Source organism: Ignavibacteria bacterium (assembly GCA_016707005.1).
Taxonomy (GTDB): domain Bacteria; phylum Bacteroidota; class Ignavibacteria; order Kapaibacteriales; family Kapaibacteriaceae; genus UBA10438.
Genome location: JADJIQ010000001.1, coordinates 463,701 through 521,371 on the forward strand (window position 1 = coordinate 463,701; position 57,671 = coordinate 521,371).

The following is a 57,671-nucleotide window of genomic DNA, read 5'->3' on the forward strand; positions in this document are numbered from 1 at the left end:
AAATCGAGATGTATCCACGTTCTCTTGAAGAATGCGAAACGGCCAGGCTGTTGGGTTAACGATGGTGTTATTCACCACCCAAGAACCCACGGCACCGGCAAAGGCAATGGATGCACGACATCCCAAAAAGGTATTGGTGTAGACATGGATGCGCACGGCTTCGTATCGGGCGTCTGCTGGACGGAAGAAGGGGAGTCCGGTTGATCCGCCAATATTGATCCCTCTGTCACCACAATTCTCAAAGGTGTTCGAAATGATATCAATGTCTTGTGAACCACCCTTGGCCTGAATGCCTCCGTCTGTTGTGCCGCGAAGAAGGCAATTGTAGATGAATCCGCCGTGACAGCCAACGAGGTCAATACAAAGGCTTTTAACGGGACCACGATCGAATCTACAGTTTTCGATACCGAAGAAATTCACTCCAGCCATCTTTAAGAAATTTGTGTTCACATTGCTCGCCCCCTCCATATCCTCAAACACAATGTTGCGGACGATAATGGTTTCAGACGGAGTTCCGATCGTGCCTCCGTCATCAAAGAACAAGGCATTGCCTTTCTGACCACGCATTGTGAAGTTCTGCACAGTGAGGTACGAACAATCAACGAACTGCATGGAGGACGACGGACCACTGATGATGACAGAATCCTGCGAGACACCCTCGATGACGATCGGCCTTTCCCACGTGCCTTTCTTCTCAACGATATAGGTCGACGTGGTATACGTCCCCGGATGTATCAGCACCGTATCACCCGGCTGTGTCTGCACAATAGCCGACTGGATCGTTGGATAGGTCTTGCCCACACCAACATTCAATGTGGTAGCGATAAGGGGCAGGCCCGGAACGAACAATGCCAGTGCCGTAAGCAGGAGGAGGGAGCGTGTGGTCATTTTTATCATGGTGCATTTTAACACCTATCAATATAAAATAGCCGCTTCAACCCCTCGTCAGGTGAACATGATCAAACCCATCGCCTGTTTCGCCGTGATCCTGTTGACCTCGTGTACAACCCCATCAGTTCGCACCATAAAGGTCATTGGTGAGGCCAAGCGCTTTGTGACGCCCACGTCGGCATTCGTCGGTTTGAATGTGGAGTGCAAACGTTCAACACCATTGCAAGCAAGTCTTGCCCTCGATTCAAGCATGCTGTTGGTACAATCCTATTGTCGGCGAGCCAACGTACCACCAACAGACCTAAGTTCTGAAACCTATGATGTATCGGAGCATTTGGTTCGTCGACGAACAGGACCGAACAACCACGAGCTCGATTCCTCCAGTGGTTGGAGGGCGATGACCGCTGTATCGGTTCATGTAAAGAGGTTACCAGAGATCGATAGTCTTGTGACGGGATTAACGGCAATACACGGACTCACAGTTGTTGGCATCTCCTTCCATCTTGATAGTACGGAACGAATCAACGACACGCTTCGACGTGAGGCGATCAAAGACGCACGTTCTCGTGCTGAGGCAATGGCACAAACACTCGGTTGTTCAGTGGGGGATCCGATCTCGATCGAAGACGGAGGAACACGGATCCTTCGAGGCGCGGATGTTAATGATCAAGGCTTACGGCCTCGCTTCTTTGGCATCAATGGACGTAGTTCGACCAGAGATCTGCTTTCTGGAATCGGCGGAATCGTCCAAGACTCTCATGATGTGACAGACTATTCTCTTTTCGGAAATGCCATCGCTCCAGGACTATTCCTTGTCACTCGAGGCTGCAACGCTGAGTTTGTTCTTGAATGCAACAAGTGAACACCAATGTGCAGGCACTACACTCGAACCGGCACCCCTTCTCTAGCGTAGCGTGAGAGAAGGGGACGGGGGATGAGTTTCGTACTAAAACGCGGTCCCTCGACTTCGCTCGGGATGACGGTGCTCATTGAATTGTCGAACGAGGTCCCTCGCTTCGCTCGGGATGACGCAGACTTCGCTCGACGTCTAAATGAAGAAACGCGAGCACCATCCATGATGGTGCTCGCGTTTCTCTTGTAAACAATCCAGGCGAGCGGCGTCATCCCGAGGAGCGGAGCGACGAGGGACCTATCAAGAAATGGCGTAACGACAAAATGACTGCACTGTCTGTACCGGCTCCCGTCCCTCGAACACGCCCGGGATGGCGCTGTGACGATCTGTCATGCCGCCATACCGTCATACCGTCATTTCGTCATACCGTCATACCGTCATTTCATCATTACGAGCGAAGCGAGTGAAGTCATTTCGACATCGGGCTAAAGTCCGATGCTATTCCCTCCGTACCTTTGCTGATAAGGCCTCTTCACATATCAGTGTTGTAGCGGGGGATTTGCGTGTACTGTCGACGAGTTCTTGTAATTATGATGGTGGTCGGCAGTGCAATCACTGTTCATGCCCAAGATCGAGTGGGGTATGGACTTTGGATGAACGCGGCCTTTCTTCTGCCAAATGCTGACTTTCGGGCATTCCCTGGGGTCCCAAGTTGCTGTCCGGCCTATGTTGATGGCTCAGGCAATGGATTCCTCGCCGGTGTCTCAATGGATGTACCGATCGTTTCGAACTTTCGGTTGACTCTCCGAGCTGGTTTTTCCATTGCCAACCAGATTCTGTCTCGAGACGAAGAAACAGTCGTCTCTGGTAACCGCCCGGGCGTATTCAGACATTCAGTTGATGCCTCATTGAATGATGTGGTTTTTGAGCCCCTTCTAAAATATTCGATCGCGTCTCCAGTGTGGATCTTGGGGGGTCTTCAGGCAACGTTTGCTGTGAGGCGGTCATTCTCGCAATCAGAGCAGATCATACAACCACTGGACGAAGTGTTCCCCAACGGATCGAGCACTCAAAACGAAGTATCGAACGCTGATATCCCAAATGCACGAGCATTCGGGCTCTCTCTTCTGATAGGCGCTGGCATTGATCTTCCTCTCAACACCAGTGCCACTGTAGTGCTATCGCCTGAGATCTTGTATTCCTATGGGCTAACAAATCTCGTTGATGAAGTATCCTGGAAAAATAACGCCGTGAGGATTGGTGCTACCTTGGCATGGATGCCCATTCCACCTGTGATGATGTATGAGCGTCAAGACCGCGATGTCATAGACACTGTGATTCGTAGATCTCGAAGGATCGTAGAATCTGTCCTTGTCCAAGGAACTGAGAGTATCAGAGAAGAGATTCTTACCAAGGATACGCTAACGATCACTATTCATACGAATACTCGCACAGACACACTATTCATCCCTGATGGATACCCAGCGGACATTGCTGGCGATGGAGAGGTGTCGATATCAACATCAACGACGATCGTACAACACTACACGCCTTTGCTGAACACGATCTACTTTGACGACGGACAAGAAGTGATCCCTGACCGTTATGTTCGGTTGGGACGAGAGACAACTGCAGCCTTTGCAGACAGCATTAGGCTCATGCGGACTCCTATTCAAGCACATCGCTCAATGCTAAACATTATCGGCTATCGTTTGCAACAGGACAGTCGCGCAGTTGTGACAATAGCGGGTGCTACTTCTATGGAAGGGGCAGATCTGGTTTCACCGCAGATTGCTCTTCGTAGGGCACAGGTCGTACGCGATTATTTGGTGACAGTGTGGAAGATCGAACGGGATCGGATACGTGTGACAGCCGAAGATCTACCGTTGAAGGCCGCACGCCGCGGCACAGCAGCAGGGGATGCAGAGAACCGACGTGTTACGATCACGTCAACAGACTATTCCATTGTGAGGCCAATCTCTCTGCTTGATACAGTCCTGCTATCAACTGGGATAGCTAAGGCTTCAGTTTATGGCGAAGCTGTTCGACAGCCAGGCACGATCAGCGTCAAGATCGGCGATCTCGATTTCGGACCAGATCAGCCGTATGAAAAGAGCCTTACATCTGAACAATGTAGGATCTTGCGTGAACAAGAAGCGGTCGTACTTTCTGTGAACTATACGGATGAATTCGCGAGAGTGACAAAGGCGCAACGAACTATACCCATTGAGCAAACGAGAATGAAGGACAGTGTTCCTGCCGTTCGTAGGCATACACTTGCCATCTTTCCCATCGGCACAACAAACCTCGATAGTCGTCAGAATGAATCAATCGGACAGTTCGCTCGCACGGTAGGTTCGGAAGACGTAGTCGAAGTGTTTGGCTATGCAGACAATGTGGGTGACGCTCGACGGAATCAACAGATCGCAAATGAGCGCGCAGAGGCCGTTGCTCAAGTATTAAAATCGGCAGGTGTTTATCCGATCATAAAGGGAATCGTCGTCGATGCCAGCAGTATTGACGGCCAGCCTGAGTATCGAGTGCTTCAACGAAGTGGAGAAGTAGTGCTCAGGAGGAATTCTCGATGATATACCTTGCACTCAGCACCTTCCTTTTGACAATAGTCTGCTCCATAAATGCGTTGAGTCAGACTCTCCATCTCTCAGACTTCGATCTTTCTAGATTCCCTCGTGTATCTGCCCAACTTCATGGGTATGATACAAGCCATCGGCCTGTGGCAATTGATGGGGCGTCTTTAACCTTACAGGAAGATGAGAGAGTCCTATCGGCACGTGTCAGAAGTTGTGATCAGTCTTCATTGCCTAAGAGAGTATCGGCGGGTATCTTCATGTTTGAGCCTGTAGCGGAGGTATATCAATCGTCTAAGCAGGAGATATTCTTTCGAGTAGGAGAGGGGTTGATTAGGGACTCCAGTGAAGTCTTGCTTGGCAGTTGCAGATATTCTCAGGAGAGAAACGCTCCACAGTACACAACGGATACTACAACCTTACGAGCCATGCTACGAGAGTTCGTGATCTTTCAGAACTGCCATGAAAGACCAAGTGGAGTTGAGAAGTTCCTCAAAGCATCAGATTCTGCACGATACAAGCCGATACTCGTTCTCATTGCGAATAGTGGTATCCGAATAAGTCTTAATGCAAAGTACATCCGTGATCTTGCCTTGCAGGCTCTTAATGTGAATTGCTCTGTGTATCTCGTCGACATCGGAAGCGGCCTCTATAATGGTATCGACAGTCTCTGTCGACGGTCGGGTGGTTTTTCTGTTAGACTACGATCAAGTTCGGATTCTGAACTACAAGCAGCTCTGACCAAGGTCTTCACTCATGCTCAGCGTACGAATGGATGCACAATCGAATGGGTCTCACCCGATCATTGTAGTAGCTCGTATCGAAATGTCACAGTCGAGGCATCGACCGGCGCTACGAAGTATATGTACCATGTACCTCCTACGGTGTTGCCTCTCGTACGACATGAACCATTCATAGTGTCCTTTCCCGATGGTGTGCCTGGAGTACGTCGTGATACGACGATTGTGATAATCGCTAGGCGGGGCAATCTTACGGTCAAGGGAATATTCTCGACAAACGATCAATTCACGATCGAACCGACCACATTCTCAATTGCAGAAGGCGATTCTATCTCGTTACGCGTGGCATATACGCGAAAGGATCGCGAGTGGTGCTATAGCCAGTTCACGTTGAACACCGAGAGTTGTCCGTACGAATTCATTGTGTATGCAGATGCAGCTAAGGATGAAAAAAGATGGTCTCCGTATCCCGTGATTAGCCTCATGTCACCGAAAGTTGGTGACACGTTAGGGATCGGCGAAACCGTCGACCTCTCTTGGGTGGGAGGTGACAGCAGCGAACCTGTCCGCATTGCGTATCGACTAGGTCCCAATATTCCGTGGACTACCATTGCAGACTCAGTAGTGGGTAGGTCATACAAGTGGAAGATCCCAAATAGCCCTACTAACGTTGCAGAACTCCGAGTTCAGCCACGCGGTCAATCGCGACGTTCCCCTGCGATGTTCCAAACGAGAGTTGACCTGACGTCATATTCTCAGGGAGTCAACATTGATAAGCACGGGAATATCTACTTCACAGGGAGGGGATACGAGCCATTCATGTTTGGAGACTCGGCGATCACTTCAAGCGGTGGGGCAGGCCTCATACCGTTCGCTATGAAGCTTGATTCTATGTGTAGGATCAAGTGGTTAGCACAACACCCGGGCATTTTGAATCTGAGAAAGGCAGCCGCTGTAGACGATTCCGGAGGTATTCATGTATATGGATCGCATCCCATGTATAAGAAGGACAGTGGCGGTTGGATCTATAACGCGACAGACAGTTTTGATCTACACCACTGGTTCGTTGATTCTACCGGTTTGATTAGAACATTCACTAAATCCGGCTTTGACAATCACGAAGATTATAGTGATTACGAAGGCGTTGTGAGCGATGGCTCGAATGCTCGGTACGAAGTGACGTGGTTCCAACACAAGACGTACCGAGGAACTCAGGAGTTCATATCTCCTCTCTTTGGTCTATTAGTTAGCAGAGCAAATCATATTGGGCACATCGACTGGAGCTTCCCAATTCTTCAGGATGAAGGTGGAAACGTAACTAGCCGCGTCCTGGTTATTCCCGATGTAGAAGGAGAGGCCTTCGTGATTATTGATCCTTACCACGTTATCAAAATCGGCGACTCCGTGATCTCAAGAGAGAATGCTAGAGCAGGAAGCTTCTACTTCGCAAAACTTTCAACAAGGGGGCAATTGATTTGGCTCAAACGAGTATACGTCGGTAAGGGCTTCCTCGATTCTTTTACAAGAGACCCGAATGGTGGCTGCTTGTTTTCAGTGCGACAGTTGGGCGTAGCTGAGATCGATGGTCAGCCGTTCGTTCCTCCGTCAGACTCAGCCGTGAGAGTTCTTCACTTATCTTCGTCAGGGCAGATTCGCAGCATTCATCGCTCGGATTATGTATCCAATCGAAGGTTGTCGCCACTGGGTGTGTTTGACGACGGATCGTTTTTAGCATCAAGCACAAGTCCAGACAAAATACATTTGGGCGTTCAAGGTAAGTATGAGAGTATGTATGTCCTAATCGATTCAAATGGTGTACTTAAAAGGATCGTAGATAGTGCTGGTCAAGGAACGGGAGGGTACTATCACAACGATAAGATGTTCATTGAGTATGGCAATACGAAGAGTCCTCTTCGCGTAAACGACGAGTTTGACGTGATTCCAACGAAGAGTAGTAGTGGTGTTGCATGGCCTCAATTCTATTTGGCGAAAATGCCTTTGGAATATGTTCTGAACAGAGGCGTATCGTCACCGTTTGTCATAGCCGACGTTGGGTCCATTTCAACTCACATACGTGCCGCGAACATTTCTGGAATACCCGGCGAATCCGTTCTCGTGAAGGTGCTTATTGATAGTGTCACCAACCGTGATCTGTTGCCAGCTCAGATATCGTGGACTGCTCGTTTACGATGGAACTCGAGCATTCTCTATCCGTTGGAACTTGATTGTCGGCAGATTGGGTCTAACTGTCAGGTAGAGGTTTCTGGAGTATGGGATGTTTCAGACAGTCTTCTCATTTCAACTCCAGCCGTTGTAACCCTCGGTCAAACAGATCGTGGAAAGATCACAATCGACTCGTTTGCATGGGAGCCAACGCCCTTGCGAATACGCACTACCACCACGGATGGTGAGATCACGGTTACCGGTCTCTGCGAAGACCCTAACGTCCGGCTACTCATTGGAACTGCGAGCTCTTTCTCATTAGCAGCACGACCAAATCCAGCCTCAACTGTGATCAACATCGAGTTGGGGTTACGGGAGCCCCTTACCGTATCGATTGAATTGATCAACGAGATGGGTCAGACTGTGGCCACCTTTGTGGATGGCCAACAATATGTAAAGGGGCTGCATTTGATCGGTGGTGATGTTTCGACAATTGCAACGGGCATGTATTTCCTGCGAGTCAGATCTGCAAAGGGCACGCTTACAAGTCGGTTGGCGATCGTTCGGTGACGAACTTCTCAATGGAATAACAGGTCATTTCTTCCTCCGTATCTTTGTTTGGTCTATGTTGTAGAAGTCAGTGACCAAATCGCTGTTACGGCTCGGGGCGCGCGAGTTATGAACACGCCTAATTGGAGTTGTGGAGGTGAAAGTGATAGTGATAGTCGAATATTCTGAGAATCGAGCACTTCAGTGTCATGACCGGAAAAGTGTCCGTAGGAGTAGATAATGAGATCCCTCGGGTTCTGTTTCGGTGTGCTCTTCCTCTTCGTAGCCATACAGGTAAACGCGCAATCGATCATCATCACCGATATTGATGGCTCATCTTTCCCCGTGATGAACGCTAATCTGAAAGTGTTAGATAACGAAGGTAATAGAGTAGCCGTAGATGAGCAGAGCATCACGTTAGTAGAAGATGGAAAGCCGTGTGAGGTTAGAGTTCGATATTGTGATCTGGGAGGAACGTTCCAGCGGTTGTCATTTATGACAGAAACGAAATGTAGGCTGGAATCAGCACGGGCAGAGGTGTTTCATCATGTGCAGCACACATTGCAAAGTTTAGCAGAACGTGTACATCATCGGAGACACAAATGAGCTTGATGATATACTGTTCTCTAGCATTGTTTCTTTCAACCACGATTCAGTGCCTGGGCCAATCCGTCCACTTATCCGATATCAATAGCTCGAAATTCCCAACGATGTCAGCATCAGTGTTTGGGTTCGACGCCCGACACAAGACTGTGTTGATCGACGGTACATCAATCGTTCTTCGTGAGAACAATGCTCCAGTCACGATCCGGTCATTTCGGTGTCCTCAATCAAACGAGAGGCAGAGAATCTCGGTCTCTATCGTCCCAATGGATATCCTTGTGTCAGTCCCTGAGTCACAGCGAGTATTCTCATCTGTAGCGAATGCACTTCTTAAGGACTCGTGTGAGGTGTTCATACCACATTGCTACTTCAAAGCTAGTGAGGCAAGGCGGAGTTATTCGACGGATTCAGCTAGAGTTGATTCGATGATTACGCAGCAAAACTACTCTCAATGCCGATTGTTAGATGATCAGATTGGTCAACTAACTGCAGTTGCGGATTCAGCTCGATACAAGCCGATAATTGTTGTTGTGAATCGTGCTTCTAGCTCGGAGGGGTTGCCAAATGATATTGTCCGAAGATTGTACCTGTCAAACAGCACACTTTATGTGATTGAGATTGACAGAGAAGCTAATGAAAGCGTTGCAAACGCATGTGTAAAGTCGGGCGGATTATCAATCAGAGCAGCGTCCTACTCAGAAGAGGATCTGTTGCCCATCTTCAAAAAGATCTTTGCTCTAGCTCAGAGAGCTTCGCCTTGTGTGATCGAATGGGAATCGCCAGATCACTGCAGGTTGGAGTATCGAGACGTTGAAATTGCTAACACTCTAGGTAAAACGAGTCTGTCCTATTTGCCAGATACATACCAAATGGCTTTGATTCGTCATGAACCATTTATTACGGCGTTTCCTCTTGACAGTATAGGTAGTGTAAGAGACACTACAGTCTTTGTGTATGCTCGTAGAGGACGACTCGATGTCAATTCAATATCTTCAAGCTCTTCCGATTTTATTGTATCACCGTCGTCTTTCCAAATCGACGAAGGTGACTCGATAGCCTTACATGTTCAGTACGTACGACGAACGAGGGACTGGTGTTTCTCACGCATACTGTTGAACACATCCGACTGTCCCTACGAGATCGTTGTTTATGGAAATGGTAGCAACGAATCTGATTCTGCATTTAAGCCACTTCGGATATCGACACCTTCCGCAAACGATCAACTTGAAGTGGGTGATACGGTCGAGATTCAATGGACGGGAGGACTTATCTCAGATAGAGTTGTATTGGAGTATCGCCTTGGCAGCGGGACAGAATGGAGATTGATAACTGACACTGCCGTTGGGAAACGATATCGTTGGCGAGTTCCAAGTGCAGCTACTGACTCTGGTCAGCTACGAATTCGACCCAATCTTGGATCTCGTAGATCGCAGATGGTAGCCCAAACTAGATTTCGAACGTACTACCGTGGGTTTGGTGCGGACATCGATATCAATGGTACCGTCTATTTTGCTGGCGAGGGATGGATGCCTTTTGAGTTTAACGATACTGTTTTCGTAGATGAGGCTCGTAACAATGCGGTGAGTTACATACTCGCTTGTGACAGTAAACAAAGGTTTCAGTGGTTAACGCGAATGATACCGTTGCGTTATCTAATGGAAACAGGGTCATTGATCAGGGACGATTCCGGGTACGTGCATCGATACGGATCACATGTACACTATTATTTGCCATCCACCTCTGAACAGATTTTCGCTGACCAGGATAGTTTGGATCTACACCAACTGGTATTGGACAAAGAAGGCCACATTGTCTCATTCAAGAGATCCGGGATTCAGAACAATGAAAAGTATATGTACGTTGTTAAGGACGGTTCAAATGTGCGTTATGAAGTGAGTTGGTTTGATCGAGTGACGCTTCGTGGCAGAGAGATGTATACTGCTCCTACTTATGGGACCCTTGTAGATCGGACTAACCATCTTGGTCACATTGAATGGACATTTTGTTTACAGAGCGTCCAGGTTAGTGCTTCATACCCGCAGGTAATCCCTGACAATGAAGGAGGTCTCCTTTTGATAGTTGGAGGACAACAAATCACACAAATCGGAGATAGTTTGATATCTCGGACTAGTCCGGCTCCGCAATATTATGTGATTCGACTGTCCCCCAAAGGCAAGTTGGAGTGGATTAAGAATCTACACGTTACGGGTGGAAACTATGCGGGGGCGGCTAGAGATCCGAAAGGTGGTTACATCATTGCAGTCAAAGGCAGAAGTGTGATGCTTGGAAGTGAGAAATACGGTAATGACACGAGTACTTCTCTCTTGCTTCTTCACCTTGACAATATGGCCGACGTTCACCCAATGACTGAGGTTGCTTTCAAGGAAACCGAAAATTCTAGCCTGCTCCAAGTGCTTCAAGATGGAACCGTAATATTGGGCTGCCAAACGAAAGACAGCACATTCCGCGGAAGCAAATATTCTTCAAGAAGCATTATGCTTATACTCAGTCCAACTGGTGAAGTCCTGAATGTCCGTGATGATATTCCTGAGTCTTATTCGAACCTTGTTGTTCAGCCTAACGGGATGATCCTTGCCTCTGGTTCGACAATGTCACGCCTGAAAATACTGGATACTGTCGTTTCGCCTCCAGATTCATTGATTGACCTTCAAGACCAGTTCTTTGTAGCAAAGTCACCTTATGATCAACACTCAAGTCTCAACGTTGTATCACCGATCAAGTTTTCAAGTAAGAGAGACATAACAATTCATATTCGGGCCTTAAGCGTCTCCGGTGCTCCGGGCGAGTCGGTTGAAGTTCAATTGGTGGTCGATAGCGTTGCGAATGCAGACCTTTTGACCCTTCCACTAGCCTGGTCAGCCCAGGCGCGGTGGAATTCAAGTATCCTATTCCCTGACTCTATAGTTTGTCAAGCCGATGGAGAATATTGCAAGGTCGAGTTATCCGGAGTTTGGAGTGGCACCTTAGGCACACTTACAACAGCTCCTGCTCTTGTAACCCTCGGTCAAACAGATCGTGGAATGATAAATATTGAGTCGTTTACTTGGGAGCCAACGCCCTTGCGAATACGCACTACCACCACGGATGGTGAGATCACGGTTACCGGTCTCTGCGAAGACCCTAACGTCCGACTACTCATTGGAACTGCGAGCTCTTTCTCATTAGCAGCACGACCAAATCCAGCCTCAACTGTGATAAACATCGAGTTGGGGTTACGGGAGCCCCTTACCGTATCGATTGAACTGATCAACGAAATGGGTCAGACTGTTGTCACCTTTGTGGATGGCCAACCATATGTAAAGGGGCTCCATTTGATCGGTGGTGATGTTTCGACAATTGCCACAGGCATGTATTTCCTGCGTGTCAGATCTGCAAAGGGCACGCTTACAAGTCGGTTGGCGATCGTCCGATAGCGCGGTCCCTCGATCCTCCCTTCGGCAGGACAGGCTCCGCTCGGGATGACGCGCTCCTCTTCGCCCCTTCACCCTTTCGCCCTTTCGCCCTTTCGCCATCGGGCTAAAGCCCGATGCTATTCCTCCGTACCTTTGCACCCATGGAACGCATCTTACTTATCGGCTCGGGTGGACGGGAACATGCTCTGGCAAAGGCACTCGTCGCATCAACATCATGTGAAAAACTCTGGGCGGCACCGGGGAATCCGGGGATCGAACGGGAGGCGGAATGTGTGAAGCTGAATGAGGCCGACCACGAAGCAGTAGCGAAGTTCTGCCTGAAGAACAACGTTACGCTGGTGGTGATCGGTCCGGAACAGCCACTGTCCGAAGGTCTTGCCGACTTCCTCCGCGAGGAGAACGTTGATGTGTTCGGGCCGTCAAAAGCAGCTGCTCGACTCGAATGGTCCAAGGGATTCTCCAAGGACTTCATGCTCAAACACCACATCCCAACTGCGCCGTATCGGAGGTTCACTCCGTCAGAGCGAGCTGCTGCATTGGACCACGTGCGCATCCATACGCTGCCGGTGGTGATCAAATACGACGGTCTGGCAGCAGGGAAGGGTGTGGTTGTTGCCACCACCCGCGAAGAAGCTCTCGTTGCCGTGAATGATATGTTCGATGGAGCATTTGGGAGCGATGGTGTTGTGATCGAAGGCTTCCTCACGGGCGAAGAAGCAAGTGTGTTTGCCGTGTGTGACGGTCGCGATTTTGTTCTGCTTGCCCCAGCTCAGGATCATAAGCGCATAGGTGACGGCGACACAGGCAAGAATACGGGTGGTATGGGTGCCTATGCTCCGACACAGGTCGTAACCCCGGAGATCCTCGCCACAGTTCGAACGCGGATTGTGAAGCCAGTTCTTGATGGTATGCGGGAAGCAGGAAGCCCCTTCATCGGATGTCTGTTTGTTGGATTGATGATCGATGGTGCAGAGGTGAACGTGGTAGAGTTCAATGCACGCTTCGGCGACCCAGAGACGCAGGTCGTGATGAGTGTCTTGAATGCAGATGTTGCAGCACTGTTCGCATCGGCAGCTCGCGGCGCGATCGATGCTGCCACTATTCGCACTGTGGCCATGGGCTATGCATGTAACGTGGTCCTTGCATCAGAAGGCTATCCCGACGAGTATCGTAAGGGGCTCCCCATCGCCGGTATCGATGAGGCAGAGGCCGATCCGCATGTAACGGTGTACCATGCCGGCACAACGAATCTCAATGACACACTTGTTACGAATGGGGGACGTGTGTTGGGTGTAACAGCCACCGCTGATACACTTGCTAACGCAGTTCGACGTTCGTACGATGCGTGCGCAAAGATCTCGTTCACTGGCAAGACGCATCGCTCTGATATTGCAGCAAAAGCACTATGAAGATCCTCGTAACCGGCGGCGCCGGCTTCATCGGTTCACATATCGCAGAAACATACCTCGCCGCAGGGCATGATGTGACCATCGTTGATGACCTCTCTATGGGGTCGCGGGAAAACGTCCCTGATGGTGCGCAGTTCGTTGAGCTCGACATCACAACCGACGCCTTTACGCAGTTCGTCATGGACGAACGGTTCGACGCTATCAATCATCACGCCGCCCACATGGAACTCCGCGTCAGCGTTGAGAAACCCGTGCACGATGCGTCGATCAACATCCTTGGGTCGCTCCGACTCCTCGAAGCCGCCCGCAGATCCGGCGTACAACACGTGATCCTTGCGTCCACAACGGCTGTACTTGGTGAGTTCACCCAACTCCCGGCAACCGAATCCCATCCTGTGAGACCCATCGCCCCCTACGGAGTCTCGAAACGGTCGATGGAACTCTATGCCGACTACGAACACACCGTTCACGGCATGAGCATCTCCATCCTCCGATACACCAACGTCTACGGTCCGAGGCAGAATCCAAATGGTGAATCCGGTGTGATCGCCATCTTCCTCGAAAAATTCTTGAAGGGGGCTATCCCCACGATTCATGGTGACGGATCGCAGGAACGCGACTACCTCCATGTGGCGGATGTAGCATGCGCCAATCTCGCCGCTCTTGACGCGCGGGTGCAGGGGATCTATCACGTATGTAGCAACAGTGCCGCAAGCGTCAACGATGTGGTTCGTATGCTCAGAACAGCCCTAGGCACTGATGCAGAGGTTATACACGGTCCAGCTAAGCCGGGAGATCCGGCCAAGACCCGAGGGTCTCATGCGGCATTCTCTGCCCTTACCGGGTGGCATCCTGTAACTCCGTTGGAAGAGGGGATCCGTACTACTGCTGAGTGGTTTCGAACGAGGCAGTGAACCTTTCTTGCGAAGAAAAGGTTTGAAGAAACATCTGCACAATGACCTATCCGTTTTTTCACGTCGCCGTCTCCTATTAACTTTGGGGATTGGGCCGGATACATCTTAACGATGAGGTTGGTGAACATGCAGAAGTTTGGATCCCGCGTTGTAGTTGTTGGTTTGTCGATCGTTGCCGCTGTGACCCTCACCGCGTGTAACGTACAAGGGTTCTTCACCGATCTTCAGGACGATCCCGTGTGGGTCGATCCAAATGCCGCAGCAGCAGCTGCAGCAGGCACCGCCGACGCCGGCGGACCGGGCAAGGCCGTCTACGGACGGATCTGTGCCGCCTGCCACCTTGGCAGCGGGAAGGGAGTCCCCGGAAACAACATCCCAGCCCTTGCCGGTTCGGCATTGGCAACAGGGGATGCAGGAAAACCGATCAGCATCGTGCTGCATGGGTTCCGTGGCCCTATCGAACGTAATGGCGTTCAGATCAACGGTCAGATGGCCGCTTGGAAGGATCAGCTCAGCGATCAAGAGATCGCCGATGTGCTGACGTATGTACGCAGTGCGTTCGGGAATGCCGGCGCTGCGGTAACACCGGACGAAGTCAAGACGATCCGCGAGGCAACTGCCTCCCGCACGCAGCCCTTCACTGAAGCTGAGCTGCCGTAATCTCCTTTCGAAAATTTTCCTCCTCGGAGTCTTTATCCAATGGGCGATATCCTTCACGTCTTAGACATGCTTGCGTGGTTCCCGGAGAACATCTCCACGTTCGGTGCGGAACTCGACAGCTTGTTCGCCATCATCTACTGGGTGAGCGTGGCGATCTTCTTCCTCACCTTCGGTATCCTCGGATATTTCCTCGTGAAATACCGCTATAGCCCGGACCGGAAGGGGTATAACTACCACGGCAATAACATCGTAGAGATCACGTGGACCATTCTTCCAACGTTCCTCTTTGCTGCCATCGGACTTTACTCCGATGACATTTGGGAACGCACCAAGTACTCCAAGCGTGTACCAACTGCCGATGTTGAGATCCTCGTCCTCGGAAAGCAGTTCGGATGGCTGTTCATGTATCCGGGTGCCGATGGGTCGTTCGGGCGCAATGCCTACAACGATCGCACTGCTCGGTCTCTGATGACGGCAACCAATCCGTTCGGGATCGACTCAACGGACCCTGCCGGAGCCGATGACTTCATTACAGAGAATCAATTCCGCGTCCCGGTAAACTCCAATGTTGTGGTACGGGGCTCCTCAATAGACGTGCTTCACAGCTTCTTCCTTCCGCACGCCCGTGTGAAGCAAGACGTTGTTCCGGGCACATGGATGAACATCTGGTTCAACCTGTTCAAGACAGGGAAGTATGAACTTGCTTGTGCTGAACTCTGCGGCGGCGGACACTACGCCATGCGCGCTGAGTATCAAGTGATGAGCAAGGCCGGCTACGACACGTGGCTGGATACCAAGAACGCAGAGGTGAAAGCTGCACGGTCACCTCAACCAGCACCGACCGCTCCTGCGGACACGGCTGCCGTAGCATCCCTCCGTTAATACACAGCGAAACTGGAGACCTATATAATGAGCACTGCAGATCACGCACATCATCACGAACTTCCGTGGTATCGCAAATACGTATTCTCAACGGACCACAAGGTGATCGCGAAGCAGTTCCTGCTTTCGTCGCTCTTCTTCCTGTTCGTTGGTGGTGCGTTTGCGCTCTTCATTCGCTGGCAGCTGGCCTATCCGGGCACGCCGATCCCTGTGATCGGTTCGATCCTCCCGGCTACATGGGTCACAGAACCGGGCAGTGGTATCATCACGCCGGAATTCTACGCCCAGCTCCTTACCATGCACGGTTCGATCATGATCTTCTTTGTGATCATTCCGTTTGCCGTGGGCATGTTCGGCAACTTCTGCATCCCGCTGATGATCGGCACGGATGATATGGCGTTGCCACGATTGAACATGTGGTCGTTCTGGCTCGTACCGCCTGCCGGACTCATTATGATGGCTGGCTTCTTTACCGAAACCGGATATGCGGCTGCAGGCTGGACGAGTTATCCGCCGTTGTCGGCCATGACCGGACTTCCAACGTTCACGATCTCGGGCCAGACATTGTGGCTCATCAGCGTCTTCCTTGTTGGATTCTCATCCATCATGGGCGCCGTGAACTACGTTACCACCGTGCTGAACAAGCGCGCTAAGGGAATGAAGTTGTTCGATATGCCCCTTACCGTTTGGGCATTGTTCATCACCGCCATCATCATCACGCTTGGTACACCGGTTCTTGCGGCCGGTCTTGCGATGTTGTTCATGGACAACTTCCTTCATACAAGCTTCTTCCTTCCGGACAATCTGGTCACCAGCTCAAAGTACTTCGGTGGTGGTCAACCGGTTCTGTTCCAACACGTGTTCTGGTTCTACTCGCACCCGGCTGTGTACATCATGATCCTGCCGCTCATGGGTGTGGTATCTGATGTGATGGCAACGTTCTCTCGTAAGCCGATCTACGGGTACAAGGCGATGGTCTTTGCCATTGCAGGCATTGCGTTCCTTGGCTTCATCGTGTGGGGTCACCACATGTTCCAGTCGGGCATGAATCCATTGCTCGGCACAACCTTCATGTTGTCCACCATTGTCATCGCCGTTCCATCGTCGATCAAGGTCTTCAACTGGCTCGGAACGCTCTGGCGCGGGAACATCAAGTTCACCGCAGCTATGTTGAATGCGCTAGCCTTTGTGTCGATGTTCATCATCGGTGGACTCTCTGGCGTCTTCATGGCATCGGCACCGGTTGACATCTACATTCACGACACGTACTTCATCGTAGCACACATCCACTACGTTCTCTTTGGCGGATCGCTCTTCGGGATCTTTGCCGGTATCTATTACTGGTATCCAAAGATGTTCGGGAAGATGCTCAACGAGTCGTGGGGTCGCAAGCACTTCTACTGGTCATTCGTTACGTTCAACCTCACGTTCTTCCCGATGCACATCCTCGGCGTTGGCGGTCACATGCGTCGTATCTATGACCCGAATGTGTACGACTTCCTCAAGGGGCTTGGTGGTGTGAACGAATTCGTCACCATCGCAGCTATCGCGCTTGGATTCTCACAGCTCATTCTTGTCTTCAACGTGTTGTGGTCGCTCAAGTTCGGCAAGAAGGCACCGCGCAACCCATGGCGTGCCAACACCCTCGAGTGGGCAGCACCGGCACATCCTGGTCACGGCAACTTCGATACCGACATCACGGTGTATCGCGGACCGTACGAGTATGGTGTTGAAGGACGTGATCTTGACTACTGGCCGCAATGGGAACCAGGGAAGTCGATCTCGATCCATCACCACACTGTAGCAGTAACAGACGAGAACGATACACGCACATTCGGCGCGCACTAACGAACAATGACCTCTAACGCAGCACCAACACGGAACCTTCGCATGCTCAACATCGTGAGTATTGCGCTGTGCGTTCTAACGTTCGGTCTGATCGTTTGGGGAGCGCATGTGAACACAACGCGCAGCGGAATGGCATTCCCTGATTGGCCTACATCGAACCTTGCTCCGATGATCACCTATCAGCCGTCGGAGTGGCTTTGGGCAAAGGATCGGTTCTGGGAGCACGGTCACCGACTCTTCGCAAGTCTTGTTGGACTTGTGACAACGGTGGTCCTGATCTTGGCCGTTCGGATCACACCTGTAGATGCTCGTCCGCACCGTGCCATTGGTATCGTTGTGGGCGTGGTTCTCGCCACGATCATCACAGCCATCTTTGGACTCAACCTCATGCCTCCCGGCTTCATGGAAGTCTTCATGATCGGACTTGGTGTGTTGTTAACGGCATTTCTTGTGAAGGCGGCAAAAGCCCCTTCTCAGAGCCGATTGGTGTGGTTGTCACTTGCTGCATTTGTGGGTGTGTGTTTGCAGGGAACGTTCGGTGGGTATACCGTCCGAAACAATCTTCCTGACTGGACATCCACAACACACGGTGTGTTGGCTGAGATCTTCTTGATGATCATCATCGGCATAGCCTTGCTTTCTTCGTCGTCGTGGAATGCGAAGCGTGCACAGCCGTCGGTTCGGTCGTTCACCATGAGTGTTGTTGCCCTTACCTGGGGCTTGACCTTCTTGCAATTCGTGCTTGGTGCTCTTACTCGTCACACCGATGCATGGGGTGTGAGTGTGACCTTCCCGCAGTGGAGTGAAGACGGTTTCCTTCCGTCGCCTGATCTGTGGCAACACGCCCAGGTCACCATTCATTTCTTGCACAGAACAACGGCATATCTCGTTGCCTTCTTCGTGATCCTGCAGTACTTCATCGTTCGCAGGGACGGGGCTCCTCGTGATGTTCGTCGGTCTTCCATGTTTGCAGCACTACTTGTTCTGGTTCAAGTCTTCCTTGGTGCGATGATCCTCTGGACCTATCGTGGCGAGCTTGTAACCACCTTGCATGTGATGACCGGTGTGGTCCTTGTGATCCTCAACACCATTACGATGTACTCCACGTTCCGCAGGCCCCTTACCCAACCATCGCCAAATGCGATGTCTGGTGGTGTAGTGGCAGGGCAGGGGGGACATTGAGCATGGCCATGCACGACACAGACGCCGTAGCCATGAACGTTGATCTCCCGATGGAGAAAGAGACGTCCGTGCTTCGTCATTACTACGAGCTCACCAAGCCGGGCATCAGTCAGATGGTTGCCATGAGCACCTTGGCCGGCTATTACCTTGCTATTCCGGGCGACGTAACGTCCTATGCTGCCATCGGTAGCAATTGGGTGCACTTCCTCTCAACGATGGTTGGCACCTTGGCTATCAGTAGCGGCAGTTGTGTTGTGAATCACATCATGGAGAAGGATGCCGACGCGCGCATGAAGCGCACGTCAACACGTCCGATACCGGCTGGTATCATCTCTGTACGTGAGGCAATGATCTTTGCCGGCGTTCTTACGTTGGTAGGAGCGGCTCTTCTTGCAACGATCAATGTCCTAACATTTCTCTTGGCCATTGGTACGTGGCTCAGCTATGTGGCTGTGTATACTCCGCTCAAGCGCAAGTCTTCTCTGGCCGTGATCATTGGTGGGGTGCCTGGTGCACTTCCGTTCGCTGGAGGCTGGACCGCCGTACGAGGATCCATGGATCCCATGGCGTGGTCGCTCTTTGCGATTCTCTTCTTCTGGCAACTCCCGCATTTCTATGCACTCTCGTGGATGTACCGGTCCGATTATCGGGCAGGGGGCTTTGTGTTGCGTGCTATCAGCGATGACAGCGGTAAAACGCTTGGCATGCAGATGACCGTAACCAGTGTGTTGACGTTGGCGAGTCTTGTTGTTCCAACGATGCTTGGGTCAACAGGGTGGTTGTATCTCGTAGGATCCCTCGTTCTCGGACTCTGGCTTACGGCCGAGAGTGCACTCTTCGTACGCAAGGCAGATGCCTCGGCTGCGAGACGTGTCCTTCTCACGTCGTATGCCGTTCTGATGGGCGTTATCCTGCTCATGTTCCTCGATAAACAGTGATCAACTTTTAGGTGATTGAATGTCTTCAGCATTGAATCTTTCGCACGAGCCGGTCACAAAGGTCAAGCATGGCAAGGTTGCCATGTGGGCCTTCCTTGCCTCCGAGCTCATGTTCTTCTCCGGATTCTTCGGCACGTTCATCGTGTTGCGGAACACGAACTATGAGGTGTTCAAGCACGGCGCGCATGAACTTGCATGGCCGCTCGCTCTTTTGAACACATTCATCCTCATCGGAAGCTCGCTCACGATGGCCATGGCCATCTACCACTTGGAGCGTCATAACAACGGGAAGTTCCGCACCTATCTCGGACTCACGATCCTTGGGGCCTTCGGCTTCCTCATCGTGAAGTACTTTGAATATTCGGCCAAGTGGCAACACCATTTGTTCCCGGGACAGGAAGAGCATACAGTATTCTTCTCGTTCTACTTCCTTATGACAGGATTCCACGCCATGCACGTTGTAGGCGGCTTGATCCCAATGGTCTACATGTTCTTCAAGTCCTACACCAAGAGTGCGTATCCACATCCCGGTAAGGTTGAGACACTCGGTCTCTATTGGCACTTCGTGGATCTGATGTGGATCTTCATCTTCCCGGCACTCTACCTCATCTTCCCATAATCGCGCACCAGGAGACCTCCCCATGAGTAACGATCACGGAAACGTTCTGCCCTCCTACATGAAGGTGTTTGCGACGCTTTGCACGCTTACCCTTGTTACCGTTGGTGCCGCTGAACTCATTCATTTCGGCGACCTCGGCCCCATCCCCGGTTATTCCATCAACATCTTTGTTGGTATTGTCATTGCCGTGGTCAAGGTGATCTGTGTGATGTACATCTTCATGCACCTCAAATTCGATCACCCGATGCTGCGCTTCTTTGTGTATGTGCCGGTCTTCCTGTTCTTTGTGATGAGCTTTGCGCTGAACTTCCTTGAGAAGTGGACCTACACGCGGTAAGTGAAGCATCGACCGACCATATCTCTCGTAGCTGTGCTGAGTGTAGTGACACTCATCATCAGTGCGTGCGGCACCAAGGATGCGCTCGAGCAGAAGAGTGCAACATCATTCGATTCGTTGCCTGTTCTTCGCACGGTTACGCCCTTTGAGGGGATCGATCAGAATGGGAAGCCCCTTACCTCTTCTTCATTGAAGGGGCATACGTGGCTTGCGTCGTTCTTCTTCACGCGGTGTGAGACGATCTGTCCGGCATTGAATACCGTGCAGACAACACTCCAGCGCGACTTTGCAGACCGCCTCACATTCGTATCCATTTCGTCCGACCCCGAGTTTGACTCGCCCCCTGTGATGAAGACCTATGGCGAGCAATTCGGAGCGAAGGATGGCGTATGGTGGTTTGTAAACATGCCACAAGAGAAAATGCTTGATGTGGCTGCCAATGGACTTGGTTTGATCCCGCCCGGAAGTCCGGAGATGCATTCAACACGATTCGTGTTGGTGGATTCGGCCATGAAGGTGCGTGGGTATTATGACAGTGCCGATTCTTCTGATGTGGCAAAACTTCGTTCCATTCTCACGGAGCTGAAGTGACGTTGGAGGATCTACCAGCAGTGAATGCAGGACTCAATGCAACAAGCACCGTTTTGTTGCTTACCGGGTACAGGTTCATTCGCGCAAAGAAGATCCAGCAACATCGCATGATGATGATATTGGCCTTCTGTGTGTCAATGATCTTTCTTGCCTGTTATCTTCTTCATAAGTGGCATTTGCATCAGACCACGGGGTCGTTCAATACCACATTTCAGGGAACAGGTGTTTGGCGGGGAGTCTATTTCTTCATCCTCATAACACACGTGCTGTTGGCCATCACCGTACCGGTGTTGGCAACGATCACGATACGGAGAGGATTGAAGATGAGTGTTGAGGCACATCGTCGGATCGCGCGGATCACATTGCCTGTATGGCTCTATGTTTCCGTGACAGGTGTGGTGGTGTATTTCATGTTGTATCAATGGTTCGCTGTTGCATGAAACGGTTCATGACTGTTTTTGTGAGTGTTGTAGCACTCCTTGTGGTCGCTGTGGAAAACACGTTGGCATGTCCTGCGTGTAAGGACAGCTTCACCAAGGCAGGGGCGAACGGTTCGGTTGGGGACGCCTATTCCTGGTCGATCCTCTTCATGTTGGGAGTTCCGTTGACGATCGTTTCTGTTGCCACTGTTGTAGTGGCACGAAGACTTCGTCAACATCCAAATGACAACTGATGGTATATTTGCAGGTCATTTCACGCTAAGGGAAGCGAATGTTCTCACGCCGGTTCGACATGGGAGTGAAGGTTGGGGGTGCTGTTATCGGTGCCGTCGCAGCCATCGCGTTCCTCCTCGTATTCTTTGGGGTACGGAACGATGTTGCAGACGTTGGATATCGTCCGGAACAACCCGTACCGTTCTCACATAAGCTGCACACTGGAACGCTCCAGATCCAATGCCAATACTGTCACGCAGGGGTTGAGGCATCGGCGCATTCGCCGGTACCCACCACGCAGACATGTATGAACTGCCACACGGCAGTGAGGGCGGAAAGTCCGCGTCTTCAAGTGGTTCGTGATTCCTACGAGTCGGGTCAGCCGATCGAGTGGGCACGTATCCACAAGGTGCCGGACTACGTGCACTTCAATCACAGCCGACACATTCGTGCGCAGATCGACTGCAAGAGCTGCCATGGTCCGGTTGAAGAGATGGGTGTTGTGTCGCAGTTCAAGCCCCTTACCATGGGTTGGTGTCTTGACTGTCACCGCAATCCAGAGAAGAACATCATTGGTGCACGTCCGATCTCCGGTGTGTTCACAGGGAAGCTTCACAAGGTGAAGGACCTGATGGACAGCACATACATCTTTACGCCGATCGCAGCACAGGTAGGTGAGTCAACACCGATCACTGTGCCGCAGTTCGGTTCGTACGAGACGGCGATCCCACCAGTGACCGTTGCTGGTATTCCGCATCCGAAAAAGGCCGGTATTGGTCCGGAAAACTGTTCGGCTTGCCATTATTGATCCGGTCGATCCCGACCTTCTGATAACTACGATCATCCAACAAGGTTTGCATATGTCCGATCGTTCGCTCCACGCTTCCAAGAACACGACGTGGAAGAGCATCGATGAGCTCGCCCACGGTCCACTGGAATCCGGCGAGTTCGCACCAGGCACAACGTCAGCTCCCGTTTTTGATTCTACGGTGAGCCGACGCGGCTTCATGGCCCTTGTGTCGGCATCGATGGCTCTCACGGCTGCAGCATGCCGCCGTCCGGAGCAGAAACTCGTTCCTTCCGTGAAATCCCTCGAGAACGCCACGCCAGGTCTGCCCGTCTACTATACTTCGGTGTATTCGCACCGGAACGTAGCATACGGTGCGATCATCAAGACGCGCGAAGGCCGTCCGATCAAGGTGAAGGGCAACGAGTTGCACGGCAGCAACTGCGGTACTGCTTCGTCTGAAATGCAGGCTTCGCTACTTTCCTTATACGATCCGGATCGTATCCGCCGTCCGCGTCTCGGCAATGGCCAAACATCATTCGATGCAGCTGCATCGAAGATCGCAGAGGCAATTGCTGAAGCACAGGGAGCAGGGAAGAAGGTTGCTATCATGGTGGACGAGCATTGCTCGCCAACGTACGCGGCCCTCCTTGCAGATCTTTCTGCGGCAGTTCCAAACACGATGATCGTTACGATGCCTGCCATTGTCTGTGACAATGCGGCCATCGCAAATCAAAGTGTTCTCGGCGTCAACGGCGAGATCGTGCCAGACCTCTCAAAGGCCTCGGTGATCTTGAGCGTTGATGCCGACTTCCTCGGTACAGATAAACTCGCACTCCATCATACGGGTCGCTTCGCTGCACGCCGCACGCCGTCGGCTGCGAATGCAACGATGTCCGATCTTACGGTAGCGGAAGCTCAGTATTCTCTTACCGGTATGAACGCTGATCATCGCGTTCGCCTTCATCCGTCGCAACTCGAGGCCTTTCTCGGTGCCGTGGAGCGCGAGATCGCAGGTGGTAGTGCTATCGGCGGTGACCTTGCATCTGCAGCTACCCCGGAAACGTCAAAGGCCGCTACAGAGGCAGCAGCACGTCTCAAGACAGCCCCAGCAGGAGAAGCAGTTGTTCTTGCCGGACGTCATCTTTCGCCGCGTGCACAAGCCGTTGCACTGAACATTAGTGCTGCCCTTGGAGCTGTTGGTGCAGGGAAGACGATCGATGCAGCCAATGTTCTTCCGAACTCGCAGGCGAAGTCCGCCGAGATCGATGCACTTCGCAACGAGATGTCAGCCGGTAACGTCCACGTTGCTCTCTTCTGCGACGTGAACCCAGAGTACACGTCAGACCGCGCCTTCCGCACGGCCCTGGCAAAGGTGCCGGTTCGCGCAGCGATCAATCTCTACGAAGATGAAACCGCATCGATCGCACAGGTAAGCATCCCGGGCTCGCATTGGCTTGAGTCATGGGGCTCAGCACGCACATTCGATGGTACGATCAGCATCCAACAGCCAATGATCGCTCCGCTTTGTGAAGGTGTTCCTTCAACAGAGGATACGTTGATCGCGATCGGCAAGAAGGTCAATGCTGCCTTCCTCGGTGAAACAGCTACCTATGCCGACTACGTGAAGAACTGGGCGAACACGTCGGTGCTGGCATCAATGCCGGGCACCACCTGGAATGCACTGCTCACGAAGGGCGCTATCGGCCCGGCCACACCAAACGTTGGATCCGGCATGATGAACATATCCGCCGGTGCAGCGCTTGCCACGGCCTCTGTAGGCAATGGCATGGTGGTCCTCACGGTTCCGTCGATCGCGATGTATGACGGCAAGCTTGCCAACAACGGTTGGCTTCAAGAGCTTCCGGACCCGGTCACAAAGATCACTTGGGATAACGTTGCGCTGATCAGCCCAAGCACAGCCATTGCTCTCGGTCTTGCCGAAGGCAAGGATGCAAAGGCCATCGCAAAGGCAAATGAGAAGGTTGTAACAGTTACCACGTCACACGGTGCTATCGATCTGCCGGTGATGGTGCAGCCTGGTATGGCTGACAACGTTGTTGTGACACAACTTGGCTACGGCCGTACGGCTGGCGGCAAGGTCATGACCGGAGTTGGTTCAAATGCCTATGTTCTTGCCGGTGGGGGACATACGGTATCGTATGCAAACGCTTCTTCGGTAAAGGTTGTTGACGGAAAGCGTCACCGCGTTGCCACAACACAGCAGCATCATACGCTTAGCGATGGACACGGTGATCGTCCCGTTGCCAAGATGATGACCCTTGGTGATGTGAAGGCCAAGAACTTTGATGTTGTCAGCGAACACTTCTTTGATGAAGGCACTGATGGCAAGTACAAGACGCCCCTTTCGGCAAATAAGGCATACGAGTATAAGGGACATCGTTGGGGTATGGTGATCGACATGAGCTCCTGCACAGGATGCTCATCATGTATCATCGCATGCCAGAGCGAGAACAACATTCCTGTGGTAGGGAAGGATCAGGTCTTGGTGGGTCGCGAGATGCACTGGATCCGACTCGACCGTTACTACATAGGCGATATGGATGCGCCGGGCGCGATCGTAGAGCCGATGTTGTGTCAGCACTGCGAAAATGCTCCGTGTGAAAATGTGTGTCCGGTAGCGGCCACAACACACTCACCTGAAGGTCTCAATGAGATGACGTACAACCGTTGTGTTGGTACACGCTACTGCCTCAACAACTGTCCGTACAAGGTCCGTCGATTCAACTTCCTCAACTATTCGGCGATGAACGAGCAGAAACCGCTCGATCTTGCCTATAACCCTGAAGTGACCAATCGCTTCCGCGGTGTGATGGAGAAGTGTACGTTCTGCGTGCAGCGTCTCCATGAGGCAAAGTGGAATGCACGTGATAACGGACGTTCACGCGTGATGGATGGCGAAGCTGTAACGGCGTGCCAAGAGGCATGTCCGGCAGGAGCGATCATCTTTGGCGACATGAATGATCCAAAGAGCCGCGTATCTGTTGCACGTCAGAACGAACGTGGTTTCCGCGTGCTGTCCGATATCAATGTGCGTCCTTCTGTGACGTACCTCGCAAAGGTCGTCAATGCACCGGCTACTCCGAAAGAAGCCGGCGCTGGTCATCACTCCTGATTGAAACGAAACGATTCATAGACGGGAACCCAACATGACGGTGGTCCAGGAACAAGAGAGATTGCATGTCTCCTCACATAATGAGGAGCCGGTGCGCGAGACCCTCGTGCTCGGCAATCCATCGGTGCGCGACGTAACGTCTCGCATCGCCAGTATCGTGGAATCGAAGATCACCCTGAAATACCTTGCCACGCTTGCCGTGACAGGCGGTATGGCAGCTTGGGGATTGTTCGCTCTCTACTATACGTTTGCAACGGGTATTGGGGCATGGGGCTTGAACAACCCGATCGGATGGGGATGGGACATCACGAACTTCGTGTTCTGGATCGGTATCGGTCATGCCGGTACACTCATCTCGGCCATCCTTTTCCTCTTCCGTCAAAAGTGGCGCACAGCCATTAACCGATCGGCGGAGGCGATGACCATCTTCGCCGTTATCTGCGCCTTGACCATGGTGTTGAGCCATACGGGTCGTCCGTGGCTCTTCTATTGGCTCCTGCCGTATCCGAACCAAATGAACATGTGGGTGAACTTCCGCTCGCCCCTTGCCTGGGACGTGTTCGCTGTGAATACCTATTTCACGGTATCGGCTCTGTTCTGGTTTATCGGTCTGATCCCTGACCTTGCAACACTTCGTAACTACGTAAAGAGCGATATCGCAAAGAAGATCTACGGCGTATTGTCGATGGGCTGGACGGGTTCTGCACGTCACTGGCACCATTACGAGATCGCCTACATGATCCTTGCCGGTATCTCAACACCTCTTGTGTTGTCCGTGCACTCGGTGGTTTCCTTTGACTTCACCGTGGGTATCCTTCCTGGCTGGCACACAACGATCTTCCCGCCATACTTCGTTGCCGGCGCCATCTTCTCCGGCTTCGCCATGGTGATGACGCTGTTGGTGATCACGCGTGAAGTCCTCGACCTCAAGCAGTTCATCACCCTCAAGCATTTTGAGAACATGAACAAGATCATCCTGGCAACAGGGATGATGGTTGGATATGCCTATGCGATGGAAATGTTCATCGCTTGGTATTCCGGAAGTGACTGGGAGCGTTGGGTCTTCATCAATCGTGCCATGGGCGACTACGCATGGGCGTATTGGACGATGGTCCTCTGCAACGTGGTCTCTCCGCAGGTGTATTGGTTCAAGAAGGCTCGTCGTAACATCCCGCTGATGTTCATCATCTCGATCTTTGTGAACATCGGTATGTGGTTCGAACGCTTCACGATCATCGCCACAACGTTGCATCACGACTTCCTTCCGGCATCGTGGGGTTATTACACACCAACGTGGGTGGAGATCTCGATCTTCATCGGAACGTTCGGCATCTTCCTTACGCTCTTCCTTCTGTTCGCGAAGTTCGTTCCGGTAATCGCCATTGCAGAGATCAAGAGCATTCTTCCTGGTGCCCAGCCTAAGCACCACCATCACGCATAACGAAACACGATCAAGGTCGATCCTGATATGAGTACAACACCCGTCGGCGTCATCGGAGAATTCACCGAGGTCAACGCTGCCTATGCAGCCGCTGAGAAGTTGCGTGATGCAGGGTTTCGGAATTGGGATATCCATACTCCGTATCCTGTTCACGGACTCGACAAGGCAATGGGCGTGAAGCGTTCGATCATCACGTATATCTCCTTCCTCGGTCTGGTAGGGGGCTTGTCAACCGCTGTTGGTCTCCAATTATGGACCGGCGCTATTGACTACAAGCTCAACATCGGCGGTAAGGGATTCTTTGATTGGCAGTTCTCGATCCCGATCGACTTTGAATTGTCGATCCTTGGCACAGCCATCATGACCGTGGTGGGACTCTTCCACCTCTGTCGCCTTCCTACATGGTACAACAAGTATCAGGAAGACGAATCCTTCAAAAAGGCAACGGACGATACGTTCGTTGTGACCATTGATTCAGACGACGACCGGTTCTCGGCAGACGGCACTCAGGATATGTTGCGCGGCCTCGGTGCCGTAAATGTCCACCTCGTAAACGCTTCGGCGGAATGATCACGAACCTCAACGGCATCAACGCATGAACGCTCGTAAGCTTCCCATCCTCTGGATCCTCATCGGCCTCGTTATTGCGGGCTTTACAACGCTCGTCTTGGCAGGTAAGATCGCATGGTTCTCAGACCAACCACCACTCGAGTTCCTCTCGAATATGGATCACCAGTTCAAGGCGATCCCGCAGTCGGGGAACTCCTACTTCAGCGATCGTTCGAATGTTCGGACACCTGTTGAAGGGACCGTTGCTATCGGCGCACAGCCGTATCAACTCGGTCAAGGTGATATCGACGCAGCCGAAACAGTAAACGTCGACCCGAACCTCCCGCAAACGGAGTTCGTACTTGCTCGTGGACAGAATCGCTTCAATGTGTTCTGTGCTGCATGCCACAACTACGACGCAAAGAGCAACTCGATCCTGGTACAGCGCGGTCAATGGCCGGGCATCCCAGACCTCACACGTGAGCAAACGGCGGCACTCTCGAACGCACGGATCTTCCACATCATCAGTGCCGGACAGAATCTCATGCCGAGTTATGCTGACAAGATCTCGGTAACGGATCGCTGGGCGATCATCCGCTATCTCCGCACGCTACAAGGCGTGGAAGGTGTAGCAAGCAACGCGCCGGCAGCAACGACACAAGCACAGTAATCGCGAAGAGGAGCAACACACAATGTCAAATGTCAACCTTGGCTCAACTCCGCTCATCGGAAAGATCAACAAGATCGGCATGGTCCTCGCCGCTATCGGCGCTGTTGGTCTTGGAGCCACCTTCGCTCTGAACGGTCAAGAGCGCTTCTTTGCTGATTACCTGCTCGGTTTCTGGTATTTCGCCGGCATCAGCGTCACCATGATGTTCTTTTCGGCCCTGCAATTCCTTGCACGTGCCGGATGGAGTTCGGCTGTCCGCCGTATCGCCGAGAACTTCACAGGAATGGTCCCGTTCATGGCTATCGCCCTGATCCCGATCGTTATCAACATGCTCTCGCACAACTCAATCTATGAGTGGTCGCATCACGATGCAGCGAATGACCCGATCCTCCAGAAAAAGGCTGCCTACCTCAATCCAACGGCCTTCATGATCCGTATGGGTGTCTACTGCCTGTTCTGGTTCGGGATGTTTCGTTTTGTGATCGGTAACTCGATCAAGCAGGATGCCTCAGCCACGGATATCACACCAACACGGAAGAATTGGAAGCGCGCAGCCCCATGGGTACTTGTGTATGCGCTTTCGATCACGTTCGCTTCGTTCGACCTTCTGATGTCTCTGGAACCACACTGGTTCTCGACGATCTGGGGTGTGTATACATTCGCCGGACACTTTGTTGGTGCGCTTGCAGTTGTCACGATAATGACTGTTGCCCTCTACAACAACGGTCACCTCCGCGAATACATCACAGCCGAACACTTCCATGACCTCGGCAAACTGATGTTCGCCTTCTCAGTCTTCTGGGCATACATCGCATTCTCCCAGTATTTCATCATCTGGTACGCAAACCTTCCAGAAGAGACGATCTACTTTGCCACGCGTACAACACACGGCTGGGAGTTCTTCGGTATCGCCCTTGTTCTGATGCACTTCGTTGTACCGTTCATGGTCTTGCTGCGCCAAGATGTGAAGCGTAAGACGAACGTCCTCGTGGCCGCATCGATCATCATCCTTATCTCGCACTACATCGATCTCACGTGGATCATTATGCCTGCCGTTGGTCATCATATCCTGAAGATCGAAGGCGTGCTCTTCGGCTGGCAGGAACTCACAGGCTGGCTGTTCTTTGCCGGACTCTTCATGATCCTTGCAGCTCGCAACTACCAGAAGCGCAACGCCGTAGCGATCAATGATCCGCTGATCTATGAGGCAACGGAGTACTACAGCTAATGTGCTAGATTGCTAGAGTGCTAGAGTGCTAGATTGCTAGAGTGGTAGAGTGCTAGAGAAAATTGAGAGAGCCCGTCTCCTTGTGGGGGGACGGGCTCTTTTCGTTTGTGCAATGACAAATGAGCGTCAGGCGGTCTTGTTGAGCTTTCCGTAGATGAAGCCCATTGCTGCGCCGGTAATGCCGCCGGCAACGATCTCCCAAGCAACGGAATAGAGTGATGTTGGGATGAACGGATAGTTGGCAAAGAACATGTTCATGCTGAACTCCATCATGAACGTGAACGTACCGAGCATCACAGCACCGACCGTTGCTGTGCTGGCTACTGTCACCGAGCCTCGTTGTGTGAACCACATCATCAGCGCGGCAGTGATCATCGTTGTGATCAACCACATCGCCGGATTTCCGTCCTCCATGGAGTTCATCACAGAGCTATACGGTGCCATAGCGGCCTTGTAATGCTCCATCATGACAAGCCCCATCCACGTTCCCTCGAGGACCCAATAGACCAATCCACCAGCGATGATTGAGAGTATTGAAGCTCTGTTCATGCTGTTGCTCCACTGAATTTCTTTGCAAGGATCACCGTAACAGCACCGGCAACTGCGCCAAGGACGGCACGATAGGCAACTTCAATAAACAGACCCGAAATAGGCCATGGGACGTTGATCGACATGCCCCAATTGATGTCGATTGCACCAGTGATCATAACCAGGATCAAAGCACCGCGCTGGGCTGCCTGGCCCACTGTAAGAGGTACTTGGAGTGTGGCAAAGGCAATGAGCCCGGCCACAGCAAGTTCCATCAGATAATACCATGCTGGGCTTGGCATATTGGCTTCTGTGTACGAAACAGATGCAAGTGCCGTCTTACACTCAGCCGGCATTGGCATGAGAAACATGTAGAACACAAAATCAAGCAAGAACATCACAAGGGCCGCTAGAACTACGGCAATGAGTCCACCTCGAAGTGTCATGACTTCCTCCAATGAGTTGGAAAGCGTGTTCGGCCAGAACTTGCCGAACCATTGGTCGGGAACATACGCCGTAGTCAGACGAGTTGCAATCCATGTTTTTTAGGAGGCAGTTCGAGGCCTAGGTTCTCGTATTTTTGTTGTTCGTATCGTTCTCACCAATTACATGCTCCATCTCCCTATGAATCAGCATTCGTTCGATCTTGTTGTCATTGGCTCCGGTCCCGGAGGTTACGTAGCGGCCATTCGTGCATCGCAATTGGGCCTCAAGGTGGCCTGTATCGAGCGTGACCGTCTTGGCGGCGTCTGCCTCAACTGGGGTTGCATCCCGTCGAAGTCGCTCCTGAAGAATGCCGAATACATGAACTTCTTGAAGCATGCTGAGGACTACGGATTCGGTCTGAAAGAGATCGACGTAGACTTCCCAAAGGTCATTGCGCGCTCGCGCGGCGTAGCCGACAAAATGAGCAGCGGCGTATCCTTCCTTCTCAAGAAGCATAAGGTCACGTTGATCAAGGGATGGGGAACGATCAAGAACAACACCACGGTGGAAGTGAAAGATGAAGCCGGTGCTGTAACGGACGTTGTGACGGTAAAGACCATCATGATCGCTACGGGTGCACGACCACGTCAGATCCCAGGCATCGATGTTGACCGTGAGTATATCCTCACATCAACTGAAGCCATGCTTCAGCAGAAGACGCCAAAGTCCCTCATCGTCATGGGCGCCGGCGCTATCGGTATTGAGTTTGCGTATTTCTATAAGTCCTTCGGAACAGAAGTGACGGTGATCGAAATGCTCGATCGTATTCTGCCTGTTGAAGATGAAGATGTCTCGAAGGAACTTCGTAAGACCTTTGAACGCGACGGCATGAAGATCATCACCGAAGCAAAGGTTGTATCGGCAAAAAAGAAGGGCAAGGGCGTTGAAGTGGTCATCGAAAAGAAGGATGGAACCAAGGAGACCCTTACCGCAGATCTCGGACTGAATGCGATCGGCGTGCAAGGCAATATTGAGAACATCGGACTCGAAAATGTTGGTGTTACACTTGAGCGCGGATGGATCACCGTCGATAAATATTGCCGCACCAACGTCCCGAATATCTATGCGATCGGTGATGTTGCAGGAGCCCCATGGCTTGCTCACAAGGCATCGGCAGAGGGTATCGTTGCGGCTGAACACATTGCTGGACACCACACGGACGGCGTAGACTTCTCGAACATCCCAGGCTGCACGTATTGTCAGCCACAAGTTGCAAGCATCGGTCTCACCGAGAAGAAGGCCAAGGAAGCCGGCTACGAGGTAAAGGTTGGCAAGTTCCCATTCACTGCAAATGGTAAGGCACACGGCATCGGCAAGGCACAAGGTTTTGTGAAGCTCGTGTTCGATGCGAAGTATGGTGAAGTCCTCGGCGCACACATGATCGGACCGGACGTCACGGAGCTCATCAATGAGATCGGTCTTGCACGTACGCTTGGTGCAACCGGACAATCGATCGTCAAGACCGTGCATGCACACCCAACTCTTGGTGAGGCCATCATGGAATCGGCAGCCATGGCATATGGCGAGTGCGTCAATCTCTGATCTCATGATCATTCAAGATTGGGGTCTGATAGAATTCAACGAAGCATGGCGTCGGCAGCGAGAGCTTGTCGACGCCATTCTGCGTTTAGACCATCCTGATACACTCGTTCTGTGCGAACACCCATCCGTGATCACCCTCGGCCGTACAACGCAAGAGGGAAGTGTTGTGATGGATCCTGAGATACTCATTCAACGACACGTGAACGTGATCGAGATCAACCGCGGCGGTGAAGCAACCGTTCACAATCCCGGTCAGCTCGTTGGCTATCCGATCTTCAATCTCACACGCAGCAAACAAGACCTTCATTGGTTCCTCCGTACCATCGAACAGTGCATCATCGAAGTTCTTCAAGAATATGAAGTGGTAGGGGGCAGGGTGGACGGACTCACCGGCGTGTGGGTGGATGGCACCAGAAAGATCTGCGCTATCGGTATTCATTGCAGCCGTTGGATCACATCCCATGGCTTTGCCCTAAACGTCAATAATGATCTCGGCTTGTTCGATGCGATCATCCCTTGCGGTATCCGAGATAAGGGCGTAACCTCTCTCTATGCCGAAACAGGACGTATGATAGACATGCAGCAAGTCCGAACATCCGTCGAACAGGCGTTTAGAAAGAACTTCGGCGGTTTTTGATAAATGCTTGATAGTTAAGAGGGTTAGAGTGCTAGAGTGCTAGAGTGTTAGAGGGGGGAATAGGGTAGAAGCTTAGAGCCACGCCTGATTTCGAGTTTTTCGCGAGGTGATGACCCCTGTGGATAACCCTGTGGATAGTGCTAACAATGGGTCGGGACTAGGGGTTACGGCGACGCTTCAAAAAAGGGATTGACTATGCCACCCCACAGGCGTAGTTTTGTACTGTTCTTAAGCGGGAATAGCTCAGTTGGTAGAGCACAACCTTGCCAAGGTTGGGGTCGCGAGTTCGAGTCTCGTTTCCCGCTCGACGACGCGAGTCGTCACTTCCTCTTTATGCTGCATGCCTTGCCATCTCATTCCCCCCTGATGGCGAGGCATTTTTTTGTCCGATAGTAACTTTCACAGGCTGGCGCACACAATACATGCAGGGTCCAGCGTCTCTAGTGCTGGCACAAACGTGATCGTAGACCTTCACAAACCTGAATCAGTCCCAAGCATGACCTGTCTCATCCGTTCGGTCGTCCGATCGCTCTCCATCCTACTGGTTGCAGCGGTAGTTGTTCCGACCACCATGGAAGCACGCGTACCGAAGGGGTTCACCGTACGCGAGCGATCAGCAAAGGCTCTCTCGTTCTCCTATGTACCCGTGATACGACGATGGGACACGGTTACGGCATCAGATGGCCGTACAGTGCGTCCGGTGATCGAAGGCGCACAGATGCGCGTATCCGCCGATGGATCATTCGTCCAGTGGACAGTCTCTGCGGATATCATTGTTCCGGGTCCGAATGGTTTTCAGCTAGACCGTAACGACGTCCGGACGTTCACACTTGGCTCAAGCTTACCGTTCACCGTTCAACAGCGGGATGGTGATGCCTTCATTCGTGCACCCCGCCCCCTCACAGATCGTGTTGTGTTGTTTTACGACGGCATTGCAGGAGATAGACATGTGGCTCGTGTGACCATCGTGGTTGCTTCACGGGAGAATGGTCGTACTACGATCACGCAGAATGCCGAAGTACAGCTGACGTTCACTGGCAATGTTCAGGGTACAGCAAGTGTTCCCTCCACAATGGATGTTTTGAACCCAAAAGCCCCTTGGCAGATCGTTCGAACAACCGGGAGGTTCACAAAGGGCGAGAACGTACAAGCTGAAGAGTCGTTCTCAAACATGCTTCGGATGACGATCGACAAAGAGGGGATCTACCGCGTCACCTCCGACCAACTGCGTAATGCCGGAGTTCCTACGGACGCAGCAGGAGCTCGGTCTATCCGGGTGTTTGGTCGCGGCGGTATGGAACTGCCGGAGCCGATCGACTCAGCAAAGGTCAGCACCTTACGCGAGCAGCCGATCATCGTACGGACCAATGGTGATGGAAGTATTCGTGACGTGATCTTCTATGCCTCAGCTACAACAGGCTGGGCCAAGGACGGCGCTACAATTGAGCACTACATCAACCACTACTCCACCTCAAGTGCCTATTACCTCTCGTATGGCGGAGCAGATGGCCTTCGCGCAACGGCACGGCCTGGTTCAACCGTAGAGCCTACAACACGCCCTTCCATCGTTACAGGGAGGGTGTTCAATGAAGAAGAGATCCAAAGTCCGTATTCATCCGGCTCAGGCAGACGTTGGTTTGGCCGCACGATCGAGAATGGCGGGTCCATCGTGGTCAATACTCTCCTTCCCGGACTTGTCCGATCAGGTAATGCGGAGTACCGATATGTTGTGGCCCATCGCGGATCTTCTTCCGGCACCGCCACGTTCACAGAGAACTCCACATTCGTCGCCCAGAGCGTGATCCGCGCTGTTCCCAAGTACATGGATGCGTACAGCACGTTTGGAAAAGGAACCATCAGTGCACAGGTGCTGCCCTCTGACGGTCGAAGCGTTTTAAAGATCGCCTATTCATGTCCGGATAAGGCCTCGTCAGGAATGTTGGATTGGTTTGAGATCCACTATCCGCGTCAGCTTCAAGCAGCAGACGGTGAATTCGAATTCTGGTCGGTTGACGGAACAGGCGTGCATGAATATGCCGTGAATGGATTCTCCGGTGATCTCTTTGGAGTGGATGTAACTGATAGAACGCGACCACAGGTGATCGAAAACGTCTCTGCCACAGGCGGGATGTTCGTTGTGCGAGAAGATCTCGGAACAGCATCTCGTCGGTACTTCCTCTCATCGAACCTCCGTTCAACATCTCTTTCTCGAATCACCTATCCCAACCTGAGCACGTCTCCGCGCGGTGCAGATCTCTTGGTCATCACTCATCCGTCGCTTCAAGCATCAGCGCAACGTTACGCCGACTATCGAACAAGCAAGGGGAAGGTGAAAGCCACGGTCATTACAACCGACGAGATCTATGCACAGTTCTCATACGGTATGCAGGATCCAACGGCCATCCGCGATTTCATCGCCATGGCCTATGGGCAGTGGACGCCCCGTCCATCGTCTGTGTTGTTCTGGGGAGACGGACATTTTGACTACAAGAACATCTCCACGTCGCAGACGAACTTCATCATTCCCTATGAAAGTCTTGACCCGGATGATCAGGACTACGGGCTTGTTACCTATACCACGGACGACTTCTTCGTACGCGTGGCAGGAAACGACAATCGTCCGGAACTAGCTCTCGGCCGACTACCGGTAACGAGCAATTCCGTTGGAGACCGTCTCACAGACAAGATCCGCAACTATGAGGGGGCTGCCTCTCTCGACGATTGGCGCACGAGGATCACTCTTATCGCCGATGATGGTCAACAAGGTGACGGGCTCTCTGATCGATCAACTCACCTAGACCAGAACGAAATTCTTGCTGATAGCTATATCCCGAAAGAATTCCAGATCCGTAAACTCTACATGGTGGAGTATCCAACAGAAAATGTAGCAAGGGGCAGGCGGAAACCAACCGTGACCCAGGACATGGTGTCTACCATTAATACGACTGGTACACTCATCCTTAACTGGATCGGACATGGCAATCCGCGCGTTTGGGCACATGAGCAGATCTTCACTCGAGAGACCACGCCGCAGGCAATGTCAAATGTTACAAAGCCATTCTTCCTGACAGCCGCCACCTGTGATTTTGCACGCTGGGATATGACGGAGATTCAGTCCGGAGCAGAAGAACTCATTCTGCTCGAAACCGGAGGCGCTATCGGCGTCTTCTCTGCAGCCCGCGTTGTGTTCTCCCTTGCCAATGCTGAACTCAACGAAGAATTCTACACGGACCTATTCACTCGTGATGATAACGGGCAGTTCCCAACCCTTGGCGAGGCGATGTATCGAGTCAAGCAAAAGAAGAATGGAAACAACGACGAGAAATTCCATTTGTTAGGGGATCCTACCCTCCGCATTCTGGTGCCTGAGCAACGCGTGCGTTTCACGAAACTCAATGGACAGGATATCACCAAGGCCGGACAACAAGTAACCGTTTCGGCTCTCAGCACGGTGGTGATCGAGGGTGACATCATTGGTTCTCTAGATTCTACAACGGATGCCTCGTTCTCGGGCAACGTTACTATCTCGCTTCTCGATGCTCAGCGAACGCTCACGGTGGTTGATACCGACGTATACAATACCGTCAATACGTTCACAAAGTCGGGTCCGGCCCTCTGCCGTGGCTCCTTCTTAGTTGAAAACGGTCGATTTACCGGCACCTTTGTGGTACCGAAGGACATCTCCTTCTCTTCTCAGTCGGCCGGATTGTACGGCTATGCCGCGAGTGATGATCAGCGATTCGCTATGGGCGTTAGCGACCGCGTTGTTGTGGACGGAGTGACAAGCATCAGCGATCCTGAGATCGATGGCCCTGCCATATCGATCTTTCTTGATTCGCGGAAATTCCTGGCCGGCGGTATCGTTCGTCCGAACCCAATCCTCATCGTCGATCTGGAGGATGCCACTGGGATCAATACCACTGGCGTTGGCATTGGGCACGACATACAGGCCACGTTCAATAACGGAAGTCCGGTGGAGATCCTAACACCGAACTTCACTACGTCTCTTACCAACAGCAGGGCCGGCAGCGCACAGAAGCAGATCTTTGGACTTGGCGCCGGACTCCACAGCGTACATGTTCAGGCTTGGGATGTCCTTAATAACGTAAGTGAGGCATCTACAACCTTCCGCATCGTAACGTCCGAGGATGGAATTCCTGCCGAGGGTGTAACGAGTTTCCCGAACCCATTCTCAACGAGCACTACAATACGTTTCACGCATGCCAGTCCTAGACCATTCGAGGCTGTACTGCTTGTGTATGACGTTGAGGGTAGGGAGATTGCCGAACGGCCAATGCGGGTAACGGACATGCAAACGGCAGATGTTACCTGGGACGGACGAGATAATGCCGGTGCACTTGCATCTACGGGAATGTATCAGGCCGTTGTACGTTTGACCGATGAATTCGGCGGCGTCAGCTTCGTGAGTGGGAAACTAAGCCTCATTCGCTAACTTTGCTTCTTCATTGCGAGACTAGGAGAGAACATGACGCTGATCCGCACCTGCGGAATTCTGATGACCACCTTTGTGCTAACTGCTGCCGTATCGTACGGTCAGGCAGGGGGCGCTGCGGTCCCGTTTCTGCTCATCAGCCCCGATGCTCGCGCCAGCGGCATGGGTGACGTTGGAACTGCCCTCGCAGATGACATCAATGCAGTATTCTGGAATCCTGGTGGACTGGCCTTTAATCAGGCTTCCAATCAAGTAGCGCTTAGCTATTCAAAGTGGCTTCCGCAGTTCAATGCGGACCTCTTTTACTCCTATGGTTCCTACGGCCAATACGTTGACGCTATCGGCGGTACCCTTGCCGGAACGTTCATCTTCATGAACCTTGGTGAATTCACCAAGACCAATGAGAGCGGTCAGGCCCTTGGGAAGTTCCGCTCAAATGAGTTCAGTATCGGCCTCTCCTACGGCACGGAGATCTCTCCGGATCTCGGAGCCGGCGTCCAGATCAAGTACATCCAATCTAATCTGGCCCCTGCCAGCGTTGGACAATCCGGTGCCGGTACTGGCGTCTCCGGGGCCTTTGACCTTGGATTCCTTTGGCGTCCGTCCAAGCTTTCGATCTTCGGCGCAAATCTCGATAACACCCTGCGCCTCGGTGTGAACTTGCAGAACGTGGGTCCAAAGATGACCTACGATAAAGAATCCGATCCGCTTCCAACCAATCTTCGTCTTGGTGTTGCCTTCAAGCTTGTTGAAGATGAATTCAATGACCTGACGATCACGGCCGATTTCATGAAGTTGCTTGTTAAGCGTGACTCCTTGGGTTCCGACCCGATCCCGAAGTCGTTCGTCACGGCATGGGGTACGGGTGGCATCGAAACAGGCATCGGTATGGAGTATATCTACGACCGTATCGTGGCTCTCCGCGGTGGATATTTCGCCGAGCCGGCAGCGGCAGGTGCACGTGAGTATTTCACACTAGGTGCCGGTGTACGCTACGATGTGTTCAAGGTAGACTTCAGCTACTATCTTACCGTTGAACAGAATCACCCGTTGGGTAACACACTTCGTTTCTCGTTGCTTGTGGACTGGGGAACAGAAGGCTAAGCCTACTACAGAACATTGCACCTTCAGCGGCGAACCGATCACTCGGTTCGCCGTTTCCTTTTGCGGTAGATCCAAATGGTTACCCCAATAGCAAGGAGCCCCGTTACAACCCAACCATAGGCGGAGATGTATTGGTCTACGTCACGCCACCGTGCTCCTACATTCACGCCTATCGTCAGGAGCAAGGCATTCCATAAGGCGGCACTGACGGTGCAGTAAACCAGCGTACGAGGGAAGGGAAGCTTGGAGATCCCGGCAACGAAGGAGATCACCGCGCGCGTGCCGGCGAGGAATCGGTTGGCAATGATGATCAGGCCATGATACTTATCAAGCCAGCGTTCGACCTTGGCGATCAGATCCCGAGTGATAAAGGGCACCATCGGAGAATCGGCAATGGCATCACCATAACGCCGACCCAGGCCGTAGGCCGTAGAAAACCCGAGGACGGAACCGGCAGTAGCTGCGATCAACGTTGGAACAAAGCCCACTACACCCACACCAACGATCGTGCCGATGAAGACCAGCAATACATCGCTTGGGGAGGGTGGGAAGAGATTCTCTATGTAGGCGATACCAAACGTCAGAGCCAAGACCCCGGCCGGTGGCAACCCCTGAAAAAACGTCACTAATGATTCGATCATGCTCGTATTTGTCGTGTGATACCGAACCTACGACGAACGGGTCGTAATTTGCGTATCTCCAATTATGAGGATACGATGAAAGCGTTCAAGAACGAGGTCTATCTCGATTTCTCGAAACCTGCGATCGCAGCTAAACAACGTGCAGCGATCGATGCTGTTCGTAAGAAGTTCGGTAAGGAATATCCGAACATCATTGGCGGTAAGAAGCTCATCACGGCAAAGAAGACCGTGAGTGTGAATCCCGCAGAACCCAAAGAGATCATCGGTACGTTCCAGAAGTCTGGAGCCGATGATGCAGAAAAGGCTATGAAGGCTGCGCTCAAGGCTTTTGAGTCGTGGAAGACCGTGCCGATGAAACAACGTGCGCAGTATCTCTTCAAGGCCGCAGATGTGATGCGCAAGCGTCGCCTCGAGATCAACGCATGGATGATCTCTGAGGTTGGGAAGAACTATCTCGAAGCTGATGCCGACACGTGCGAAGCGATCGACTTCCTGGAATTCTATGGTCGCGATGCTCTGCGTCTTGCCGGACCACAACCGATCGTCCCGCAACCGGGTGAGAAGAATGAGCTGGTGTACGTGCCGCTCGGCGTAGGTGTGGTGATCCCACCATGGAATTTCCCATTCGCCATCCTTGCCGGGATGTCTGCTGCTGCCATCGTTTCAGGGAACACCATTGTCCTCAAGCCTTCAAGTGATTCACCGATGATGGGTTGGCTCTTTGCAGACATCATGAAGGAAGTTGGACTACCTGCCGGCGTTCTCAACTATTTCGTTGCTTCCGGCGCCGAAGCAGGAGACTATCTAGTAGGCCATCCTAAGACACGGTTCATCTCCTTCACAGGATCGATGGAAGTTGGACTACATGTGAATGAACTTGCCGCCAAAACAGCGCCGGGTCAGATCTGGATCAAGCGTGTTGTTGCCGAGATGGGTGGTAAGGACGGTATCGTTGTGGACTCCGAAGCTGACGTCGATGCAGCAGTTGCCGGAACCGTAGCTGCCGCCTTCGGCTTCCAAGGTCAGAAGTGTTCTGCATGCTCACGTGTGATCGTTGATGCAAAGGTCTATGATGAATTCGTGACCAAGCTTAAGATCGAGGTAGATAAGATCGTGATCGGGGATCCAAAGGATGATGTGCGTATGGGACCAGTGGTGAGTCCGCGTGCCGAGAAAACAATCCTCGATTACATCGAGATCGGGAAAAAAGAAGGCAAACTCATTTGTGGCGGGAAGAAGGTTAAGGGGCTCAGTGGATATTTCATCGAGCCTACGGTATTCGTGAACCTCAAGCCAAACTCCCGACTTATGCAGGAGGAGATCTTTGGACCGGTCCTTGCCGTATGCAAGGCCAAGAACTTCGACGATGCTCTCGCTATTGCCAACAACACCATCTATGGTCTTACCGGCGCTGTCTTTTCGAAGAATGCCAAGAAGATCGCACGCGCACGCGAGGAGTTCCATTGCGGGAATCTCTACCTCAATCGCAAGTGTACGGGTGCCATGGTAGGCGGACATCCGTTCGGCGGATTCAACATGAGTGGTACCGATTCCAAGGCTGGCGGACACGACTACCTGATGCTCTTCCTCCAAGCCAAATCGATCGCAACGAAGATCAAATGATCTGATGTACGGCATCTCCCCTTTGTGACAATCGTCATAGTACCGGCATGGTACTTCCGAGACCTTTGTGATAGAAATATCACTGAGTCTAGGAGGTACCATGTTACGGTTTATCACTACCCTCGCCTTCCTGCTCACAGCCACGCTCATACGTGCGCAGAGCCCCTTTACTGAAGTTGCAACCTCGATGCCCAATATGTGGCAGAGTATGGTTGCCACTGCCGATATCGATAAGGACGGCGATCTCGACGTCTTTCTCTCCGGCTCAACATCGCCTGATGGAAAGACTCTTGCGGTAAAACTCTACCGCAATGATGGAAACATGACGTTCACAGAACGTCCAACAACAATACCAGCCGTTGCCTTAGCAGGCTGGGCCTCGTTTGGTGACTATGACAAGGATGGTGATCCCGATCTCTTGCTCATTGGCCGTACGGCCTCGAGCGGACTCGGAAAGATCTTCCGAAACGACGGGAACTTCACCTTCACGGATATCGGCGTATCGCTGATGTCGCCAGAGGCCTCTGCATGGGCCGCATCGGCCTTTTGGACGGATCTCGACAACGACAATGACCTTGATGTTCTGTTGGCCGGTGTTGGAACCGGAGACCAAGTGGTCATCTACACCAACACCAACGGCAACTTTGCAAAAGCCATCGTCAGCTTTGAATCAGCGTTGATGGCCTCGCCGGGAGACTATGACAAAGATGGTCTCATGGACGTCTTCATCTGCGGACGGTCCAGTAGCAGCCTGAGCGGAAAGCTCTATCATAATGCAGGCGGCCTGAACTTCACGGCGGTGACGTCTTCGTTCGAAGGCTATGCCAGCAGTGCTTGGGGAGCTTGGGGCGATTATGATAAGGACGGCGACGTAGACCTGTATGTAACAGGTTGGACCGGCTCCGGTGACAACAGAAAATCACACCTCTATCGTAACGATGGGGGAACAACATTTGCAAAACTTCCAGCCACCAATATCGAGGCGGCAGACCGTACCTGTTATGCACAATGGGTGGACTACGATAAAGATGGTTCACTCGATCTTTTCGTAACTGGTTTCCATCGTGATGCTGTTGGACCGATCTCGAAGTTCTTCAAGAACACGGGCGGTTCGTTCAGCGCCGGACCAGTTTTGCGTCCAACGAATCACGGATATGCAACGGTTGCAGATCTGGATAAGGATGGAGATGTGGACGTCTTGTCCACCGGTACCAGTGACGACATGAACATCCAAAGCACTACGTCGAACTTCAAAACCGTTTTGTATCGCAATGGTGAAGGGGGCGGTGGAGGTGGCGGAGGAAGTTCAGCATGCACATGGGCGGGAACCTGGAACACGAACTGGGGCACCATGGTGCTTCAACAGGTTGCCGACAGTGTATGGGGAACGTATACTCACGACGCTGGTCGCATCAATGGAAAGGTTGTTGGTACAAAACTCACGGGCCTGTGGTCTGAGTATCCATCCTACGCCCCTTCGCATGATGCAGGAGATATCGAATTCACAATGTCCGGAAACTGTACGTCCTTCACGGGCAGCTGGCGCTACGGTGTTGGCGGCACTGCTTGGTCCGGCGGCTGGCAAGGTGAACGCGCCGGCTTCAGCGTAACCGGTAGAGTGATGCTCAATGGTAAGGGGCTTGCCGGAGTTGAAGTGTCCGGTGACGGAAAAATGGGCGTTACCGATGCAAACGGATATTTCGCTCTCAATGGAGTGAACAATGGAACGATCACTGTCACGCCAAAACGTGACGGGATGACATTCGTCCCAGCTTCGGCCACGATCACGATCAATAATCAGAACCATGTAGACGTTGCGTTCACTGCCACTGCCGGAGGTGGAACCCAACCGGGTGAAGGATGTGATAAAGCAATTGCCTCCAGAACTCCAACATGGGAAGGTGACTACTATCCCGGACTAATGACTGCCATGAATGGAGTTACTACGGCTCGTGAAGCGAACGGAACACTCCACGCACAATATTGGATCGCTCCTGGATATGTCTACCATACAAAGAGCACAAACGATGGCACAGCATGGTCAACACCGGTTCGAACTGAATCAGAACCGAACTCAAGTAATACCAACGCGCTGCTCGTTGATGCCAGTGGAACACTCCATGTAGCAGGCCAATTCAATGTAGGTAGCTACTACAAGCGTTCAACTGATGGTGGTGCAACGTGGTCAGCCCCATTCTATCTGCATGATCAGGGATGGGGTGATTGGGACTATGGTGCACTCATTGCCTTTGATACACAAGGCAGACTGCATGCCGTGTATTATGCCGCACACGGATGGAGCGATCCTCCTTACAACATCAAACACCGCATTTCAAATGATGCGGGAGTTACATGGGAATCGGAAACGGCTATAACCTCTATACCCAATGATGACGCTTTTGGGTCGGGTGCTACATCTCCTGTGCTCGGTGCAGGTCCAGACAACGCACTCTATCTTATCTACGCCGAACAGACATCTGTCACTCCTGAGAGATACAAGATCGTCTTGAGAGAGTGGCGCGGCTGGCCGTGGACTACGGGCATCACTGTTGCTTCTGATCTTGCACGAGTAGGTGGATTCGACCTCGCTATTGACGCCACAGGCACCGTACACATCGCCTACACATCCAGCAAGAACGAAACAGATGCTGGTGCAACGCAGATGACATATGTGACTGCGAAGAATGGCGTTCTTAGCACTGCAAAGTCCATCGGTGATCCGGTTCAGTTTTGGTATGTGCCTTCGATCGGCTTTGCCAACGGCAAGGTGATGATCGCAGCAACAAAGATCAACCATACCTCGAAGCAAGGTGGCGGTGCCTATGTCTACAATGTCACGGATAACTGGCCATGTCCAGTAATGGTCTCAAAGACCACTTCAGTGATGCAGACCAACATTCCTTGGACGTATTACGACCGGAAGTCTGCAGGGAAGAACGATATCACGTGGGTTGAGATGTTCGATGATCGTGCAGAATTGGTTCTCTGCGATCTCACACAGTTCGCCCCGGGATCATGTGACGGTGGTGGTGTTGTTGAAGGGCCAGCTCCTGTGACAAATGATTCCATCAACGTCACACTCAGCAGTATTGACATCAATGCTGTTGGAAATCCAACAGAATTCCCTGTTGTGGACATCAACGTTACGGTTGGTCAGGCACGTGAAGGTATGCTCGGCGACCTGACCTATGAGAACTTCGAACTCTTCGAAGACGGAGTAAAGCAATTGTTCTCTATGGACACAAAGTCCGCCAGTAAACCTGATGAGAACGAACCGGCCGCCGCAGCCATTGTCATCGATGGAAGCACGGGTATCCCGGATTCAACAAAACAACAGTTGATAACCCTCGTTCAGGGCATGGCGGAGAACATGAAGCCGAACTGGAGGATCACGCTCTTTCAATTCGCAGACGTAGTGCAGCAGAAGATCGATTTCACAAATGATGCCGGTGCACTGATACAAGCGGCACTCCAGCCCGGTCCAACGGGAGAAGAAGCTGTGATCATGTCCGCGATCACCGAAGCTGTGGACAAAGCAGCTCTGCAGCCTGAGAAATACAAGATCGTCGTAGTCCTCACAAGCGGTCGCATCACGGATCCGCAATTCGCTGCCTTTGCAACACAAAACGCTGCTTCAAAGGGTGTTCCGGTCTTCATTCTCGGTGTAACCGATATCAAGGGCGACCCAGCCTTACGTGCACTCGCTGAACGAAGCGGGGGACGGATGTACACCAAGGGCGATGATCTCGATGAAGCGAACGACGATGCTGCTTCCACGCTCGGAAACGCCTATCGTATGCGGTATACAACCACCAACCAGAAACGAGATGGATCCACGAGGAACGTGAAGGTGGTTATGACCGCCCCTCTCAAGAGTGCACCAACAACGATCATCACGAAGTCCGATTCCAAGAACTACAAAGCTCCGGTTAATACCTCCGAAGCTGTAGTCTTCATTGATGCTGAGCAAACAACGCTGCCTCCTGGAAATGCAACCTCAACTCTAGCCGTTAGTGTGCGGAACATCACGGATAGTAAGGGGCTTATGGGCGCCGAGATCAACGTTGAGTTCGATCCTGCCCAAGTAGAGCTTGTTGGCCATCGCGAAGGCGAGTTCTTAAGTCCGCCACCACGTGATATCCTCAGCGACCTGAGCAACTTCAGTGATGCAGACGTTGGTCGCATCACACTCAATGTTGTCCGCGTTGGTGGTAACCCTGCCGGCGTACAAGGCAGTGGCCCGATGTACTACCTCACATTCCGCGCAAAGAGCACAACGGCACGTTCAACGGTTCGTATCACACGCGCTCAACTTCGGAATGCTGTGAATGCGAACATCGCCGCACGTACGCGCGATGGGGAATTGGTCTGTGCAACAGCCACAAACGGACCAGGATCCGGTGTGGGATCTGTTTTCACGAACTTCAATGATGCTGACCCTACAAATGGCACGGCACAACCTGCCACATTCCAGATCACTGAACCATACGTGATCACGCGCGTACAAACCCTGCATAGCAAGGGTGGTCCTCCAAAACCACTGTCCATCAAGAACGCACAAACGGGTCAGATCTATGGTCCGTGGAACCCACGCGGAGAAAAACGCGGTACGGTCGACAATGCTCTCTGGATCGTTGACATCAGTCAGACACTCCAGCCTGGTTCCTACGATGTGATCGATGGCGACCCAGCCACGTGGACATTCAATAACGAATCTGATATGCGTGGCATTTGTTGGGTTGATGGGAAAAAGGTCAACTCCGACAAGCCTGCAGGTCACACGGGAGTTCTCCTTGGCGACTTCGACGGCAACAACGCAGTGAACTTCCCTGACTACACGGTCTTTGTGTCCTTCTGGAACACAACCGATCGTAAGGGTGATATGGTATCCATGATCACCGGTGACGCTCCCGGAGCACCGCCGTTCATGATCGAGACCTATCCATATCGTCCGGATGGTCTGGTGAACTTCGAAGACCAGATCGTCTTCGCCCAGATGTATAACTGGACAAGGGGCTTTGGAAAGATCGATGACCTCCGTACCATGCCTGTTGAGCCCCTTACCCTTAGAGTTGAGGACGTACTACTCATGAGTGGCGAACGCGAGCTCCGTATCGATGGTGTCTCTGCACGCACACTCCTTGGGCTGAGCTTAATGGTCAACGGTGAACCTTCACTCATGCGCAGTGCACGAGTGAGCATCGGTAGGTTGTTCGATGGACCGCAGACAACCCCATCCAGTTTTGTTGACCTGCGTTCCGGCGAACTTCGCACGGATCTCGTGGGACTTACACAGACGCAGGACGGAGTGAACGGAAGCGGTGGAATTCTCCGCGTACGGTATCGTCCGGTGAATGCAACGGATCGATTGACATTGAATGCCGTGGATGCAAGAGACGTTTTGAATCGCAGAGTTCATGTGATCTATGCAGAAACCACGGAACAGAACGAATCCGTAACCATCGTGCCTACCCCTGCAAACAGCAGCGTACTGCTTACTATCCGTGCTCCGCACTTTGGTATTGCAACCGCAACGGTTACAGACATCACGGGCCGGATGTTAACCACCTGGACATGTGAATTGGACGGTGACGGCAATGGCAAGGCAACGTTCTCTGTGATGGATCTCCCGCAAGGCGCATATCTCGTCCATGTTGACGCAGAAGGACATCGCTCCACAGTGCCCCTTCTCATCGTACGATGACCATTGATCAACAAGAAATCCAGTGAGGACAATCATGAAAACGACCTTCTCGATCCTAGCTCGGACGATCATGGTCATGGCATTGGCGGTGGCAGTAGGTGCGTGCAGTGGGGATGACACAACCAATCCTCCAACTCCGCCAGCTGAATTGACCATGGCCTTGGATCCATCTCCGATCTACCTCGGCGCCGGATCAACAGCAACGATCAAACTGAAGATCAACAATGCTGACAAACTTGTTTCTTGGCGTGCCGTGATCAGCTTTAACCCAGCGAAGATCAACGTCTCCAGTCTGAAGATCCGCGAGGTCTCAGACAATCTGCTCAGCAGAACGGGAGCAACGATCATTGAATCGGACAAGGTGATCGACCAAGACAACGGAACGATCACGATCAGCGCTCTTGGCCAGAGCTCTGGATTCACGGGAGTAACGGGAAGCGGAACAGTGGCTCAATTCACGATCTCTTCTCCGACTGCCGACCCAACCAGTGCAATCACGCTGTCAACTGCCGAGGTCTACACCTATCCGGTGACCAACCCTCCAGTAGCCAAGACACCAACAAAAGTTTCTGCCGACGTTAAAAAGCCCTCCTAGCGTCGTCGACAGATAACACGACATGCGCCCCGTGAACGTCCAGTTCACGGGGCGCTGCCGTAAGAAAGAGGCAATAGTCACCCCGAGCGAAGTCGAGGGGGGCGCGAAGAGGCGAAAGGGCGAAGAGGCGAAGAGGCGAAAGGGCGAAGAGGCACGACCGTCACAACGTCATAACGTCATAACGTCATAACGTCATTAAGTCATAACGTAGATTTGCGAACATGAAAACTGTTGTCCTTGCTGTTGTTGTCATTGTTGCCACAGCCTCTGCCTTTGCACAGGACTACGGGCTATTTCATGGTACGTGGTTCCATGCGAACTTCCTCGATGTGCTGAAGAAGACATCGTCCGTCGAAAGGGCAATCCAGGCGAAGGGGGCAGACGAGCCATTGTACATCAGGATCGACTCCACGCATCAGGACGGAAAGATCGCTGCTGGCATGAACCTCGGTGCTCCTGAAGAGCTGGTTATGCTAAAGACATCCATTCCCAATGCAGGGATGAAGTGGGCGATAGGAACCATCGACCATCCTTTCTGGATCGTCACCGTTGATGAAAGAGCACAGTCATATATCGCTCTTACCAAGATCGACAGTATGGAAGGTAAGCCGGTTGTGCTTGGAAGGTTGCCATCCAAGAATCCGGATCCAATGTTCATCCTCAAGCGGATGATCAATGCCTCAGTATTGTCCGGCTCCTGGGTAGATGCTAAGGGCAAGGAAACGATCTTCAGCAATGGTATGGTTGCCACGATGGGTGGATCCACGTTCACCTACGATCTCTCCATAAACGCACTCAACTACACCATCACGCTTACGGCAACAGAGGGCAAACCGAAGAGTTACATTGTGCAGCGCATGGGAGATGGTCTAACGCTCACACCGCTGCATGGATCGAAGACCACCCAGCAGCCCATAGCCCTGAAAAGAAAAACGCCGTGAGGCGCAAGCCGCACGGCGTTCATTGTATACTCGATCAACGTTAGAGTTTCAGCCCGAACAAGCTTCCGAGCGCATTCGCACTCGACTTCACAGAGCCCCACTTGGATGTTACGTTCGAGGCTACTTGGACGCCCGACATAAGACCGTCAACCTTGCGAACATCGGCAAGGATCTTTGTTGCCTCGTCCTTCAAGGACATGAGATCCGATGCACCCTTGATCTGTTTCAGCATTTTGTCAGTATCGCCATCAAGAGCACTGACCGCACTTGTGATACTCTTGGCCTTGGCAGGGTCAATACCAGCCCCCTTCAAAACACTTGAGAACTGATCGATATTACCATCAAGGGCTTTTGTTGCCTTGGTGATACTACTTGGGTCAAAACTACCGACTTGCGTAGATGCTGCTTCGACGCTCTTTGGCAGACTTGTGCCGAGCTGAGCAACCATGGTGGAAGATGCCAATGCCAAAAAAACGATCGAGGTGAAGACTCGGGTCACAGAACACTCCTGATTGATTCGATAGAAAGTGATTCGATGAGCAAAATTAGTCTTCATCCTTGGCATGCGCCAGATATTCCTGATGCAGCTTCGAGGCGATCTGATTGGCAACAGGGACGTATTCGGCGAACTCAGCATCGAAATTGGCCCTACCAGCTGTTAGACTGCGTAGGACAGTGGCATATCGATCGAGTTCCACCAGTGGCATACGACATGTTAGGATCTGGTAATGTCCATCGGCATCAACACCGATGATCTCTGCCCGACGCAGTGGAAGATCGCTCATTACGTCGCCAACCTGATCTTCCGGCATGAGAACCGTTACAGTATACATCGGTTCCAAGAGCTGCGGGTCCGCATTGATGAACGCTTCTTTGAACGCCATACGCCCAGCCGTCTTGAAGGCAGCTTCATTGGAATCCACGGCGTGCATCTTCCCATCATAGACACTCACTCGCACGTCGCGTACATACGAACCTGTAACGGGACCCTCGGTCATCTTCTCCATCACACCCTTCATGATGGCCGGCAGGAATCGTGCTTCGATCACACCACCAACGATGCAATTCAGGAAGACCAGCTTTCCACCCCACGGCAGGTTTGTGATCTCCGTGCCACGAACGGTCAGTCCGGACGGATCAGACATCCCCTCAAAGTAGGGTTCAACGCGCATATGGACCTCTGCGAACTGTCCGGCGCCCCCTGTCTGTTTTTTGTGTCGGTACGAGCCATCAACGGACTTCCGAATGGTCTCGCGATAGGGAACTCGAGCCGGCTGGAATTCAACATCAAGTTTGTATCTGTTCACCAAGCGGTGCTTAGCCGTTTGTAGGTGCATCTCTCCTTGAGCATGCATGATCACTTGATTGAGTTCAACGGAGTGCTCTATGATAAGCGTAGGATCTTCTTCGTGCAGGTGGTGCAATGCCACACCAAGTTTGTCTTCCTCGCCCTTGCGATTGGAAACAACGGATGTCCGCACACGTGGATGAGGGAATTCGATAGGGGGCAGAACCAGGTTCATGCCTTTTTCATGGAGGGTGTTGTTGACATGTGTGTTCTTGAGTTTCACAACAGCGCCGATGTCGCCTGCTTCGAGACTCTCAACGTCATGACGCTTATGGCCATTCACTACAAAGAGTTGACCAAGGCGTTCTGTAACACCGGTCTGCTCGTTCACCACGTCCATGCCGTGTTTCACTATTCCGCTGTAGACGCGGAAAAAGGACATCTCTCCTACATTCTGTTCAGAAGTTGACTTAAAGACAAAGGCGCAGGTCTTTCCTTTTGGATCTGCAGGCAACTCCACTCCACTCAACGTCTTTACGGGCGGCATCTCCACAGGTGCCGGGATCACGACATCGATAAAGGTCATCAGCCGTCCTGCTCCCATGTTATTCTTAGCACTTGTGCAGAACACCGGAACGATCTCGCGTTTGATGAGCGAGTGTGTGAGCCCCGTTCTCATCTCTTCTTCCGTGAGCTCCCCTTTGTCGAGGTAATGATCCATGAGATTCTCATCGTTTTCTGCTATGATCTCGATGAGCTCATTATGAAGTTGTGCAGCTCGTGCCTTCTCTGAATCAGGGATATCTGTCTTCGTTGGCGTTCCGCCTGAGGCAGGGAACACATAGGCCGTCATCTTCAAGACATCGATGATGGTATTGAACCCTGTGCCTTCGTTGAGCGGGTATTGTACCACGGTAACCTCGCGGCCGAATCTATCCTTGGCTTGTTCAACGGTCCGCCAAAAATCACTATGCTCGTGGTCTACCTTGTTCACTACGCAGATCACAGGCGTCTGGAACTGTTTTGTGTATTTCCAGATCGTCTCCGTGCCTACCTCAACCCCGTTTGGACTGCTCAGGACCATGATGCCGGTGTCCACAACACGTAACGCACCGATCACCTCACCCACATAGTCAACGTAGCCCGGTGTGTCGATGATGTTGATCTTGTAGTCTCGCCATTCGGCAAACATCACCGTTCCGAAGACGGAGGAATTCCGTTCGTGCTCGATCTCGTGATAGTCAGAGACCGTGGTATGTTCTTCTACAGTTCCGCGCCGGGAGATCTCATTGGATTCGAAGAGCATTGCCTCAGCCAATGTAGTCTTGCCGGCGCCTCCGTGGCCCAGGAGGGCAACGTTTCTGATGTGGTGGGCATCGTAGGTCTTCATAGCCTGTTCCCATATGTGAAGATAATGGGGAGAACATACGGAAAAAGCTATGTGGCTATCCTGACGTTTGTCATGTTACATCTCAGTGATCCTGAAGTCCACCCGACGGTTCTTCTGCCGATCTGCATCCTTGGTGCCCTTCACCACCGGACGGGTCTTTCCGAAACCCTTAGCGCTCAATCGAGCGGGCGGTATGCCCTTTGAGCCGAGGAAGGCCAAAACGGCATCGGCCCGGGCCTGAGAAAGTACGTTATTATGTGCGTCGGTTCCTCGGTCGTCTGTATGACCTTCGATGGAGATCTTCATCCCTGGGTATTGGCCAAGCATCGCAATGAGTCGCTGCAGTTCAGTACCGCTTTCCTGACGAAGTTCCGATCTGTCTGTGTCGAAGAACAGATTGTTCAACCGGATCACCGATCCAACGGCGATCGGCTCAAGGTAGAGATCGCGTTCTATCACTTGATACGTTTTGATCGTTGGCAGGTCAATGTTGTCACTCACCGGAAAGAACCCTTGCTTCTCAGCAAAAAAGCCATAGGAATGGCCGCCAGTGAGAACCACCGAATACGCGCCGTTACTTGGCTCGCTCACGGCCGACCCGATGTTTGTGTTTGTGGCAAGATCCTCGTAGCGAATACTCACGCCAAGGGGCTCCTTGGTCTTTGCATTAAGGACTCGGCCCTTGACGATGACAATGGCATCAGGCAGGAGTGACCGCGAAGCAGCATCCTGCGGAAGGTCCACACGTATGATACCATCATTGTAACCGTCACTCGAGTTCACATAAGCATACTTGCCGGACGGATGAATACAGAAATATGAATCCCACGTGGGGGAGTTGATGGTTGGCCCGAGGTTCATTCGAGGCGACCAATTGAGCCACGTATCGTCGAGCCTCTTTGAGACAAAGACGTCGTCACTTCCATAGGTATCGTGACTCGAGTTGAAGTACAAGGTCTTGCCATCGGCTGCGAGGTATGGGCCGCCTTCATTGCCCGGACTGTTCACATTACGTCCGAGATTAGTGAGCGGACCATACGAGCCGTCAGCATTACGGAAGCTGACGTAGATGTCCTTTTCACCAAGCGTGGATCCTTCCAGATCGCGCGTGAGCAGCATTACCGAACGATCAGCGGTCAGACATTCTTCACGTGAACTCGCACGGTTCACGTATGGCGGTGCTTCGATCGGCTCGGGTACAGACCAACCATCTGCCGTTCTGCGCGATGTGGAAAAGCCCCCTCCATTAGACGAACCATCCTTGTTGTATCTGCCCCAAAGGAACAGTTCGTTTCCGTCCTGTGAGACAGACGTGATATTGTTTGGTGCTGCGTTGTTCAGCGGAGTGCCGATGTTTCGGCCCTTTGTCCATGTTGAGTCTGTGAGGGCGTCTGCTACAAAGATGTTGTCGGACGTTGCACTGTCTGACAGGATGTAGTAGAGCTGTTGACCATTCGGTGACATCACTGGATATCGAGATCCGGGACCAACTAACTCTTTCACGAGTGTTTTGCGTGCGCCGATGAATGCATTCGGTACAATGGGTAGGGGGCGCTCTGTGTACGAAGCATCGAAACGATCGAACCGACCAGTGATGTTCCCGGAGGCAAGAATTCCAACGGCATCGATGGTTGATGAAAGACCTGAGAAATTGCCGTTTAGGGCATGATCCTCTATCACGCTATCATTGACAACAACTTGAAGCCGACCTCGCGAGCCACGAACAGTCATTGTATTCGGGCTGCCATTGGGTTTGATGCAATCGCAGAACCGATCTCCTGAATTATTCGGACCGGGTGCACTCATTGTTGTCCACGTGTTCGTCTTCTCCACCCACCTCCCAACCCAGATCGATCGATTGCCGCCGGCAAGTTTGAAGATATAAAACTCACCTTTCGAGAGTAAGATCAGACCGAGACCTTCGTTGGTCGTTGATACATCCATGATCGTAACAGCAGAGACCGACCAGTCAAAACGTGCATCGATAGGACGATAGGCAAGTGTCCAATAGTTATTCCCGTTGCTCACTTTGAACTCTATCATACCCTTGCCATAGGTTCTCTTGAGGTTCTGATCTGAATATTCACCGGCCCACGACCAGTGAGGTGGCTGGGCATCAAACGTTTCGTGGATCTCGCGTTTGACCTGAGCCGTGGAAAGGAGTGTAAACCCGATCATAATCAAGATCGACAAGCAGATGGTGCGCATGTGGTATGTGATTGTGGCGAAAAGACCCACAAACGTATGCTAACTCCCATATCTAACAAACACTTGCTTCATATGGCCCCTTTTTCGTATGTTTGCCGTCCTATCCAAACCGCAACTCAATTCAATTCGGAGCCAAATAATGCACCCAAAGGTCAAGAACCTCGAATCGCTCGCCTCGGCGGAAGCGTTCGAGCAGCGCAAGTCCAAGGCCGGTGAGGCATCGCCTGAGATGCCATCCTTCCGTCCGGGTGACACAGTGAAGATCGCTGTTCGCGTGGTTGAAGGCGAAAAAGAACGTATTCAGCACTTCCAAGGTGTTGTCATCGCTCGTCGCGGTAGCGGCATGAACGAGACATTCCGTGTACGGAAGATCTCGAATGGTGTTGGTGTGGAGCGGATCTTCCCGGTCAACTCCCCAACGATCCAATCGATGCAGGTCCTCAAGGAAGGTACCGTACGTCGCGCCAAGCTCTACTACCTCCGCGGTATGAGCGAAAAGAAGATCCGTCAAAAACTGTCGTAATTCAGCGGGGCTTCGGCCCCGTTTTTTTTGAGCCCTATGAACGTAGCACTCATCACGATCGGAGACGAAGTCCTGATCGGACAGATCATCAACGGCAATGCCGCATGGATTGCCGATGTTGTTACGCGTATCGGCTGCCGAGTGGTTGAGCATTGCACAGTGGCAGATCAGGCCCCACAGCTCACTCAAACCCTTGATCGGTTGCGAGATACGTGTGACGTTCTGTTGTTGACAGGGGGCTTGGGGCCCACACACGACGACATCACAAAGCCCGTTCTCGCAGACTACTTCAACGATGTCCTCGTTGAGTCGGATGAATGGATGTCGCATCTCCACATCTGGATGGCTGCCCGCGGCAGGGAGGTCACGCAGCGTAATGCAGGGCAAGCCCTCGTTCCGTCAACCGCCCGCGTCCTCTCCAACCCGATCGGTACTGCACCTGGTATACTCTTTGAACGTGATGACGTGATCGTTGTGGCAATGCCCGGCGTGCCCGATGAGATGAAGGGCATCATGAGGGATCATGTGGTGCCCCTTCTCGAAGACAGAATTCGTGAGCAGGGGGCAGAGTGCACGCAATACTACACGATGCTAACAACGGGGATCGCAGAGAGCTCGCTAGCCGATCTGATCGGCGAGCCCTCGGAGTTTCTCGGAAGTTCCACGTTGGCCTTCCTTCCCAATTATCAGGGCGTTCGATTACGGATAGGTGTTACAGCTGCTGATCATCACGATCGTGAGCGAGAACGAATGCGCATTGCATCGATCCTGCGGGAACGTGCCGGACGTTTCATCTTCGGCCACGATGATCAAACATTGTCAGAGGCTGTTGGCCTCCACCTTAAAGAACGAAACGAAACCATCGCAGTGGCTGAATCGTGCACTGGTGGACTCCTCGGTGCAGCCTTCACTGATGTGCCCGGTAGCAGCGCATGGTTCCATGGCGGAGTGCTGACATACACCAACGAAGCAAAGGTCCGCGAGCTTGGAGTGTCACAGACCGATCTCAACAATGTTGGTGCTGTAAGCGAAGAAGTTGCCTATCAGATGGCCAATGGTGTTCGTTTGAAGTTCGGAACAACGTATGGGATCGGTATCACCGGCGTGGCCGGACCCGACGGCGGTAGCAAGGACAAACCTGTTGGTACGGTCTGGATCTCCGTTGTAGGTCCAGTTGATCATATCACGATCAAGCATTCTTTTGGCAATAACCGTCGCATCAATCGTGAACGAAGTGTTGGTGCCGCCCTTGGAATGTTGTGGAAGATCGTACGATGACGATCCTTGCCATAGAAACTTCGTGTGATGACACAGCAGCTGCTGTAGTACGCGATGGTGCTGTGCTCAGCAACATCATTTCATCGCAGGACATTCACGATCACTATGGCGGCATCGTCCCCGAACTTGCCTCCCGTGAACATGTCAAAGGCATAGCTCCTATTGTCCACGCAGCGATGCAGGAGGCCAAGGTAGACATCGACGCCGTAGATGCCATTGCCGTGACCTATGGCCCCGGTCTCGCTGGTTCGTTATTGGTTGGCTGTCATTTTGCAAAGGGGCTTGCCATGCGCCATGCAAAGCCCCTTTATCCTATCCATCACATCGAAGCACATCTTTACTCCGGATATCTTGAAGATCCGACCCTGCCGTACCCAAGCATCTGTCTTGTGGTGAGCGGTGGACATACCAGCATCTTCCACGTAACAGGTCCTACATCGTATTCGGTCATGGGCTCTACGAAGGATGATGCTGCCGGTGAAGCATTCGATAAGATCGCGAAGCTCGTCGGTCTCGGATATCCCGGCGGTCCGCACGTTGACCGGCTGGCGCGCACAGGGAACTCCGCAGCATTCGATCTACCGCGCGGTTTGATCCACGAGCCAACCTATGACTTCTCCTTCAGCGGACTCAAGACCGCTGTCCGACGTGAAGTTGAGAAGATGCGGTCGAAGGGGACAGAGCTTCCGATCGAAGATCTCTGTGCTTCGGCACAAACAGCAATTGTCGATGTCTTGGTATCGAAGACCATGCGTGCCGCAGATGATCTCAAGGTGAACGCCGTAGTGATCGCTGGCGGCGTGAGTGCGAACTCTGAGCTTCGCTCCCGTATGAGCGCTGCTGCTGAACAGCGTGGGATCGCATTCGTTGCACCACGCTTAGGATACTGTGTTGACAATGCGGCGATGATCGCATTTGTGGCGCAGATGCGGATCAAGTCAGGCATGACAGAGGGGTTGGGAGAACAAATTCCAAGCTTTTCGATTGAGCCAAGACCAATGAGATCTCGTTGAGATCGTATCATTATCAGTGGCTCAAAGTGTTTAACTAACTTCCGCTGTCTTTTTCCCTAGCATTGCCGAACACTTCAAACTTGGCTCACGACATGAGAGTATTGATCTACTTCTGCGTTCTTGTATGCTGTACTATCGTTTCCTTAGGACAGAGTCTGGAGATCGAAGTACCCAGACCAGGCGCTACGTATTACGTTTCTCCTGGAATTCCCGTTGGTGTGGTCGGGGCGGCTGATGTCGATGGAATTTTATGGCAGCTTTCAATCGACAATGGACTAACCTTCAGCAAGCCACGGCCAGGAGTGGGGATGTATGGTCCTTTATCGTTTTGGGGTAAAACAATCACTTCCTGCTTTATGTGGGCTTCTGGTTATCAGAGTGTTCCAAAGAAAACAGTGATGGTGCTTCCACTAACTTCTCCAATCACCTCAGCTCTTGCAGATCGCGTTGTGATTCCGCGCGATCGGAAGTCTGTCTATATAGCCCACCAAAACACAAGTGGTATAACGATCATTGACTTGGCTACTTGGGCTCGTCGCTCTGTCCACTTTCCTAATGTCAGACGGGTACTTGCTATCTCGAGAGACGGCCGATATGTAGCAATTGAAGACATTTCCAGAACGAGAATTGCAGAAGTGTATGAGGTTGAAGCTCCTCAGACCCCTGTTTATGCAATTCCGAGTACGCTTGGTGCAATGGAGCACTATGCCCTCATTGGTGATTCCAAAGAGCTGGTGTTTTCGTTCAGCAGATCATTAAAGCGACTTGATTCAAGTGGCTCGAAGATTGTGGTCGAACGTGTTTTTGATCAGGTGATTCGACAACTTCACCCAACTCCAGATAGTACAAAGATTCTCGTAGTTACAGATGACTCGATATCTCTGGTGGAAACCGAAACATTGGAGAGCAATTGGTCTGTGTCGTCAAGTATTTTGATTGAAAGGCCTCAGTTCTCAGGAGATGAGACGCTATTCTCATGTAAAACGTACGTTGGGCAATGCGATATCCGTGATTTTGAAAGTGGACGTTTGGTTCGACGACTACCAGGGTATTGGTCCCAGTTATCGGTGTTTCGTGATGCCGATAATGAGGTCGGTTTGATTCCTCCTCTTTTTGTTAGAACAGACCATTCAAGAGGAATGCGTAGTCATAGCTTGGGCAAAGTTGAGAAAAGCAAGGATGATAGGATTCTATCGTCCCGTTGGGATATCGCTAACGATAGTGTCCTCATTGCAACGCCTTCGGCTCTGTATTACATCAATGTCGGTCGAGAGCCTTGGCACCTCTCCGGAGAAACGGCTGGACCGTTCACACTACGAGGTGAATCAGCCCCGGACCGGCCACTCGTTGCGTCACTTGGATCAGTTAGCACAAAGATTGGTGTTGATACCTCGTTCAGGTACACGTTGACAATTGCTCGTCCGGAGGATATTCCGGTGTCAAAGGTGATTGAACTTGAACTAGAGTGGGACGCTAAACTGGCACTTCCGATTCCTCCAACTCCCATCGGCGCAAGCGTACAAGGCTTCCGTCGGGTTCGGATTCCTATCAACGTCAAGCCAGGAGCACGTACCTATGTAGGTGATGTGTTTGTTGCAACAGCTTTGGGTCCACAGTTAAGCTCTGCGGTGGTTGCAACTGCAGTTTTCGTTAACAACGCTAAGTATGATGTCGTTTCCCAAAATGGTCGGATCTCTGTTAGCGACACATGCCTCAAATATCCCAAATCCAGTAGCTTCTTTGAAGGGCTTCTACGATATGCCATTACTTGGCGCGGTAGTGAACTTGGTGTTACCTCATTGGATGGATCAGTGATCGATGATGTTCGTGTTTCCGACCTGTCAGGTGTTTTCGTTCCGATGACTATTGATCAAATCGATAAAGGTAGTGGACGGTTTACATACGTGTTACCTGACGTTGCAAGCGGAGTGTACTTCGTTTCGATATATGCAAACGGTCAATGGGTAACGTCACTCTATAACAGAACGAGAGAGTGATCATGCGTACTATACTGTGGATCGCGGTGCTCTCAATTTCAATCGAAGGGTATGT

General features: G+C 52.1%; 42 protein-coding genes and 1 tRNA gene (2 of these 43 cut by a window edge). 36 read left to right on the forward strand and 7 right to left on the reverse strand.

Going from position 1 to position 57,671, the window contains the following annotated elements:
- Window positions 1-888 carry the 5' portion of a right-handed parallel beta-helix repeat-containing protein gene (locus IPI29_02075; protein ID MBK7411323.1) on the reverse strand. 558 nt of this gene lie to the left of the window's left edge, so only the first 888 of its 1,446 coding nucleotides appear in the window; its start codon is at window positions 886-888; its stop codon lies off the left edge, out of view.
- A 67-nt stretch (window positions 889-955) separates the two neighbouring features.
- Between IPI29_02075 and IPI29_02080 the strand changes: the two genes are divergently transcribed.
- The 22 genes from IPI29_02080 to IPI29_02185 all read left to right on the forward strand — a co-directional run bounded on the left by IPI29_02080 (window position 956) and on the right by IPI29_02185 (window position 29,665).
- On the forward strand, window positions 956-1,753 hold the full coding sequence (locus IPI29_02080; protein MBK7411324.1) for an SIMPL domain-containing protein: 798 nt from the start codon (window positions 956-958) through the stop codon (window positions 1,751-1,753).
- Between the two features lie 644 nt (window positions 1,754-2,397).
- A complete protein-coding gene (locus tag IPI29_02085) occupies window positions 2,398-4,332 on the forward strand; it encodes an OmpA family protein (protein MBK7411325.1) in 1,935 nt (644 codons plus the stop codon).
- A gap of 428 nt (window positions 4,333-4,760) precedes the next feature.
- Window positions 4,761-7,805, forward strand: coding sequence for a T9SS type A sorting domain-containing protein (locus tag IPI29_02090; protein ID MBK7411326.1), 3,045 nt, complete (start codon window positions 4,761-4,763; stop codon window positions 7,803-7,805).
- Between the two features lie 3,191 nt (window positions 7,806-10,996).
- Window positions 10,997-11,821: a T9SS type A sorting domain-containing protein gene (locus IPI29_02095; protein MBK7411327.1), complete on the forward strand. Its 825-nt coding sequence runs from the start codon at window positions 10,997-10,999 to the stop codon at window positions 11,819-11,821.
- 140 nt (window positions 11,822-11,961) lie between these two features.
- Complete coding sequence (gene purD, locus IPI29_02100; GenBank protein MBK7411328.1) at window positions 11,962-13,230, forward strand: phosphoribosylamine--glycine ligase; 1,269 nt, start codon at window positions 11,962-11,964, stop codon at window positions 13,228-13,230.
- Entirely contained in the window at window positions 13,227-14,144 is a 918-nt protein-coding gene (locus IPI29_02105; protein ID MBK7411329.1) for an NAD-dependent epimerase/dehydratase family protein, read from the forward strand. The genes purD and IPI29_02105 overlap by 4 nt, the downstream gene beginning before the upstream one ends.
- Before the next feature lie 126 nt (window positions 14,145-14,270).
- Window positions 14,271-14,804 carry a cytochrome c gene (locus IPI29_02110; protein ID MBK7411330.1) on the forward strand — a complete coding sequence of 178 codons (534 nt, stop codon included), beginning with the start codon at window positions 14,271-14,273 and terminating at the stop codon, window positions 14,802-14,804.
- A gap of 39 nt (window positions 14,805-14,843) precedes the next feature.
- The gene (gene coxB / locus IPI29_02115) at window positions 14,844-15,686 is read left to right on the forward strand and encodes a cytochrome c oxidase subunit II (GenBank protein ID MBK7411331.1); all 843 of its coding nucleotides are present in this window, start codon (window positions 14,844-14,846) and stop codon (window positions 15,684-15,686) included.
- Window positions 15,687-15,713: 27 nt separating this feature from the next.
- Window positions 15,714-17,534: a cbb3-type cytochrome c oxidase subunit I gene (locus IPI29_02120; protein MBK7411332.1), complete on the forward strand. Its 1,821-nt coding sequence runs from the start codon at window positions 15,714-15,716 to the stop codon at window positions 17,532-17,534.
- 6 nt (window positions 17,535-17,540) lie between these two features.
- Window positions 17,541-18,716 (forward strand): COX15/CtaA family protein, encoded by a 1,176-nt coding sequence (locus IPI29_02125; GenBank protein MBK7411333.1) that lies wholly within the window; start codon window positions 17,541-17,543, stop codon window positions 18,714-18,716.
- Between the two features lie 2 nt (window positions 18,717-18,718).
- Entirely contained in the window at window positions 18,719-19,654 is a 936-nt protein-coding gene (gene cyoE, locus IPI29_02130; protein MBK7411334.1) for a protoheme IX farnesyltransferase, read from the forward strand.
- A 19-nt stretch (window positions 19,655-19,673) separates the two neighbouring features.
- Window positions 19,674-20,273: a cytochrome c oxidase subunit 3 gene (locus tag IPI29_02135; GenBank protein ID MBK7411335.1), complete on the forward strand. Its 600-nt coding sequence runs from the start codon at window positions 19,674-19,676 to the stop codon at window positions 20,271-20,273.
- 22 nt (window positions 20,274-20,295) lie between these two features.
- Complete coding sequence (locus IPI29_02140; GenBank protein MBK7411336.1) at window positions 20,296-20,610, forward strand: cytochrome C oxidase subunit IV family protein; 315 nt, start codon at window positions 20,296-20,298, stop codon at window positions 20,608-20,610.
- Window positions 20,611-21,201: an SCO family protein gene (locus IPI29_02145; protein ID MBK7411337.1), complete on the forward strand. Its 591-nt coding sequence runs from the start codon at window positions 20,611-20,613 to the stop codon at window positions 21,199-21,201.
- Window positions 21,202-21,203: 2 nt separating this feature from the next.
- On the forward strand, window positions 21,204-21,641 hold the full coding sequence (locus tag IPI29_02150; protein ID MBK7411338.1) for a DUF420 domain-containing protein: 438 nt from the start codon (window positions 21,204-21,206) through the stop codon (window positions 21,639-21,641).
- Complete coding sequence (locus IPI29_02155) at window positions 21,638-21,874, forward strand: hypothetical protein (GenBank protein MBK7411339.1); 237 nt, start codon at window positions 21,638-21,640, stop codon at window positions 21,872-21,874. The genes IPI29_02150 and IPI29_02155 overlap by 4 nt, the downstream gene beginning before the upstream one ends.
- Before the next feature lie 38 nt (window positions 21,875-21,912).
- Window positions 21,913-22,662 (forward strand): cytochrome c3 family protein, encoded by a 750-nt coding sequence (locus IPI29_02160; protein ID MBK7411340.1) that lies wholly within the window; start codon window positions 21,913-21,915, stop codon window positions 22,660-22,662.
- Between the two features lie 52 nt (window positions 22,663-22,714).
- Window positions 22,715-25,777 carry a Fe-S-cluster-containing hydrogenase gene (locus IPI29_02165; protein MBK7411341.1) on the forward strand — a complete coding sequence of 1,021 codons (3,063 nt, stop codon included), beginning with the start codon at window positions 22,715-22,717 and terminating at the stop codon, window positions 25,775-25,777.
- Window positions 25,778-25,811: 34 nt separating this feature from the next.
- On the forward strand, window positions 25,812-27,218 hold the full coding sequence (gene nrfD / locus IPI29_02170; GenBank protein ID MBK7411342.1) for a polysulfide reductase NrfD: 1,407 nt from the start codon (window positions 25,812-25,814) through the stop codon (window positions 27,216-27,218).
- A 27-nt stretch (window positions 27,219-27,245) separates the two neighbouring features.
- Window positions 27,246-27,788, forward strand: coding sequence for a DUF3341 domain-containing protein (locus tag IPI29_02175; GenBank protein MBK7411343.1), 543 nt, complete (start codon window positions 27,246-27,248; stop codon window positions 27,786-27,788).
- Between the two features lie 25 nt (window positions 27,789-27,813).
- Window positions 27,814-28,437, forward strand: a complete 624-nt coding sequence (locus IPI29_02180) for a cytochrome c (protein ID MBK7411344.1) — start codon at window positions 27,814-27,816, stop codon at window positions 28,435-28,437.
- A gap of 22 nt (window positions 28,438-28,459) precedes the next feature.
- Window positions 28,460-29,665, forward strand: coding sequence for a hypothetical protein (locus tag IPI29_02185; protein MBK7411345.1), 1,206 nt, complete (start codon window positions 28,460-28,462; stop codon window positions 29,663-29,665).
- A 126-nt stretch (window positions 29,666-29,791) separates the two neighbouring features.
- On the opposite strand, the gene IPI29_02190 is transcribed toward IPI29_02185, so the two are convergent.
- Together IPI29_02190 and IPI29_02195 are read right to left on the reverse strand one after the other, a co-directional pair.
- Entirely contained in the window at window positions 29,792-30,214 is a 423-nt protein-coding gene (locus IPI29_02190) for a hypothetical protein (protein ID MBK7411346.1), read from the reverse strand.
- The gene (locus IPI29_02195) at window positions 30,211-30,639 is read right to left on the reverse strand and encodes a hypothetical protein (GenBank protein MBK7411347.1); all 429 of its coding nucleotides are present in this window, start codon (window positions 30,637-30,639) and stop codon (window positions 30,211-30,213) included. Before IPI29_02195 ends, IPI29_02190 begins: the two co-directional genes overlap by 4 nt.
- 178 nt (window positions 30,640-30,817) lie before the next feature.
- On the opposite strand from IPI29_02195, the gene lpdA reads away from it, so the two are divergent.
- The 5 genes from lpdA (at window position 30,818) to IPI29_02220 (ending at window position 38,415) form a co-directional block, all read left to right on the forward strand.
- The gene (lpdA, locus tag IPI29_02200) at window positions 30,818-32,221 is read left to right on the forward strand and encodes a dihydrolipoyl dehydrogenase (GenBank protein ID MBK7411348.1); all 1,404 of its coding nucleotides are present in this window, start codon (window positions 30,818-30,820) and stop codon (window positions 32,219-32,221) included.
- Window positions 32,222-32,225: 4 nt separating this feature from the next.
- Entirely contained in the window at window positions 32,226-32,858 is a 633-nt protein-coding gene (gene lipB, locus IPI29_02205) for a lipoyl(octanoyl) transferase LipB (protein ID MBK7411349.1), read from the forward strand.
- Window positions 32,859-33,090: 232 nt separating this feature from the next.
- A tRNA-Gly gene (locus IPI29_02210) sits at window positions 33,091-33,163 on the forward strand.
- A 191-nt stretch (window positions 33,164-33,354) separates the two neighbouring features.
- Entirely contained in the window at window positions 33,355-37,311 is a 3,957-nt protein-coding gene (porU, locus tag IPI29_02215; GenBank protein ID MBK7411350.1) for a type IX secretion system sortase PorU, read from the forward strand.
- A 33-nt stretch (window positions 37,312-37,344) separates the two neighbouring features.
- Window positions 37,345-38,415: a PorV/PorQ family protein gene (locus IPI29_02220; GenBank protein MBK7411351.1), complete on the forward strand. Its 1,071-nt coding sequence runs from the start codon at window positions 37,345-37,347 to the stop codon at window positions 38,413-38,415.
- Between the two features lie 38 nt (window positions 38,416-38,453).
- Here IPI29_02220 and IPI29_02225 read toward each other — a convergent pair whose 3' ends face one another.
- A complete protein-coding gene (locus IPI29_02225; protein ID MBK7411352.1) occupies window positions 38,454-39,056 on the reverse strand; it encodes a DedA family protein in 603 nt (200 codons plus the stop codon).
- Between the two features lie 75 nt (window positions 39,057-39,131).
- On the opposite strand from IPI29_02225, the gene pruA reads away from it, so the two are divergent.
- The 4 genes from pruA to IPI29_02245 all read left to right on the forward strand — a co-directional run bounded on the left by pruA (window position 39,132) and on the right by IPI29_02245 (window position 47,919).
- Complete coding sequence (pruA, locus tag IPI29_02230) at window positions 39,132-40,679, forward strand: L-glutamate gamma-semialdehyde dehydrogenase (GenBank protein ID MBK7411353.1); 1,548 nt, start codon at window positions 39,132-39,134, stop codon at window positions 40,677-40,679.
- 100 nt (window positions 40,680-40,779) lie between these two features.
- On the forward strand, window positions 40,780-46,383 hold the full coding sequence (locus tag IPI29_02235; GenBank protein ID MBK7411354.1) for a VCBS repeat-containing protein: 5,604 nt from the start codon (window positions 40,780-40,782) through the stop codon (window positions 46,381-46,383).
- 34 nt (window positions 46,384-46,417) lie between these two features.
- Window positions 46,418-46,978, forward strand: coding sequence for a hypothetical protein (locus IPI29_02240; protein ID MBK7411355.1), 561 nt, complete (start codon window positions 46,418-46,420; stop codon window positions 46,976-46,978).
- A gap of 221 nt (window positions 46,979-47,199) precedes the next feature.
- Window positions 47,200-47,919, forward strand: a complete 720-nt coding sequence (locus tag IPI29_02245; GenBank protein MBK7411356.1) for a hypothetical protein — start codon at window positions 47,200-47,202, stop codon at window positions 47,917-47,919.
- Window positions 47,920-47,959: 40 nt separating this feature from the next.
- Here the strand turns inward: IPI29_02245 and IPI29_02250 are convergent, their stop codons facing one another.
- From IPI29_02250 to IPI29_02260, 3 genes are all read right to left on the reverse strand, one after another.
- Complete coding sequence (locus IPI29_02250; GenBank protein ID MBK7411357.1) at window positions 47,960-48,418, reverse strand: hypothetical protein; 459 nt, start codon at window positions 48,416-48,418, stop codon at window positions 47,960-47,962.
- Between the two features lie 46 nt (window positions 48,419-48,464).
- Complete coding sequence (locus tag IPI29_02255) at window positions 48,465-50,597, reverse strand: elongation factor G (GenBank protein ID MBK7411358.1); 2,133 nt, start codon at window positions 50,595-50,597, stop codon at window positions 48,465-48,467.
- A gap of 75 nt (window positions 50,598-50,672) precedes the next feature.
- Window positions 50,673-52,805 carry an OmpA family protein gene (locus IPI29_02260; GenBank protein ID MBK7411359.1) on the reverse strand — a complete coding sequence of 711 codons (2,133 nt, stop codon included), beginning with the start codon at window positions 52,803-52,805 and terminating at the stop codon, window positions 50,673-50,675.
- Window positions 52,806-52,944: 139 nt separating this feature from the next.
- On the opposite strand from IPI29_02260, the gene rplS reads away from it, so the two are divergent.
- The 5 genes from rplS to IPI29_02285 all read left to right on the forward strand — a co-directional run.
- Complete coding sequence (rplS, locus tag IPI29_02265) at window positions 52,945-53,328, forward strand: 50S ribosomal protein L19 (protein ID MBK7411360.1); 384 nt, start codon at window positions 52,945-52,947, stop codon at window positions 53,326-53,328.
- A 36-nt stretch (window positions 53,329-53,364) separates the two neighbouring features.
- Complete coding sequence (locus tag IPI29_02270; protein ID MBK7411361.1) at window positions 53,365-54,606, forward strand: competence/damage-inducible protein A; 1,242 nt, start codon at window positions 53,365-53,367, stop codon at window positions 54,604-54,606.
- Window positions 54,603-55,619: a tRNA (adenosine(37)-N6)-threonylcarbamoyltransferase complex transferase subunit TsaD gene (gene tsaD, locus IPI29_02275; GenBank protein ID MBK7411362.1), complete on the forward strand. Its 1,017-nt coding sequence runs from the start codon at window positions 54,603-54,605 to the stop codon at window positions 55,617-55,619. The genes IPI29_02270 and tsaD overlap by 4 nt, the downstream gene beginning before the upstream one ends.
- Window positions 55,620-55,711: 92 nt before the next feature.
- Complete coding sequence (locus IPI29_02280) at window positions 55,712-57,616, forward strand: hypothetical protein (protein MBK7411363.1); 1,905 nt, start codon at window positions 55,712-55,714, stop codon at window positions 57,614-57,616.
- A gap of 2 nt (window positions 57,617-57,618) precedes the next feature.
- Window positions 57,619-57,671 carry the start of a hypothetical protein gene (locus IPI29_02285; GenBank protein ID MBK7411364.1) on the forward strand. It continues 685 nt past the right edge of the window, so only the first 53 of its 738 coding nucleotides appear in the window; the start codon lies at window positions 57,619-57,621; its stop codon lies off the right edge, out of view.

What these genes read in the sequence shown, in the direction of transcription:
- IPI29_02155 (MBK7411339.1), top strand. Translation starts at nt 21,638, where the DNA reads ATGAAACGGTTCATGACTGTTTTTGTGAGTGTTGTAGCACTCCTTGTG.
- IPI29_02090 (MBK7411326.1), top strand. Translation starts at nt 4,761, where the DNA reads ATGCTACGAGAGTTCGTGATCTTTCAGAACTGCCATGAAAGACCAAGT.
- nrfD (MBK7411342.1), top strand. Translation starts at nt 25,812, where the DNA reads ATGACGGTGGTCCAGGAACAAGAGAGATTGCATGTCTCCTCACATAAT.
- pruA (MBK7411353.1), top strand. Translation starts at nt 39,132, where the DNA reads ATGAAAGCGTTCAAGAACGAGGTCTATCTCGATTTCTCGAAACCTGCG.
- IPI29_02110 (MBK7411330.1), top strand. Translation starts at nt 14,271, where the DNA reads ATGCAGAAGTTTGGATCCCGCGTTGTAGTTGTTGGTTTGTCGATCGTT.
- IPI29_02160 (MBK7411340.1), top strand. Translation starts at nt 21,913, where the DNA reads ATGTTCTCACGCCGGTTCGACATGGGAGTGAAGGTTGGGGGTGCTGTT.
- IPI29_02220 (MBK7411351.1), top strand. Translation starts at nt 37,345, where the DNA reads ATGACGCTGATCCGCACCTGCGGAATTCTGATGACCACCTTTGTGCTA.
- IPI29_02085 (MBK7411325.1), top strand. Translation starts at nt 2,398, where the DNA reads ATGAACGCGGCCTTTCTTCTGCCAAATGCTGACTTTCGGGCATTCCCT.
- IPI29_02240 (MBK7411355.1), top strand. Translation starts at nt 46,418, where the DNA reads ATGAAAACGACCTTCTCGATCCTAGCTCGGACGATCATGGTCATGGCA.
- IPI29_02120 (MBK7411332.1), top strand. Translation starts at nt 15,714, where the DNA reads ATGAGCACTGCAGATCACGCACATCATCACGAACTTCCGTGGTATCGC.
- IPI29_02095 (MBK7411327.1), top strand. Translation starts at nt 10,997, where the DNA reads ATGTCACGCCTGAAAATACTGGATACTGTCGTTTCGCCTCCAGATTCA.
- IPI29_02125 (MBK7411333.1), top strand. Translation starts at nt 17,541, where the DNA reads ATGACCTCTAACGCAGCACCAACACGGAACCTTCGCATGCTCAACATC.
- IPI29_02165 (MBK7411341.1), top strand. Translation starts at nt 22,715, where the DNA reads ATGTCCGATCGTTCGCTCCACGCTTCCAAGAACACGACGTGGAAGAGC.
- IPI29_02180 (MBK7411344.1), top strand. Translation starts at nt 27,814, where the DNA reads ATGAACGCTCGTAAGCTTCCCATCCTCTGGATCCTCATCGGCCTCGTT.
- IPI29_02175 (MBK7411343.1), top strand. Translation starts at nt 27,246, where the DNA reads ATGAGTACAACACCCGTCGGCGTCATCGGAGAATTCACCGAGGTCAAC.
- cyoE (MBK7411334.1), top strand. Translation starts at nt 18,719, where the DNA reads ATGGCCATGCACGACACAGACGCCGTAGCCATGAACGTTGATCTCCCG.
- IPI29_02260 (MBK7411359.1), bottom strand. Translation starts at nt 52,805, where the DNA reads ATGCGCACCATCTGCTTGTCGATCTTGATTATGATCGGGTTTACACTC.
- lpdA (MBK7411348.1), top strand. Translation starts at nt 30,818, where the DNA reads ATGAATCAGCATTCGTTCGATCTTGTTGTCATTGGCTCCGGTCCCGGA.
- IPI29_02190 (MBK7411346.1), bottom strand. Translation starts at nt 30,214, where the DNA reads ATGAACAGAGCTTCAATACTCTCAATCATCGCTGGTGGATTGGTCTAT.
- porU (MBK7411350.1), top strand. Translation starts at nt 33,355, where the DNA reads ATGACCTGTCTCATCCGTTCGGTCGTCCGATCGCTCTCCATCCTACTG.
- purD (MBK7411328.1), top strand. Translation starts at nt 11,962, where the DNA reads ATGGAACGCATCTTACTTATCGGCTCGGGTGGACGGGAACATGCTCTG.
- IPI29_02280 (MBK7411363.1), top strand. Translation starts at nt 55,712, where the DNA reads ATGAGAGTATTGATCTACTTCTGCGTTCTTGTATGCTGTACTATCGTT.
- IPI29_02140 (MBK7411336.1), top strand. Translation starts at nt 20,296, where the DNA reads ATGAGTAACGATCACGGAAACGTTCTGCCCTCCTACATGAAGGTGTTT.
- lipB (MBK7411349.1), top strand. Translation starts at nt 32,226, where the DNA reads ATGATCATTCAAGATTGGGGTCTGATAGAATTCAACGAAGCATGGCGT.
- rplS (MBK7411360.1), top strand. Translation starts at nt 52,945, where the DNA reads ATGCACCCAAAGGTCAAGAACCTCGAATCGCTCGCCTCGGCGGAAGCG.
- IPI29_02235 (MBK7411354.1), top strand. Translation starts at nt 40,780, where the DNA reads ATGTTACGGTTTATCACTACCCTCGCCTTCCTGCTCACAGCCACGCTC.
- IPI29_02270 (MBK7411361.1), top strand. Translation starts at nt 53,365, where the DNA reads ATGAACGTAGCACTCATCACGATCGGAGACGAAGTCCTGATCGGACAG.
- coxB (MBK7411331.1), top strand. Translation starts at nt 14,844, where the DNA reads ATGGGCGATATCCTTCACGTCTTAGACATGCTTGCGTGGTTCCCGGAG.
- tsaD (MBK7411362.1), top strand. Translation starts at nt 54,603, where the DNA reads ATGACGATCCTTGCCATAGAAACTTCGTGTGATGACACAGCAGCTGCT.
- IPI29_02080 (MBK7411324.1), top strand. Translation starts at nt 956, where the DNA reads ATGATCAAACCCATCGCCTGTTTCGCCGTGATCCTGTTGACCTCGTGT.
- IPI29_02105 (MBK7411329.1), top strand. Translation starts at nt 13,227, where the DNA reads ATGAAGATCCTCGTAACCGGCGGCGCCGGCTTCATCGGTTCACATATC.
- IPI29_02185 (MBK7411345.1), top strand. Translation starts at nt 28,460, where the DNA reads ATGTCAAATGTCAACCTTGGCTCAACTCCGCTCATCGGAAAGATCAAC.
- IPI29_02195 (MBK7411347.1), bottom strand. Translation starts at nt 30,639, where the DNA reads ATGACACTTCGAGGTGGACTCATTGCCGTAGTTCTAGCGGCCCTTGTG.
- IPI29_02225 (MBK7411352.1), bottom strand. Translation starts at nt 39,056, where the DNA reads ATGATCGAATCATTAGTGACGTTTTTTCAGGGGTTGCCACCGGCCGGG.
- IPI29_02245 (MBK7411356.1), top strand. Translation starts at nt 47,200, where the DNA reads ATGAAAACTGTTGTCCTTGCTGTTGTTGTCATTGTTGCCACAGCCTCT.
- IPI29_02135 (MBK7411335.1), top strand. Translation starts at nt 19,674, where the DNA reads ATGTCTTCAGCATTGAATCTTTCGCACGAGCCGGTCACAAAGGTCAAG.
- IPI29_02255 (MBK7411358.1), bottom strand. Translation starts at nt 50,597, where the DNA reads ATGAAGACCTACGATGCCCACCACATCAGAAACGTTGCCCTCCTGGGC.